This is a genomic window from Bryocella sp. (genome assembly GCF_058498515.1).
In genome coordinates this window covers 54,931-112,601 of record NZ_JBMHYI010000008.1, presented here as the reverse complement: position 1 = coordinate 112,601, position 57,671 = coordinate 54,931, and the positions used below count along the sequence as shown (strand labels likewise).

At 61.6% G+C, this 57,671-nt stretch carries 39 protein-coding genes, 1 tRNA gene and 2 pseudogenes (2 of these 42 only partly in view); 21 read left to right on the top strand and 21 right to left on the bottom strand.

Annotated features, from left to right (window positions below; all coding sequences use genetic code 11):
- The 3 genes from AC5E6W_RS02475 to AC5E6W_RS02465 form a co-directional block, all read left to right on the top strand.
- A protein-coding gene (locus AC5E6W_RS02475) for a hypothetical protein (RefSeq protein ID WP_491750671.1) crosses the window boundary here: on the top strand, positions 1-912 show its 3' portion. The gene continues 318 nt to the left of window position 1, outside the view; 912 of the gene's 1,230 nt are visible here — the last part of the coding sequence; the start codon falls outside the window, past its left edge; the stop codon is at positions 910-912.
- A 73-nt stretch (positions 913-985) separates the two neighbouring features.
- Complete coding sequence (locus AC5E6W_RS02470; RefSeq protein WP_491750670.1) at positions 986-1,744, top strand: hypothetical protein; 759 nt, start codon at positions 986-988, stop codon at positions 1,742-1,744.
- Between the two features lie 184 nt (positions 1,745-1,928).
- Positions 1,929-2,183: an acyl carrier protein gene (locus tag AC5E6W_RS02465; protein ID WP_491750669.1), complete on the top strand. Its 255-nt coding sequence runs from the start codon at positions 1,929-1,931 to the stop codon at positions 2,181-2,183.
- Positions 2,184-2,210: 27 nt separating this feature from the next.
- Here AC5E6W_RS02465 and AC5E6W_RS02460 read toward each other — a convergent pair whose 3' ends face one another.
- Complete coding sequence (locus AC5E6W_RS02460) at positions 2,211-3,137, bottom strand: MBL fold metallo-hydrolase (RefSeq protein ID WP_491750668.1); 927 nt, start codon at positions 3,135-3,137, stop codon at positions 2,211-2,213.
- Between the two features lie 129 nt (positions 3,138-3,266).
- Here AC5E6W_RS02460 and AC5E6W_RS02455 point away from each other — a divergent pair, with 129 nt between their 5' ends.
- The 3 genes from AC5E6W_RS02455 to AC5E6W_RS02445 are packed head-to-tail and all read left to right on the top strand — an operon-like array spanning position 3,267 to position 7,051.
- The gene (locus AC5E6W_RS02455) at positions 3,267-5,678 is read left to right on the top strand and encodes a xanthine dehydrogenase family protein molybdopterin-binding subunit (protein ID WP_491750667.1); all 2,412 of its coding nucleotides are present in this window, start codon (positions 3,267-3,269) and stop codon (positions 5,676-5,678) included.
- On the top strand, positions 5,679-6,158 hold the full coding sequence (locus AC5E6W_RS02450) for a (2Fe-2S)-binding protein (protein ID WP_491750666.1): 480 nt from the start codon (positions 5,679-5,681) through the stop codon (positions 6,156-6,158).
- A 17-nt stretch (positions 6,159-6,175) separates the two neighbouring features.
- Positions 6,176-7,051 carry an FAD binding domain-containing protein gene (locus AC5E6W_RS02445; protein ID WP_491750665.1) on the top strand — a complete coding sequence of 292 codons (876 nt, stop codon included), beginning with the start codon at positions 6,176-6,178 and terminating at the stop codon, positions 7,049-7,051.
- On the opposite strand, the gene AC5E6W_RS02440 is transcribed toward AC5E6W_RS02445, so the two are convergent.
- From AC5E6W_RS02440 to cysD, 5 genes are all read right to left on the bottom strand, one after another.
- Positions 7,048-7,626, bottom strand: a complete 579-nt coding sequence (locus AC5E6W_RS02440; RefSeq protein ID WP_491750664.1) for a nucleotidyltransferase family protein — start codon at positions 7,624-7,626, stop codon at positions 7,048-7,050. The two genes, AC5E6W_RS02445 and AC5E6W_RS02440, sit on opposite strands and share 4 nt — an antisense overlap.
- Positions 7,623-8,675, bottom strand: a complete 1,053-nt coding sequence (locus AC5E6W_RS02435; RefSeq protein ID WP_491750663.1) for an XdhC family protein — start codon at positions 8,673-8,675, stop codon at positions 7,623-7,625. Before AC5E6W_RS02435 ends, AC5E6W_RS02440 begins: the two co-directional genes overlap by 4 nt.
- 53 nt (positions 8,676-8,728) lie before the next feature.
- Positions 8,729-9,427: a phosphoadenylyl-sulfate reductase gene (locus AC5E6W_RS02430; protein WP_491750662.1), complete on the bottom strand. Its 699-nt coding sequence runs from the start codon at positions 9,425-9,427 to the stop codon at positions 8,729-8,731.
- A 21-nt stretch (positions 9,428-9,448) separates the two neighbouring features.
- Positions 9,449-11,092, bottom strand: coding sequence for a sulfate adenylyltransferase subunit CysN (cysN, locus tag AC5E6W_RS02425; RefSeq protein ID WP_491750661.1), 1,644 nt, complete (start codon positions 11,090-11,092; stop codon positions 9,449-9,451).
- A 73-nt stretch (positions 11,093-11,165) separates the two neighbouring features.
- Positions 11,166-12,110, bottom strand: coding sequence for a sulfate adenylyltransferase subunit CysD (cysD, locus tag AC5E6W_RS02420; RefSeq protein ID WP_491750660.1), 945 nt, complete (start codon positions 12,108-12,110; stop codon positions 11,166-11,168).
- Between the two features lie 372 nt (positions 12,111-12,482).
- On the opposite strand from cysD, the gene AC5E6W_RS02415 reads away from it, so the two are divergent.
- From AC5E6W_RS02415 to AC5E6W_RS02405, 3 genes and pseudogenes are all read left to right on the top strand, one after another.
- The gene (locus AC5E6W_RS02415) at positions 12,483-14,162 is read left to right on the top strand and encodes an OmpA family protein (protein WP_491750659.1); all 1,680 of its coding nucleotides are present in this window, start codon (positions 12,483-12,485) and stop codon (positions 14,160-14,162) included.
- 296 nt (positions 14,163-14,458) lie between these two features.
- Positions 14,459-14,535: transfer RNA gene (locus AC5E6W_RS02410), tRNA-Pro, on the top strand.
- A 560-nt stretch (positions 14,536-15,095) separates the two neighbouring features.
- A pseudogene (locus AC5E6W_RS02405) lies at positions 15,096-15,532 on the top strand (SDR family NAD(P)-dependent oxidoreductase).
- A 204-nt stretch (positions 15,533-15,736) separates the two neighbouring features.
- Here AC5E6W_RS02405 and AC5E6W_RS02400 read toward each other — a convergent pair.
- Positions 15,737-17,071, bottom strand: a complete 1,335-nt coding sequence (locus AC5E6W_RS02400) for a hypothetical protein (protein WP_491750658.1) — start codon at positions 17,069-17,071, stop codon at positions 15,737-15,739.
- Between the two features lie 391 nt (positions 17,072-17,462).
- Here AC5E6W_RS02400 and AC5E6W_RS02395 point away from each other — a divergent pair, with 391 nt between their 5' ends.
- A complete protein-coding gene (locus tag AC5E6W_RS02395) occupies positions 17,463-20,915 on the top strand; it encodes a TonB-dependent receptor (protein WP_491750657.1) in 3,453 nt (1,150 codons plus the stop codon).
- Positions 20,916-21,003: 88 nt separating this feature from the next.
- Entirely contained in the window at positions 21,004-22,356 is a 1,353-nt protein-coding gene (locus AC5E6W_RS02390) for an alkaline phosphatase family protein (RefSeq protein WP_491750656.1), read from the top strand.
- Positions 22,357-22,442: 86 nt separating this feature from the next.
- On the opposite strand, the gene AC5E6W_RS02385 is transcribed toward AC5E6W_RS02390, so the two are convergent.
- The gene (locus AC5E6W_RS02385; RefSeq protein ID WP_491750682.1) at positions 22,443-27,119 is read right to left on the bottom strand and encodes an Ig-like domain repeat protein; all 4,677 of its coding nucleotides are present in this window, start codon (positions 27,117-27,119) and stop codon (positions 22,443-22,445) included.
- A gap of 288 nt (positions 27,120-27,407) precedes the next feature.
- Here AC5E6W_RS02385 and AC5E6W_RS02380 point away from each other — a divergent pair.
- Positions 27,408-27,641, top strand: a pseudogene (locus tag AC5E6W_RS02380) (transposase); the annotation flags it as partial.
- Positions 27,545-28,219, top strand: a complete 675-nt coding sequence (locus tag AC5E6W_RS02375) for an IS5 family transposase (RefSeq protein ID WP_491750655.1) — start codon at positions 27,545-27,547, stop codon at positions 28,217-28,219. The pseudogene AC5E6W_RS02380 and the gene AC5E6W_RS02375, both read left to right, overlap by 97 nt.
- Before the next feature lie 325 nt (positions 28,220-28,544).
- Here AC5E6W_RS02375 and AC5E6W_RS02370 read toward each other — a convergent pair whose 3' ends face one another.
- From AC5E6W_RS02370 to AC5E6W_RS02355, 4 genes are all read right to left on the bottom strand, one after another.
- Positions 28,545-29,915 (bottom strand): alkaline phosphatase family protein, encoded by a 1,371-nt coding sequence (locus tag AC5E6W_RS02370; RefSeq protein ID WP_491750654.1) that lies wholly within the window; start codon positions 29,913-29,915, stop codon positions 28,545-28,547.
- Positions 29,916-29,966: 51 nt separating this feature from the next.
- Positions 29,967-31,649: a hypothetical protein gene (locus AC5E6W_RS02365; RefSeq protein WP_491750653.1), complete on the bottom strand. Its 1,683-nt coding sequence runs from the start codon at positions 31,647-31,649 to the stop codon at positions 29,967-29,969.
- Positions 31,650-31,763: 114 nt separating this feature from the next.
- Positions 31,764-35,327: a carboxypeptidase-like regulatory domain-containing protein gene (locus tag AC5E6W_RS02360; protein WP_491750652.1), complete on the bottom strand. Its 3,564-nt coding sequence runs from the start codon at positions 35,325-35,327 to the stop codon at positions 31,764-31,766.
- Positions 35,328-35,432: 105 nt separating this feature from the next.
- Entirely contained in the window at positions 35,433-38,888 is a 3,456-nt protein-coding gene (locus AC5E6W_RS02355; RefSeq protein WP_491750651.1) for a glycosyl hydrolase 2 galactose-binding domain-containing protein, read from the bottom strand.
- A gap of 436 nt (positions 38,889-39,324) precedes the next feature.
- On the opposite strand from AC5E6W_RS02355, the gene AC5E6W_RS02350 reads away from it, so the two are divergent.
- A complete protein-coding gene (locus AC5E6W_RS02350) occupies positions 39,325-40,773 on the top strand; it encodes a hypothetical protein (RefSeq protein WP_491750650.1) in 1,449 nt (482 codons plus the stop codon).
- Between the two features lie 104 nt (positions 40,774-40,877).
- On the opposite strand, the gene AC5E6W_RS02345 is transcribed toward AC5E6W_RS02350, so the two are convergent.
- Together AC5E6W_RS02345 and AC5E6W_RS02340 are read right to left on the bottom strand one after the other, a co-directional pair.
- Positions 40,878-41,021: an alpha-galactosidase gene (locus AC5E6W_RS02345; protein ID WP_491750649.1), complete on the bottom strand. Its 144-nt coding sequence runs from the start codon at positions 41,019-41,021 to the stop codon at positions 40,878-40,880.
- 56 nt (positions 41,022-41,077) lie between these two features.
- On the bottom strand, positions 41,078-44,569 hold the full coding sequence (locus AC5E6W_RS02340; protein ID WP_491750648.1) for a carboxypeptidase-like regulatory domain-containing protein: 3,492 nt from the start codon (positions 44,567-44,569) through the stop codon (positions 41,078-41,080).
- Positions 44,570-44,696: 127 nt separating this feature from the next.
- On the opposite strand from AC5E6W_RS02340, the gene AC5E6W_RS02335 reads away from it, so the two are divergent.
- Both AC5E6W_RS02335 and AC5E6W_RS02330 read left to right on the top strand, forming a co-directional pair.
- Positions 44,697-46,154, top strand: a complete 1,458-nt coding sequence (locus AC5E6W_RS02335; protein ID WP_491750647.1) for a sensor histidine kinase — start codon at positions 44,697-44,699, stop codon at positions 46,152-46,154.
- Positions 46,123-46,818: a response regulator transcription factor gene (locus tag AC5E6W_RS02330; protein WP_491750646.1), complete on the top strand. Its 696-nt coding sequence runs from the start codon at positions 46,123-46,125 to the stop codon at positions 46,816-46,818. The genes AC5E6W_RS02335 and AC5E6W_RS02330 overlap by 32 nt, the downstream gene beginning before the upstream one ends.
- On the opposite strand, the gene AC5E6W_RS02325 is transcribed toward AC5E6W_RS02330, so the two are convergent.
- Positions 46,815-48,449, bottom strand: coding sequence for an adenosine deaminase family protein (locus AC5E6W_RS02325; protein WP_491750645.1), 1,635 nt, complete (start codon positions 48,447-48,449; stop codon positions 46,815-46,817). The genes AC5E6W_RS02330 and AC5E6W_RS02325 overlap by 4 nt on opposite strands.
- Positions 48,450-48,483: 34 nt before the next feature.
- The gene (locus AC5E6W_RS02320; RefSeq protein WP_491750644.1) at positions 48,484-49,353 is read right to left on the bottom strand and encodes a winged helix-turn-helix domain-containing protein; all 870 of its coding nucleotides are present in this window, start codon (positions 49,351-49,353) and stop codon (positions 48,484-48,486) included.
- Positions 49,354-49,529: 176 nt separating this feature from the next.
- Here AC5E6W_RS02320 and AC5E6W_RS02315 point away from each other — a divergent pair, with 176 nt between their 5' ends.
- The 5 genes from AC5E6W_RS02315 (at position 49,530) to AC5E6W_RS02295 (ending at position 54,094) form a co-directional block, all read left to right on the top strand.
- Positions 49,530-50,369 carry a hypothetical protein gene (locus AC5E6W_RS02315; RefSeq protein WP_491750643.1) on the top strand — a complete coding sequence of 280 codons (840 nt, stop codon included), beginning with the start codon at positions 49,530-49,532 and terminating at the stop codon, positions 50,367-50,369.
- Positions 50,366-51,073, top strand: a complete 708-nt coding sequence (locus AC5E6W_RS02310; protein WP_491750642.1) for a CDP-alcohol phosphatidyltransferase family protein — start codon at positions 50,366-50,368, stop codon at positions 51,071-51,073. Before AC5E6W_RS02315 ends, AC5E6W_RS02310 begins: the two co-directional genes overlap by 4 nt.
- Positions 51,070-51,465 carry a GtrA family protein gene (locus AC5E6W_RS02305; RefSeq protein ID WP_491750641.1) on the top strand — a complete coding sequence of 132 codons (396 nt, stop codon included), beginning with the start codon at positions 51,070-51,072 and terminating at the stop codon, positions 51,463-51,465. The genes AC5E6W_RS02310 and AC5E6W_RS02305 overlap by 4 nt, the downstream gene beginning before the upstream one ends.
- 84 nt (positions 51,466-51,549) lie before the next feature.
- Positions 51,550-52,812, top strand: coding sequence for a glycosyltransferase family 39 protein (locus AC5E6W_RS02300; RefSeq protein WP_491750640.1), 1,263 nt, complete (start codon positions 51,550-51,552; stop codon positions 52,810-52,812).
- On the top strand, positions 52,799-54,094 hold the full coding sequence (locus AC5E6W_RS02295; RefSeq protein ID WP_491750639.1) for a glycosyltransferase 87 family protein: 1,296 nt from the start codon (positions 52,799-52,801) through the stop codon (positions 54,092-54,094). The genes AC5E6W_RS02300 and AC5E6W_RS02295 overlap by 14 nt, the downstream gene beginning before the upstream one ends.
- Before the next feature lie 186 nt (positions 54,095-54,280).
- Here the strand turns inward: AC5E6W_RS02295 and AC5E6W_RS02290 are convergent, their stop codons facing one another.
- The 5 genes from AC5E6W_RS02290 to AC5E6W_RS02270 all read right to left on the bottom strand — a co-directional run.
- Entirely contained in the window at positions 54,281-54,631 is a 351-nt protein-coding gene (locus AC5E6W_RS02290; protein WP_491750638.1) for a DUF192 domain-containing protein, read from the bottom strand.
- A 28-nt stretch (positions 54,632-54,659) separates the two neighbouring features.
- Positions 54,660-54,752: an LPXTG cell wall anchor domain-containing protein gene (locus AC5E6W_RS02285; RefSeq protein WP_491750637.1), complete on the bottom strand. Its 93-nt coding sequence runs from the start codon at positions 54,750-54,752 to the stop codon at positions 54,660-54,662.
- A 305-nt stretch (positions 54,753-55,057) separates the two neighbouring features.
- The gene (locus AC5E6W_RS02280; protein WP_491750636.1) at positions 55,058-55,963 is read right to left on the bottom strand and encodes a type II secretion system F family protein; all 906 of its coding nucleotides are present in this window, start codon (positions 55,961-55,963) and stop codon (positions 55,058-55,060) included.
- Positions 55,964-55,965: 2 nt separating this feature from the next.
- Positions 55,966-56,946: a type II secretion system F family protein gene (locus tag AC5E6W_RS02275; protein WP_491750635.1), complete on the bottom strand. Its 981-nt coding sequence runs from the start codon at positions 56,944-56,946 to the stop codon at positions 55,966-55,968.
- A 5-nt stretch (positions 56,947-56,951) separates the two neighbouring features.
- A protein-coding gene (locus tag AC5E6W_RS02270; protein WP_491750634.1) for a TadA family conjugal transfer-associated ATPase crosses the window boundary here: on the bottom strand, positions 56,952-57,671 show its 3' portion. 639 nt of this gene lie beyond the right edge of the window; 720 of the gene's 1,359 nt are visible here — the last part of the coding sequence; the start codon falls outside the window, past its right edge; its stop codon occupies positions 56,952-56,954.

Sequence of the window (57,671 nt, the reverse complement as noted above, 5' to 3'; positions counted from 1 at the left end):
CCCTACGTGCTGCTGCTGGGCGCCCATGGCGCCTGGGCCACGCCCGGGACCTTGCGAGCACTCGCCGACACGACCGGCGATCGCCCTGTCGACCTCGTCACGCCGCGTCCTCCAGCCAGTGAGGAGCAGGGCCTGGTGAACGCAGCGCTTCTCTATCCGCTGACCCGCGCACTCTTCGCGGCGGACGTGCACTACCCTCTGCCGACGGATGCGCTCGTCTCGCTCCGTCTCCTCGAACGGCTCGAGAGCGCAGCGCATCGCGCAGCCAGTGCGGCCAACGACGCCATGTTGTGGCCAGTGAGCGAGGCCGCCGTCGCGGGTTGTCACGTGCGCGAAGCCACACTGGAGGGCTACACGCTCCCGCACCCGCCGGAGGACGCCTTCAACGAACTCTTCACCGCCGTGGCCGCCTCGCTCTTCGCCGACATCGAAGCCAAGGCCAGCTACTGGCAGCGCGCCCGCATCTCCGCGCCTGGCGCGGCCACCTCATGGCAGCCTCCCACTACGAGCGCGATCGAGGTCTCTCCCGATGTACGCGAACTGGTCGACAACTTCCGCCTCGCCTACAAGAGCCTGCAGGATCTCTGGTCGCTGATCCTCCCACCGCAGACGCTGCTGGCGCTCAAGCGGTTGTCGCTCGCTCCGGCAGAGAGCTTCGCGCTCACTCCTGCAGTATGGGCACGCATCGTGTATGACTTTGCGCTGGCCTACCGCCTTCGCACCATCAACCGCGGCCATCTGCTGGGCGCGCTCACGCCGTTGTACATGGCCTGGGTGGCGTCGCACGCCCGCGCTGCCGAGGCCGACCCCGCAGCCGGTACACGCCTCATGACCGAGACCGTACAGGCCTTCGAACTCGAGCGCTCCTACGTCGTCTCGCGCTGGCGGTGGCCGGATCGCTTCAACCCTTAAGCTTTACCGGATCTAGCTTTAGCCGATTGCGGGGCGTCCTTCGACGCAGCGAATCGGAAAGAGAGGAACCTTCATGGGACAGCAAATCAGCTCCGCGCTCCGCCAGTCGATGCATCGCGTCGTGCTGGTGCTGGCCAACTTTCTGCCGGGCATCGTCGCGTTCCTGCTGGCGGTGTTTTTCTTCACGCTGCTGGGCTGGGGACTGAGCGTGCTGCTGCGCCGCCTCCTGGTCGCGCTGCGGTTCGACGAACGGCTGGCCTCCCGGCAGCCAAACAACACAACCGCCTCGGTCGCGGACTGGTCGCCCTCGCACTCCCCCACGCTGCTGGCGGCGCGCTCGGTCTTCTGGGGATGCGTGCTGATCGGCGTCGCCGTAGGTCTGTCGGCCTTCGATGCCTCCTACTCCGCCAACTCCACCATCTCCATCTTCCTTCTGCCGTATGTCACGCACATCACGGGCGCCGTGCTCATCGTGCTGGCAGGATCGATCCTGGCGCGGTTCCTCGCCCGCTCGGTCCTCATCGGCGCAGTGAATGCGCAGATGCAGTACGCTCGTTTCCTCTCGCTGGGCGTGAAGTGGCTGGTCCTGGTGCTGGCCGGGGCGATGGCGCTGGACCACCTGCAGGTCGGCGGGCACATCGTGGAGCTCGCCTTCGGCATCTTATTTGGAGGCATCGTGCTGACGCTGGCCCTTGCTATCGGCCTGGGGTCGCGCGACCTTGTAAGCCGGTCCATCGAGCGCAATATCGACCGCCCGTTCGTCGCAAAACCGGGTGAGCCGCAGCCGCTCCCAGAGACAGAAGCCCCGAGGCCGAAGCTCCGGCACTTCTGACCTCAATCTTGTTTTCGCCCCGGCCTTTTCACACGGACTGGAGCGTGCTACAGTCGAGCGCCTGAAGAAAGCCGGGCTCGCAGGAATCGAGGCATCACATGGAACCCTGGCTGGAGAACCTCTGCCTGATTAACAAGAAGATAGAGCCGGCGCCGACGCTCGCTATAATCCCCTCTGAGGATTCATGCAGCAGCAAGCCATCTACGATCAGCTCACGACCATCCTTCGCGACCTCTTCGACGACGAAAACCTCGTCGCCACCCCGACACTAACGGCCGCCGAGGTTCCCGAGTGGGACTCGTTCAACCACATCAACCTGATCGTCGCCGTGGAGACGAAGTTCGGTGTGAAGTTCCACACCGCCGAGCTGGAGTCCATCCACAACATCGGCCACCTCGCCGAGTTGATTCAGACCAAGCTGGCCGCCAAAGGCAAGTAGCCACGAGCGCGAGGCGCACAGCCGCTCCTACTGCCATACGTGCGGCAATGAGCCCGCCGGCTTCCCTGCCCTGATCTCCGAGTACTCGATCTGGATATCCTGCGTCATATCATCACGGATCCAGTTCGCGTCCTCCTGCGGGAGCTTGAGCGCCTTTGTGGCCTGCTCGATGGTCAGCCCTCGACGCACATCCTCTGCGCAGGCCACACGGAGATCCCGCAGGAACCGCGCCTGGCCCTCCATCATCTCCACGCCGCCGGGCTGACCGTGGCCCGGCAGGACAAGTTTCGGTTGTAGCGCTTCGGCCTTCGCGATCACGCGCGGCCAGTTGGCGAGGTCCGCGTCCCACAGCTTGTTGCGTGGGCCATTCACTACCGCATCGCCCGTGCAGAGGATGTGTTCCCTCGGTAGCCACACGTAACCGTCTCCGCGCGTGTGCCCCCAGCCGAGGTAGAGGAAGTCCACCTCTCGCGTGCCGTCCTTGAGCACAAACTTCCCGCCGCGAAACGTCTGCTTCGGCCGCTCAACATCGTCGTACGGCAGGTCGCGCATGTCGTCCCGTTTAGGCTTGGCCGTACGCCAACGTTCGGGCTCATAGCGATTCATCTCCTCGCGCACGCCCGCCGTAGCGAGCGTGATGACGCCGGCCTTCGTCCACAGGGCGTTACCGTACGCGTGATCTCCATGATGGTGCGTCATGAAAGCGTACTTGATCGGCTTGGACGAAAGCTTCGGGATCTCCTGCAACAGCTCGTCGACGCGGCCGGGATAGCTTCCATCCACCACAATCAGATAGTGCTGCATCTCGATGACGACGGTGTTCGCATAGCCCTTGTGCGGGTCGCCTTCAAGAAACCAAACGCCCGGCGCGACCTGCTTCGGCGGAGTGAACTCCGCGCGCATCGAGCCAAAACACAGGGCCATCAATACCAGCAAAACCCACAGTCTGCGCATCGTTCGCCTCCTCGCATTTTTCACCTGGCGCCATCCAATCATGGGCCAGTCTCATACTGACCATAGCGCCGCGGTCCTGTTTCGTACTATTCTCATCGGATACTCGAATCCACACGGCGAGTGAATCTGATGCCTGACACATCCAGCCTTATCGGCGCTTCTCCCCTCCGCAAGGAGGGCCGCGCGAAGGTGCTCGGTGCTGCGCAGTACATCGACGATATCGAGCTGCCCGGCATGTGGCACGGAGCCACCGTGCGCAGCACCATCGCGCGCGGTCGCATCCGTTCCATCACCTTCACCGATGCGGTCAACTGGAGCGAATACGCTATCGTTCGCGCCTCCGATATCCCCGGCGAGAACGTCATCGTTCATCTCACCAAGGATCATCCGTGTCTCGCCGACGGCGCGGTGAATCATGCCGAAGAGCCCATCCTGCTCCTCGCGCATCCCAGCAAGATCGCGCTGCTCAAGGCAAAGGAAGCGATCCGGATCGAGTACGATCCTCTGCCCGGCGTCTTCACCATTGAGGAGAGCGAAGCCGCAGTCGCGAACGGCGACGCCGAACGCATCATCTGGGAGCCATCCGAAGCTGCGGGTTCCGCGGCCTACGGAACCCTCAACTGCTTTCGCCAGTATCAGCTCTACTCTGGCGACGCGAAAGAGACTGAAGAAGGTCTCGCGAGAGCCTTTGAGGAAGCAGCCTTCATCGTCGACGGCGAGTACTCGACCGGCGCGCAGGAGCAGCTTTACATCGAGAACAATGGCGTCATCGCCGAGTGCTTTCGCGATGACGCCGGCAACATCGAAAGCCTGTGCGTGCAAGGCTCCATGCAGTGCCCGTACTACCTCGTGCACGCACTCACGCTCGTGTTCAACCTTTCCGAAGACAAGTGCCGCGTCATTCAGGTGGAGACCGGCGGAGCCTTCGGCGGCAAGGAAGACTTCCCCTCCGTCATCGGCTCGCACGCCGCGCTGCTCGCAATGAAGTGCGGTCATCCCGTAAAGATCATCTACGACCGCGCCGAAGACATGGCCGCAACCACCAAGCGTCATCCCTCGCGCACGCGGCATCGCACCGCGGTCTCGAAGGACGGGATCCTGCTCGGCGGCGAGATCGAAGTCGCGCTCGATGGTGGCGCTTACGCAACGCTCTCACCGACAGTTCTTTCTCGCGCGACATTGCACGCTCCTGGCCCCTATCGCTGGCCCTTCCTGCGCGTTCGCTCGAAGGCCATGGCCACCAACATCCCACCACACGGCGCCTTCCGCGGCTTCGGTGCGCCACAGGCGCTTTTCGGCATCGAGCGCCACATGGACCGCGTCGCGAAGGCCGTCGGCATCACTCCAGAAGAACTGCGCCGCCGAAACTTCTTGCGCCAGGGCGATGTCACCGTCACCGGCCAGAAGCTCCATGAGCCCTTCGACATGGATGCCATGCTCACGCGCGTGCTCAACGAGCATGGCTACCACGAGAAGCTGCAGCGCTTCGCCGAAGAGAACCGCACGTCGCCCATCAAGCGTGGCGTAGGCTTCGCCTGCTTCCTGCACGGCGCAGGCTTCACCGGCTCAGGCGAGCGCCGGCTCAACTCCGAGGTGGTCCTGCGCGTCGATCCCGTAACGGCGGATGCCCCCGCTCGCGTTGCCGTGTTGGTCTCGTCTACTGAGTTCGGGCAAGGCACGAACACCATCCTGAGCCAGGTCGCCGCACACACCCTTGGCATCGACTACGACGATGTCTATCTCGCCAAGATTGACACCAGCATCGTGCCCAACTCCGGCCCCACCGTCGCGAGCCGTACAGCAATGATCGTCGGCAAGCTCGTAGAGCGCGCCTCGAACAAGCTCCTCGACACGCTTCGTACCTATGCTGCGCTGCCCGAAACGCATGACCGCGCTACTTTCTTCGAAGCCATCGCACGTTACTTCGCAGAGCACGAGACGCTCCGCACCTCCGTGCGCTACGAACCCCAAGCTCCCGTCTTCTGGGACGATGTGCTCTATCGCGGCGAAGCCTACCCCGGCTTCGCATGGGCTGTGTATGTCGCCGAAGTCGCGGTCGACATGAACACCTACATGGCCACCTGCGTCCGCTTCGATGCGCTGCAGGAGGTCGGTCGCGTACTTCATCCGGTGCTCGCGAAAGGCCAGATCGAAGGCGGTGTGGCGCAAGGCATCGGCTACGCGCTGTACGAGAAGTGCGTCTACCAGGATGGTCATCTGCGCAACAACCAGATGACGAACTACATCATGCCCACGAGCGCGGACCTTCCAGAGATCCACGTGCACTTCGAAGAAGTCCCCAGCGTGCATGGCCCCGGCGGCGCCAAGGGCATCGGCGAGCTGCCCATGGACGGCCCCGGACCCGCGATCCTCAACGCGATCGAGAATGCAACCGGCGTCAGCTTCCATGCAATCCCCTTGCTGCCTGAGGACATCTTCGAGCGCTTCACGTCGCTTGGCCATCCGCATGGTGGCAGCGAAGACTTCGCACCCGAGGTCGATCTCGACACTGAAGTCGAAACCCCGGAGGTCACGGCCTAAATGTCAGTCGTTCAGCTAACAATCAACGGTGAAGCAAAGACTCTCGATCTCGCTCCGATGAAGCGCCTCCTCGATGTGTTGCGCGAAGATGCGCACCTGACCGGAACCAAGGAAGGCTGCGGCGAAGGCGAGTGCGGTGCCTGCGCCGTGCTGCTCAACGGCGAGCTCGTGAACAGCTGCCTCGTGCCCGCGCTGCAAGCCAACGGGGCTTCCATCTGCACCATCGAAGGCGTCGCGCACGAAAGCCATCTTCACCCTATTCAGCAATGCTTCTTCGAGAACGGCGGAGCGCAGTGCGGCATCTGCACCCCGGGCATGATCCTCGCCACGCATCACCTGCTCGACAAGTATCCGAATCCAACGATGGAGCAGATTCAGGAGGGCCTGGCCGGAAACCTCTGCCGCTGCACCGGCTACATGCGCATCTTCGAATCGGTAAAGAAAGCCGCAAACGCGTTGTCCCTGAGCCCTACACCCTAATCCTGGCCCCTGTTCTTATGCGCTCTGACGTTACCCAATACGAACTCACCGCGCCGCCGACGCTGGACGCCGTGCTCGCGCAGCTCGCGGCTGAGCCCGGCAAGCACACGCCCATTGCAGGCGGCACGGAGTTGATGGTCGCGCTCGGCGTGGGCCGTCTGGGCGCGAAGTCGCTCCTCTCTATCCATCACTTGCGCGAGCTGCGCTTCATCCGTGTTGAAGACGATGCGATCCACATCGGCGCGGGAACCACGTTTACCGACATTCGCCGCAACGAGGTGATCGCGCACGATCTTCCCTTGCTGGTGAAATCGGCCTCATGGACAGGCTCCGTCGCGAATCAGAATCGTGGCACGCTGGGCGGCAACATCTGCAATGCATCGCCTGCTGCGGACACCCCTCCAGCGCTGCTCGCCTATGGCGCAACCGTCTCACTCGTAAGCACGGTCGGCACACGGACCTTGCCCTACACGGAGTTTCACCTCGGATACAAGCGCACCGCGCTGCGTCCCGACGAGCTGCTGCATACCATCTCTGTCCCGCGCACGTTCACTGGATGGAAGCAGCACATCCGCAAGGTAGGCACGCGCAATGCCCAGGCCATCTCGAAGACCGCAGTAGCCTGCGTTGCAAGGATGGATGGTGCAACCATCGCCGAGATCCGCGTCGGCGCCGCATCCCTCGCGGACAAGCCCATGCGCTGCCATCTCACCGAGACCGCGCTTATCGGAGCGTCAATCAAACCCGAAGATCTCGAGACCACGGTCCGAGCAGGACGAGCTGCACTCGCATCGGAAGCCAAGCCCATCGACGACATCCGCTCCACGGCGCGCTATCGCTCCATCGTCGCGGCGAATCTGCTGGAGGAGTTTGTGCGCTCGCTCGCGAGCTAAGTTCGTTGCGAGGCTAGGAACTTCTTTGCTCGCTCGAGGTCTTCCTCGGTGTCGACATCGAGCGCGAGGTCTTCGCATGCGATGTTGCGCACGCCGCGCAATAGATCGCGCGCCCCTTTGTCTCCCTCAAGCCGCAGCAGTGCTTCAAAGCTCGATCGCGGAAAGTACGCCGGCACACCGACGCGCTCTGCATACAGGGATCCCGTCACCTCATCCCCCCGCTCGCATAGCGCGCGCAGATGCTTCTCCGTAAGCGCGACCTGATCGCAAGTCATCAGCACGAGGCCATCGAGTTCATAATGCGAGGCCGCCTGGACACCCACACGGACCGATGACGCGAGTCCTTCATACGCGTTTCGATTGATGAGGACCATCGCGCCCAGGGACTGCAGACTCGGGATCAGCTCTCCGTTGAGGATCACCGCAATCACCGGCGATAGGCCAGCGGCTGTCGCGATCCGCACCGTGCGTTCCACAAGCGTTTCACCGTTCAGCACCTCAAGCTGCTTGGGCCGGCCGAGTCTCGTCGAGAGCCCCGCTGCCAGCACGACGCCCGCGATGCGCCCCTCGCTCATAGCGCGCACTGCGCCTGCACATACCGGGTCGACGGGCCATTCGCAATCTGCTCCTCGACGAGTTCCGCGGACATACGGCGAGACTTGCCGAGCTTGCCCTGGACGCAAGCCTGAATCTCTGCGATCACGGCAAGCGCGATAGCTTCGGCGCCGTCTCCTCCGAGATCCAGCCCGACGGGAGCGAAGAGTCCCGCACAGGCCCGCTCCAGCGACCAGCCCAGTTCGCTTGCTGCTTCCTTCACCAGCAACGCGCTACGGTGCCGTGCACCCAGCAGGCCAAGATAGCACGGCTGTGCTGTGAGCGCCCGCGCGAGCCACTCGCGATCCTGCTCATAGCTGTGCGTCATGATGGCAACCGCGTCTTCCGGCTGGATGCGTATGTCATCGAGGGAGGTGACGACGCACTCCGCCTGCGGAAAGCGTTCGAGGCGCGCCCAGTGCGATCGGCTATCGATCACCGCCGTACGCCAGCCCAGCATCTCCGCCATACCGATGAGGGGCTTCGTATCATCTCCGGCGCCGAAGACGATAAGGCGCTGCGGAAGCAGCAGGGTCTCGTCAAACAGCGGCTGAGCTGCATCGACGATACGATCCGCGCTGCGAAAGAGCGTGCCTCCATGAGCATCCAACACGCAGCGAGCAAAGGCCGCGCCGCGCTCTGGCAGCTGCGTGACGATGCGCCGCGACTCTCCCTCCAGTGTTGCGGCGAAGGCCTGCATGCAGGCCTCAAACTCCAGCGTGTTCGCGGGCTCGAGCAACACATCGACCGTGCCGCCACAGCCGAGACCATAAGGGATGTCCGCCGTGTCATCGAAGAGCGTCGAGTAGCGCTCGATGCGCGCGCCGCTGCTCACCATCCACTGCGCCTTGCGGATGACCTCGGCCTCAAGGCAACCGCCGGAAATCGCTCCCGCATACTCTCCGTTCGCCGCGATGAGCAGCCGTGCTCCGGGGCGGCGGTAGCTCGATCCTTCGACGCGTACCAGCGTAGCCAGCGCGGCAGCGCTGCCACGCTTCCAGAGGTCGACGATGTTGCGGCGTTCGCGCATGATGGCCGGGTCCTTCGCGCGAAAGCGGCAAGCGCCCCGCGCTTGCTCCCACTTTACGCTTTCTCGCTAAAGGTATGGATGCCGCACTCGAGCTTCGCGCCGCCCCAGCGGCCGCTGCGCGGATCGGCGCCGGCCTCGGGAATCTTCGTGCATGGCTCGCAGCCGATGGAGGTGTAGCCGCGATCGTAGAGAACAAGCCGCGGAATGTTGTGCTCGCTCGCGTACGCCTCGACATCGGCCCACTTCCAGTCGGCGAGCACGCTCACCTTCTTCATCATTCGGCCCGTCGGCAGCTTGTGGTCTTCCACCTTCTTCAGGTTCGCGCGCGTGGGAGATTGCTCACGGCGCAGGCCGGTGAACCACCAGGAGAAGGGCTCGAGCGAGCGCATCAGCGGCTCGACCTTGCGGATCGCGCAGCACTGGCCAGGATCGATGATATGCAGCAGGCCGAACTTCGCCTCATGCTCGGCAAGCGTCGTCTGAGGCAACGCGCTGACCAGATTCAAGCCCCATTCGCGGACGATGCGGTCGCGATACTCGATCAGGTCCACGAAGTGATAGCCCGTCTCGAGGAAGATCACCGGCACATCTGGCAGACGCTGGCGAAGCAGATGCAGCACCACCATGTCTTCGGTCTGGAAGCTGGAGGTTAGGCATACCTCGCGACCTCCCGTCGCTTCCACGACAGCATCGACAAGCGCATCCGCGCTGAGCGATTCGGCCTGTTCCGCAAAGTTCAATGTCTCGATCATGATGCCTCTCTGAGCCTGTTGCTACTGCGCCGCTTCGAGCCAATCGCTCGCGGCCTTCTCTTCCGTGAAGAAGCTATCCCCAGCGATGCGGCGCAGCGATGTAAGCGCAGCTTCGTCGAGGTCTGTTCGCGCCGAGAGGGCAATCACTCCTGCGAGCTGCAGCGCGCGCGCGATGGCAGGCAGCGACGCTGCGTCGATCTCAGCATCATCGACGATCACTGCGTTGCGGCCCGCCGCAAGCAGCGAATCGCGTAACGTGAGCACGCGGGCCGCGTCTCCCTGCAGCAAGACGAAAGCGAAGCGGCGCGTCGTGGCTTCATGCGTCTCCGTCGGAGACGCATCTGAGGCCGCGATGATCATCGCGGCGCCCACGGTAGCGTTACTCACAGGATCGATCAGGATTAGCGAGCCCATCGCGCGGCTCTCAGCGTAAGGATCGAAGAAAAGCGGCAGGCTCGTCTCAAGCTCCACCTCGGCGATATCGTTGAGGTTCAGCTTTGCGGCCTCAATACGCTCGCCGGTATTGACGTCGATGCGATGGCGGATAGCCCGCACCGTTGCGCGTACCGTGCGCGTGGTGTGCTTCAGCAGATACTGCGAGCCAGGCTCGAGCGGCTGCTCATGCATCCACACCAGCATCACGCGCAGCCGTGTAGAAACCAGCGGTGCAGTCTCACTCTCCGCGACCAGCATCTCTCCGCGCGATAAGTCGATCTCATCCTCGAGTTCGACCGTGACGGAGCGCGGCGCTGCGGCACGCTTCAGGTCGCCGTCATACGTGACGATGGCCTTCACTTTGGTCACACGACCCGACGGCAACGCACGTACGGAGAGTCCGGGCTGAATCTCGCCGCGCTCGATGCGTCCTGCAAAGCCGCGAAAGTTGGCATCAGGCCGAACGACAAGCTGCACCGGAAAACGCAGTGGTTCCTGCGCGGGGTCCCGCACCTGCAGAGGCACAGTCTCGAGATACTCGAGCAGCGTCGGGCCGGAGTACCAGGGCATATTCGCCGTGCGATCGACGACGTTGTCCCCCGCCAGCGCGCTCACAGGCACCAGCTCGATGCTCTCCAGTCGCAGCTCGGCGGCGAGTTTCGTGAACTCAGCCGCGATGCGGTCGAAAACCTCCGCTGAGTAGCCGACGAGGTCCATCTTGTTTACTGCCGCGACGACATGCGGAATGCGCAGCAGCGACGCGATGTTCGTGTGGCGTCGCGACTGCGGCAGCAGGCCTCCTGCCTTCACGAACGCTGCGGCGTCGATCAGCACGATCGCAACATCCGCAGTCGAAGCGCCCGTCGCCATGTTGCGCGTGTACTGCTCGTGGCCGGGTGTGTCCGCAATGATGAACTTGCGCTTCGCGGTGGAGAAGTAACGATAGGCCACATCGATGGTGATGCCCTGCTCGCGCTCCGCACGCAGGCCATCGGTGAGTAGCGAGAGGTCGACGCGGCCTTCGCCGGCACGGTTGACGCGGCTCGCGCGCACTGCAGCCAGCTGGTCTTCATACACCGAGCGCGTGTCATGCAACAGGCGGCCGATGAGCGTCGACTTACCGTCATCCACCGAGCCGGCAGTGGTGAAGCGCAGCAGCTCCTGGTCGAGGTGGGCATCGAGAAACGCGCGGAAGGCGAGTTCGTGAGGGTCGGTGGTGATGGTGGCCATGGTTGGGGTCCTATGAGGTTGCACTCACTAATTTCGGGGTCCTTCGCTCCGCTCAGGATGACGGCGAGAAGCTCTAGAAGTACCCTTCGCGCTTCTTCATCTCCATCGACCCTTCTTCGTCGTGATCGATGGCACGGTTCTCACGTTCCGATCGCTTGAAGGTGATGAGCTCTTCGATGATGCGCGGCAGCGTGTCGGCTTCGCTCTCGATCGCGCCGGTGCAGGGCGCGCAACCCAGCGAGCGCATGCGGACCTTACGGCGCTCTACTTTCTCGTGCGACAGTAGGCGCGTCGTCTCATCGACCAGCGTCAGCGTGTTGCCGCGCACGACTACGTTGCGCTCCTCGGCAAAGTACAGCGGCACAATCGGAATCTGCTCCGCGTAGAGATAAAGCCAGATGTCCAGCTCGGTCCAGTTGCTGAGCGGAAACACGCGGATCGACTCACCCTTGCGCAGGCGCGAGTTATACAACTGCCAAAGCTCCGGCCGCTGGTTCTTCGGATCCCACTGGCCGGCGCCATCGCGGAAGCTGTACACGCGCTCCTTCGCGCGGGACTTCTCCTCATCGCGGCGAGCACCTCCGAAGGCCGCATCGAAACCGCCTTCCTCCAGCGCATCGAGCAGGCTGCGCGTCTTCAGCGCGCCGCAGCAGTTCTGCGTGCCCAGCTTCCATGGGCTTGCGCCGTCGGCAATCGCCGCTTCATTTCGGTGGACGATCAGCTCCGCGCCGATCTCCTTCGCGTAGCGGTCGCGGAAGGCAATCATCTCCGGGAACTTGTAGCTGGTGTCCACGTGGAGCAGCGGAAACGGAATCTTGCCTGGGAAGAACGCCTTCTGCGCCAGACGCAGCATCACGCTGGAGTCCTTGCCGATGGAGTACAGCATCACCGGCCGGGCAAACTCGGCTACGGCCTCGCGCAGGATGTACAGGCTCTCAGCCTCGAGAGCCTGAAGGTGGTTCAGCCGCTCGCGATGAAGCTTCTCGACATCAATTGGAGCGGCAGCGGTGGGGTACACGATGGGCCTCCGGTGCAGTCGCAACCGGAGACAATAACTCCGGTTACGGCGCGTCAGGTTGTGTGCGGGGAAATCGGGCCGAGCTCAAAGGGTGCTGGCTCAGGCAGCTACGGGAGGGCGAACTAGCGCTCGCAACAACAACCGGAGAGACAACACGCCCCCGAAGCACAACAGCGCACGCCGAGTGTCGAGAGCCTGAGCATCCCTTAGATTGTACGTTCCGCGCCGCCGCGGGGCAAACCCAGTCCCAGGACGGGCATCTCACAGGTACCTTTCCATGGCCCGCAACCATAGATTCCACGCGCATTTTCGTTACATCCGCGCTAACGTTGATACGATTCCACCTTGCGTCCTATGGGGGACCTTAGCCTGATGCTGCGTCGCACGATTTTCACCACCCTTGCCTTCGGCCTTTCGCTGGCTCCCGCTGTACTGCATGCACAGGCGCCCAAGTCTGCCTCCGAGTATCCGGACACCCGCCTGGAGATCTACGGCGGCTACGGCTACCTGCGCCCCTTCGACAGCGGGGTGAACCAGATTCCCTATACCCCGACCTCGAACCCCAATGCGACCGCGAGCGTAACCGGCTACTTCAATCACTGGCTGGGCTTGCAGGTGCAGGGTCTGTACTTCTCTGGCTCGCTGGAACACATGCCGTATGCTCCCCATTGCAACCAGTCCCAGTGCGACAACCACTTCGTCTCGGCGGAGGCTGGCCCGGTCGTCCGGTGGCAGCTCGGCCCGGTGGTGCCCTATGTCCACCTGCTGTTCGGCGGAGTCCGCATGAACGGCCCCGCCTCGCAACCCATTACGTGGGGCGAGGGCGCGACCGGCGGCGGTGGCGTCGACATCGTTCTGCCTTTCTGGGGCAAGCACCTTGCTGTCCGCCCCATCCAGGCGGACATGACCTATTCGCACGCGTACTTCCCTCACCCCGCGGTCTATAACCAGGGCTTTGGCGGCGTGGGCGATCTGAAAGCCGTGCATCTCTCCGGCGGCCTGGTCTTCCGCTTCGGCGCACCTGCGACCACGCAGTCCGTGATGCTGGGCTGCACCGCGGATCCCGTCAGTGTGCATCCCGGAGACCCGATCACGGTCACCGGCAGCACCCTCTACCTCAATCCCAAGCGCAAGGCCGACTACACCTGGACCGCCAACGGCGGCAACATTACCTCCAAGGGCGAAACCGCCACCATCGACACCACCGGCGTTGCCCCCGGCCAGTACACGGTCAGCGGGCATGTGAGCCAGGGCGTCAGAGCCAACGAACAGGCCTCCTGCACCGCTCCTTTCACGGTCAAGCCGTTTGAGCCGCCGACCGTCACCTGCTCGGCCAGCCCCAGCACCGTCATCTCCGGCACCAGCGTCCAGATCAGCACTGTAGGCACCAGCCCCCAGAACCGCCCGCTGACCTACTCCTACACGGCCTCCGCCGGCCAGGTGACCAGCAACGGCACCACCGCCACGCTCAACACCGCCGGCTTGGGCGCCACGCTCATCACCATCGGCTGCAGTGCCGTGGATGACCTCGGGCAATCCGCCTCGGGGACAACCAGCGTCACGGTCAATGCCCTGCCGGTGCCGGTGATCCCACAGACCCAGAACCTCTGCAGCATCGCCTTCACTCGCGACCGGCAGCGTCCGGTGCGTGTGGACAACGAGGCCAAGGGCTGCCTGGACGATGTCGCCCTCAGCCTCCAGCAGCACACCGACGCCAAGCTGGTGATGATCGGCAACACCTCTGCGGACGAGGCCGGGACAGCCGCCGCCGAACGCGCCATGAACGCCCGCCAGTACCTGGTGCATGAGAAAGGCATCGATCCCGCCCGCATCGAGCTCCGCGTCGGCGATACCTCCGGCCGTAGCGTCAACGACGTGCTGGTGCCGGCAGGCGCCACCTTCAACGACACCAACAGCCAGGTCTTCGACGAGTCGACCATCAAGCGCCACGGGCAGGCCTACGGAACCGCATCGACCAGCATGCGCTCGCCCCGCACCCGCAGATCGGCGAAGGCACCAACGTCCAGAACGAGCATTCCGCCTCAGCAATAAACGAGCCAATTAGCAAAGAAGAGAGGGCGCGATCACAAGGATCGCGCCCTCTCTCCTTGCACATTCACCATCCGGCTCAGTCTTCCGGAACGCATCATCCTAAGCTCCCCGAATCCACCTGAAGATCCGTGTTCCGGCGCTTGCTGCCCACCTTCGCCGCGCTTGGCCAGCCGCCTCCGGGCAGGACGCCCACGCTGAAGTTCTGGTAGACTGATCCAGTCGGTCAGCAGGGGCACGGCATGAGCTTTCCCCGCCGGTGCGTCTGCACCTCATCACCGATGTCAATAGCCAGGGTTCGGGGCGTAGCGCAGCCTGGTAGCGCACCTGCTTCGGGAGCAGGGGGTCGTTGGTTCGAATCCAATCGCCCCGACCATTCAAATCAAGCATTTAGATCGAAGACGTGGGCACGATAAGAAGCCCAAAAGCCGCAAGGGCACAGGATGGGCACGATAAGCGCCTTTCGAGCCTTTATGCGGCCTTCCTGCTTTCCATCACAAGCAAGGCGACCTTTTCCCCCGCGTCCCTCTTCTCACTCCCTACAGTCTGAGCGTACGTGCCCAACGTCATCTCCGGGGCAGCATGACATAGAAGTTCCATTGATGCGGTGGCTCGCTCCACTGCTCAGGAGCATGGAAGCGTAAGCACGCCGCAAGTGTGCCATCCCAGCTTAGGCTTCGTTATCCCTGCACGTTTGATCGCGGGGGCAACATGCCTACGCCAGAGGATTCCCGGCCAACGCGGGAGCTTGCCGAAGTGGAAGTCCGACGCGAACACCCAATCATCGGATGTCCGGTAAGCTGTCACTTCCTTCCAGGCCCTCAGAGCTTCCAAGGCCGGTGGAGGTATCGGCAGAGGACGGCGGGAGGAGTCAGTCTTGGTGAATAACGCGGGGATCGAGACCATTATTCCCTTCACCGAATTGACCGATGAGGAATGGGACCGGGTGACCTCGATGAACCTCAAGTCCGAGTGGATGGGCTCGCAGAGCTTCTGCGAGAGCTCATCGCGGATGGAGCCAAGGGATCCATCATTAATATCGGATCCATTCAAGCGGCGCGAATCCTTCCGGGCCGGACGCACTACGCGCCCAGCAAGCTCGCCGTGGAAGGCATGACCCGCAATATCTCTGACGAGATGGCCCCTACGGTATCCGAGTCAACTGCATCCACCCTGGCCTGATCGATACGCCCATGACGAACTGGGTGCTGAAGAGTCCCGAAACGCTACCCATCGTCATGGCGCAAATCTCGTTGGGACGCCCCTGACTACCGGAAGAGATTGGGAGGGTGGCCGCGTTTCTTGCCTCCGAGGATGCCTCCTATGTCACAGGTCAGGCTATCTACGTCGATGGCGGCTGGGCGGGGAAATAGGCGAAGACTCCAGATTAAGCTACCAGCAGAAATGGCCGCGAACACCAAACCTACGATGCGATACAAGCAACGTCACTATCGGTGTTCCGCTAACTCATAAAATCAATGAGCTATGCACTCATTTCCTACACCAGGAACCCTCTGGCAGATGGGATTTTTTTCGTCCACGCAAGCAAGGCCTCGCCCTGATCTCGCTGTGGCGATTCAGCGATGGATGTGGAGAGCTACGACCTGTGGCGGAGCAGGGCTGTCTTTCACGATGTTGGCGGCAATCATCATCTCGAAGTGAGGCAAGGTCCCATCGGGCCGGCGCATGCCACGCAGAATCGGCAACAGCCGTTGGTCATCCATCGTCAAGTCGACCGCCGATTCCGTACCCGCCATGTTGATGCCTTCCAACAGCAACACCTCTCCGGTGCCGGTAAGGTTAGGTACAAACGCGATGACTGCGTAGATCTGGCGCGGGCCGTCGGCCTCCGGCCGATAGAACTTCGGCTCTCCCTTCTGCGGATTTCTATTGAGGAAGACCGCCTGTTTTTCCGGATTGTCGATCGAAAATACAAAATCCATCTGGTGCTCGAACAACTCAACCCACGGATCTGCCTCCTGAGCGCCAACGAGGATAAGATTGCCGTTCTTGAAATCGTCCAGATGCATGTCTCGGCTGAACCGCACCGTCGTGCGATCGGGTCGAGCTTCCGGCAGGCGCAGCAAGCGGATCGCACCTGTCGCGTCGACAATCGAGGTGTAGCGTCGGCCAGAAAGAAAGAGTGCGAAGTCCGGATCGACATGCTCCACATACGGCAGTTGTTTCTTGAAGTCGTTGTTCACGTAATCCGAGAGGCTTACGTAACGTCGTGCGGCTGCATGAAAGAGCACAAGCCCGGAGTCGCCGAGCACGACCTGCGTCGGCTCCCCCGCATTGAAGAGACGACTCCACAGAGGATGATTCCGGTCATGGTACTCGTGCGCCCTCAATATACCGAGGGCACGCCATTGATATACCACCATGGCGGCCAGCGAGATCAGCACACAAAGCGTCAGCGTGAGCACCGTGCGGTGGCGGCTCATGACCGCAGGGACGCCGGGAGAGGCAAGGGCCGCAAACAACGCGGGATCCTCGATGCGTGCGGTCAGGCCTTTCTCGGGATGAGCACCGGCGTCCGGAAGAGACCCTGTTCCGATCTGGGGTGGTGCCGGATCGAGCGCGTGAGCATCTGCTGACGGAAGCTCCGCCGCCGGAACAAAGATTGGCACGTAGCCGCCCCTGGGAATGATCAGGGTCAGCGGCTCCGATCTGCCCTCGTGTCGGAAGTAATGCTCGAGGCGACGGCGCAGCCGCAAGGCATGCGAACGGACGATCGTGTCCGAGGTCGAGTCGTAGTCGGGAGAACGCCCGAACAGAGCAGTCCCCAAATACTGTTCGCTGATGGTGTCTTCGCGGCCTTCGAGGGTCAGCTGACAGACGTGACGCAGGAACTCCGACAGACGCGGGGAGCGCTGGAAGTCTCGGGTCGCAAGGATCCGCTCCACCAGCAACCACCGGGGATCACAGGTCTGGTCCGTCTCCTCTACTTCCTCCACGCTGTGCCTCTCACGCATGCAGTTTGGTGATCCCGTCGCCGATCCATGCCATATCAAGGTGAATTGAACGTGGCTTTCGTGAATACCGCGTAAATCACCTCCGTTTCACCTGGATGGCGATATTTCATCGACGCGGCTCAACTCATTGACGTTCCAGGCCTTCTGGTTGACGGGAGATGAATCACTGAGAATTCACTGCGATCGCTGCTCACCACGTCCCTAGTGTCGGCAGTGGACAGTCAGCCAAGGAACTCAAGCTTCCATTCGCAGCCGTCCTGCATGTCTTGCGCACGCCACGTAGTACGGGGTGCGGTGCTTCTTTCACCAGATGACGAAAGGAAGATCCATGGAAGTTCGAAAGCCACAGCGCAGGTCCCAGCGCATCCTCCTGCGAGGCACGGTTTCATCGCTACTGCTGGCTGGCTTGCTGGCGTTTCAGCCACTGAGTGTCCCAGCATCGGCTCAGTCAATCGGCGCCAGCCTGGTCGGTGCGATCCACGACAGCAGCGGCCGGTCAATTCGCACAGCGACGATCACCATCACAAACACGGCCACCAATTCCCGGGCGGTCCAGAAGACTAACGACCAAGGCGAGTACACCCTGCTGGACCTACAGCCCGGTACGTATGCGCTTCACGTGGAGGCGGATGGCTTCCGCGGCTACGACCAGACCAACATCCGCCTCGATCTGAACCAAAACGCGAACCAGGACGTCACGCTCCAGGTCGGGCAACTCGACCAGGTCATCGTGGTCAATGCTGATGTCTCCGGACTGGACACCGTCTCCTCCCAGGTGAGCGACGAGGTCAACGGAAAGGAACTGCGCGAGCTACCGCTGAACACTCGAAACCCGTTTGCTCTTCTCGCGCTGATTCCGAGCTACTCCGGTTCCACGGGTGACGACTATAACTCCAACAGCTTTTCGATCAGCGGTGGTCGTCAGGGCTACCATGACACGCTGGTCGATGGCACGCCCGCGGGCTTCCCGACCGTGAACGGCAACGCCGGCATCGGCGTCTTCCCGTCGATCGACGCCATCGGAGAGTTCCACGTACTCGCGCAGAACTTTCCCGCGGAGTATGGCCGGACCCTCGACGGCATCGTAAACGTCGTCTTCAAGTCAGGAGCGAACCAGTTCCACGGCACGGCATTCGAGTTCATTCGCAACTCGGCGCTGGACTCGAACACCTACTTCGCGAATCTCCACCACCAGGCGCTTCCACTCTTCCACCGCAATCAGTACGGTGGCGAGCTTAGCGGTCCGATCTTTAAGAACCGTACCTTCTTCATGGTGTCGACCGAGCTGCTGCGCTCCAACCAGTCGACCGAGATCACCAATACCGTTCCTACTGCTGCAGAGCGCACCGGCGATTTTTCGCAGACCGGCGAGACGATCTATAACCCCTTCACGACGCAGTGCGCCGTCGCCGGCCAGACACCTTGCCAGCAGTATGTTCGCACGTCCTTCCAGAACAACATCATTCCCTCCACGATGCTGAACCCCGTGGCACTGAAGGCGCTTACCTTCTACCCACTGCCGAACGTTCCCGGAGCGACCGTCAACAACTTCTTCGCAACGGGCGGCAGCCCCACCGCGACGACCGCCTGGGATGCTCGGGTAGATCACACCATCAGCGATCGCCAGAAGCTCTTCGTCCGGTACTCCAACCGCGTCTACGAATCGAACCCACAGAACCTCTGGCCCGGACAGACAGCGGTAGCGGAGGGCCTGATCGACGGTGAAGACTTTTCCCGTGGCGTAACTGCTGCCTACACGCTCTTACCCACATCGAACATGATCTTCGATGTGCGCCTGGGCTTCTCGCGCACGCTCTATAACTACCTGAACAAGAGCCTCGGCTTCGACGAGACTGCGCTCGGCCTGCCATCGGATATCAACCAGTTCGGCGGCACACCGCTGTTTCCCGTCTTCTCACCGCAGGCTTATACAGGACTGGGCAACAACGGCAACCGTCACAACGCCTTCATGACCTACAGCCTGCTTTCCTCGCTGGCGTGGACCCATGGGCAGCACACGTTCAAGTTCGGCTTCGACGGCCGCCTGATCCGCGTTAATGATCATGAGAGCGCCGACAGCTCGGGCAACTTCAGCTTCGGCACCAACTGGACCCAGCAGCCCAACAACGCGGTGGCAAAACAGGGCGATGGTGTGGCCACCATGCTGCTCGGCCTGGGCACCGGCGACATGATCCAACACTACAAGGATGTTGCGACGCAGAGTTATTACTTCGCCGGATATCTCCAGGACGACTGGCGCATCCTTACCCGCCTCACGCTCAATCTCGGCCTGCGCTACGACATCGACGTCCCACGCACCGAGCGCTATAACCGCATGAACTTCTTCAATCCTATGATCGCGTCGCCCCTGGCTTCGAGCGTGCCGGGGCTTGAGGGCGGGCTCGTCTTCGTCGGAGTCAATGGACAGGGCCGCCATCAGTACGACATCGACGCCAATAACCTGGCTCCGCGATTTGGCTTCTCGTACCAGGCCGCGAAACAGACGGTAGTGCATGGCGGAGCAGCCATCGTGTATGGTCCGTCTGCGCAGGCCGCAGCAGGAACCGTCGGCCCGTATGGATTCCGCGTGCAAAACAACTGGATCAGCTCGGTCAACAACGACGGCATCCACCCACAGAGCACCAGCCTGCTAGACAACCCCTTCCCGCAGGGCTTCCAGGCGCCTCCGGGAGCTGCGGCAGGCCTGCTGACGGGCGTTGGTGGCCAGATTGAGGGCGTCCTGCAGAACACGCCGACGCCGTATGTCGTGCAGTACTCGCTTGACGTGCAACAACAGCTGCCGGGCAACACGATCTTCGACGTCGCTTATGTCGGAGACCGCGGACGCAAGCAGCAGCAGAGCCGTGAGGGTGGTATCGACTTCGACCAGGTACCCGCCGCACAGATTCTCGCCCAGGGTGCGAACCTGCAGACAGCGGTACCAAACCCCTACTACGGGCAGATCACCACCGGTGGCGCTATCAACGGGACCATGACGACGGTGGCGCAACTGCTCAAGAGGTACTCGCAGTACACCAGCATGCTGCCTCTGTTTCTCGCGGGTGGAAATAACCAGTACGACGCGCTGCAGGTCCGCCTCAGCAAGCGCTTCAGCCAGGGCCTGCAGCTTGAAGGCTCCTATGTCTGGGGGAAGAACTACGATAACGGCACCAACCATCAGGACAGCTTCAACCCGATGGGTGACTACGCCGTGACCTCGTATGACGTCCGCCAGCGCTTCATCGCCAGCTATATCTATGACCTTCCCTTCGGTCGCGACCGTGAGTTCGGCAAGAGCTTCAATGGCCTTGAAAACGCCATCCTCGGCGGATGGCAGATCAACGGCATCACCACGCTGCAGGGAGGCAATCCTCTGCAGATCTCCGCCAGCAACAACCTCTCGAGCTTCAACGTGCAAACGCTCCGCGCCGACACCAACGGGCAGAACGCAACACTGCATGGCGACATCCACCAGAAGCTGAATGCGTTCTTCAACAAGGCGGACTTCAGCCAACCTTTGCCCTATCATCTTGGCAACGGCCCTGGCTACTACGACAACCTGCGCGGCCCCGGCCTCGCGAACACGGACCTTTCGCTGTTCAAGGAATTCCACGCAGTCGAACGGCTCAACGTGCAATTCCGCGCCGAAGCTTTCAACGCGTTCAACCACGTACAGTTCGGCAATCCCGATACCGGTGTCACGGACGCTGGCTTCGGAACCATTACCTCCCAGAACAACCTGCCTCGGCAGATTCAATTCGGCCTCAAGCTGCTGTTCTAAACCAGCATTTCCCCTGGGGAGCCGCTTCGGCGGCTCCCATTTTTCATCCTGATAGCGGCGAAATCCATTGCCGCAGAAATGAGTTGAGTTGAAGAGAGTATCTGCACTTGCACTTGCAGCGCTGACGATCTGCGCTGGTATCGAAGCCCAGGCTCCCGCGAAGGGCAAAGAAAAAGAACCTTACGTCGTCGTGATCAGTCTGGATGGATTTCCTGCCCGGGCGTTGCAAGATCCCATGCTGCCCATGCCCACGCTACGATCGCTGGCCGCGCAGGGGGCCACCGCTGTAGCCATGCAACCGGTCAATCCAACCGTGACCTGGCCGAACCACACCACCATGGTGACGGGAGTCGACGCCAGCAAGCATCACGTCATGGCCAATGGCCTGATCGAGTTTCCTGCCGATCACAGCGAGCCGCAGATTGCTCCATGGATCGCCAAAGACAAGCTGGTACATGCGCACACGCTATATGAAGCAGCCACTGAGAAAGGCCTCACCACGGCGCAGGTGGATTGGGTGGCCATCTACGGTGCCAGGGGCGTCACGTGGGACTTCGGCGAGAAGCCGGACCCTTCCGGCGCGATTGCTCAGGAGCTGGTCGCTCAAGGCACGCTTACGAAAGATCAGGTCGACCACTTCGGGCGCGGAAGCAGCCCCGCATGGCGTGACCAGATCTGGACTTCAGCTGCAGTGGACATCATCGAGAAGCACCAGCCGAACCTGCTGCTGTTGCACCTTCTCCAGACCGACACTATTCAACACATGGCCGCGCCGATGACCCCTTCTGCTTATGCCGCATATGCCTATGCGGACACCTGCATTGCTCGGGTTGTGGAAGCAGTACGGAACGCCGGCCTGCTCGATCGCACGACGTTCTTCCTCGTCTCCGACCATGGCTTTGCAAGCTTCACGCACACCATCCATCTCAACACCGGTCTTGAGCAGCAGGGCCTGGTGCACCGCGACGGCGCTCGCTACAAGGGCTCCGTACTCGTGAAGGCGGAAGGAGGCGCGGCCCATGTCTTCATACCCGATACAACGCAGCGAGCGGTGCTCGTACCAAGGCTGAAAGCTTATCTTGCATCGCTCCCCGGAGTCGCGCACGTCTACACCAATGAGGAGCAACTTGCCCTCGGACTTCCACGGGAGCGAGATACCGAACAGGCTCCGCAGCTCTTCGTGACGGCCGACCACGATTACGCCTTCAGCGACGACAGAGCCAGTGCCGTCATCACGACACATCCGGCAGAGGGGCAGCACGGTTACCTGAATACGGATTCTGACATGCAGGCATTGTTCATCGCCTCCGGTGCGCACATCCGTAGCGGGGTGCAATTGGGTTCGATCTCGAACTTACAGGTTGCCCCTACAGTTGCGTCCGTACTGGGTGTCCGTCTCGGCAAGGCGCAAGAGAGTCCACTCACAGAGATGCTCCATTAACGGTGCAGAGGGGATGGCGGTGCAATGCGCACAGCCATCCCCCGCCCCCATACTCCCCGTTTTCCTTGCAAGCAAACGCGCCGGGGTTACTGCACCGTCAGCTGCAGGTCTGCGTTCTGGGTGAGGCCACCCGTCCCTGTAGCAACAACCTGCACCTTATAGGCCCCGGTTGGCGTCTGCGTGGCCGAAGATCCCCCAGAACCACCGGTCCCACCGCTGCAACTCGCCAACAACGAAGCTGCGCAGCAGAACACGAGCATTACCACCAACGTGTTGAGCCGCGCGGACAATTGCCGCCTACGCTTCCATCCTGCCGCGATGAGCATCCCTGGCAGCCAGAGCACAGCTGCCAGCGCTACTCGGTTGCGCGGCTCAAAGGGGAACGCTTGTCCGGAGATACTGGCGGTGGTGTTCGTGGCAATAGTTACCACAACGTTCGCAGTGTTCGTCGCCCCAGAGAACGTAAGCGACGCAGGCTGGAAGGTGCACTTCGTCTCAGCAGGCAATCCTGTGCACGTGAACTGCACTGCACCGGAGTAACCCGGCACGACCGACACGCTGAGGTTATCCGTCACACTCGAACCGCGTGAAACGCTAAGCGAGGTGTTGGCAGGCGAGACATCCAGGAAGAGGATCGGCGGTGAGGAGGACTGCGTGAAATCGGCATCGCCGCTGTACTGCGCACTAACGACGACATTCCCTGCGGGAAACGAGGTCGCTGCATAGGTAGCCACACCGTTCGAGATTGTGCCGGTGCCGACCAGAGTCTGCCCCTCATAAAAACCTACGGTCCCGGTTGGTACCCCACTGGTCAGCGAGGTTACCGTGGCCGTCATGGTGAGGTTCTGGTTGGTGAGCGCGAGCGATGTGTTGCTGCCGGCCTGCGAGACGGTCAGCGTTCCATTTGTCGGCGTGATGATATAGTCGGCGGCATTCGCGCCAGTGACAGCCGGCACGATGGGGTAGCCGCCCACGATGCTCGCGGGTGTGGCGGTCGTCGAGAACGTCTCAACGAAGGTGTCTCCGTTCACCCCACCGCTGACACCACCGGTGAAGGTGGGATTAGCCGCGCCATACACTCGGGCGAAGCTGTTTGCCGAGATGGCCAGAGGCGCCTTGTTCACTATCAGTGCCGCTGAGCTGGTGGTGGCAACATAGTTGGTTGTGTCCGCAGGCGTAAACGTGACCGACAAGGGCTGACTTCCAGCACTCAGTACAGCGCCCAGTGTTGGGGTATAGGTGAAGGTGCCGGGCACTGGAGCCGTAGCGTTCAACTGCGCGGCTGTAACCGGACCGCCATAGGTAATTGGCGCAGGCGCGGGCCACGTGATCGCCGGCGTCGCCTTAGTCACTGTGAGGGGGACGGTCTGGCTTGTGCTTGCGTAATCCCTGGTATCGGTAGGGATGAAAGTAACGCTCAGCGGCGAGGCTCCCGTCGCCAGAACTGTCCCCGCGGCTGGCGTGTACACGAGCGTCCCGGGCACGCTAGCCGTCGCATTGAGTTGTGTTGCGCTCAGGGCAGTCCCGTAGGTGATCGGAGCTGGGGGCGCCCAGGTGATCTTGGGAGTTGCCTGGTTGACCGTTAGAGATACGGTCTGAGCGATAGGAGATACATAGTTCTGCGACGAGGAGGGATAGAAGTAGACGGTAAGGGTGTTTTGCCCTGCAATCGGGATGTTGCCCGTACCAGGAATGTAGGTGAAGCTGCCCGGCACGTCGGCCGTGGCGTTCAATTGCGCGCTGGTAAGCGACGTTCCGTAGGTGATGGCAGCGGGCGTGGGCCAGGTCACGACAGGAGTCGCCCGGTTCACCGTCAGGTAAATGTAGGTTGAGGTGGAACTGTAGTCTGTGGCGTCCGTCGGCGTGAAGCTTACCGACACATAGTTGCTGCCGCCGTTCAGAACCGCTCCTGCCGCAGGCGTGTAGGTAAACGTGCCTGCAACCGGCGAGCTTGCATCAAGCTGCGTCGAGCTGAGTGGTGTCCCGTAATTGATCGCGGCAGGGGTGGGCCATGTCAGAATCGGCGTCGCTTTGTTCACCGTGAGGGTGACCGTCGCCGTCGACGTACTGTAATCCGCTGTGTCGTTAGGCGTGAAAGTGACCGACAGAGTTTGTGCACCAGCCCCGAGAATAGTCCCCACCGCGGGCGTGTAAGTGAAGATGCCTGCGACCGACGCAGTCGCGTTCAATTGCGTCGCGCTCAGTGCCGTTCCGTAGGTGATCGGATTTTGGGGAGCCCATGTAAGGACAGGCTTGGCTTGCGTCACGACGATCGAGGTCGTCGCCGTCGCCGTTCCATATTGCGCGGTATCAGTGGGCGTGAGCGTGACCGAGAGTGTCTGCGTGCCAACACCAGGAATAGTCCCGGCAGCGGGCACATAGGTGAACGTGCCGGGAACCGAAGAGCTTGCGTTCAGTTGAGCGCCGCCTAGAGGAGTGCCATAGACGATTGGGCTCGGGGGCAACCAGCTGATAACCGGCGTCGCCTGGCTCCCAACCACTCCCAGCGAGATCTGCTGCGTTGCATAGCTCGGGGCTGCAGCGTTCAGCGCATCGTCTGTCACGGAGAGCATGCCGTAAGCGGGAGTCGAAGTCGTGGGCGAATAGCTGATCGGCAGCTGGCAAGAGGCCCCGGCCGCCAGCGTGGCGGTGGTGAACGACGAGGAGTTCAGAAGCGGGCAGGCAGAACCTGAGCTGCTGTTCAGCAGGAAGTTCGTCGTGATGAACGGATTCTGACCGGCAGACGGGACCTCGAAGACCAGCGGCGCGTTGCCCGCGTTGGTCAGCGTCACGGTCTGGGGACTATCGGAGCTCGTGTGGCCGACGGAGGTTGCAGCGAACACCAGGTTTGGCGAATCGGCAAAATCGAGCTTGGTGATCGCGCCAGGTTGTTGCACAAAATAGAGGTTGCCGCTCTCGTCCAGCGTGAAGCCGCCGCCGCTACCGTTAAAGAACACGGTCGGAGTCGTGTAAGAACCTGCTGGGTACTCCCAGATAAAGGGGTGGAAGGGTTCCTGCGTGTAAAGATTGCCGGTCAGATCCACCGCCACTCCGAATCCGCTCCCGATAGATGTCTGGCTATATGTACCGTTTGTCTGTGGCACATAGAGATAACTTGCGCCAGTTGAGACGGAGAAGATCCGTCCATTGGAGTCCACAGCGACTTCGCCAAGAGCCTCGCCCGGAGCAATGACCGTATGCGACCACGAACTTCCACTCGGTGTGTACTTCAGCAGACCCAGCAGTTCGCTCGAGACATAGACGTTCCCTGAAGCATCAACCGCCACGCCGCTCATCACACCCAAGCCGCCAAATGGCATGCTTTGGGTATAGCCCCCGGAACCATTCGGGCTCTCTTCCCACACCGTCTGCCCTGCCTCATCCGCAAGGAAGATGTTGCCGGCACCGTCAAGAGCGATCTGCACGATGTAGGTAAACCCCGAGTCAATCGTCGACTGGGTATATCCGTTTCCGTTCCACGTGAGCTTTTCGAGTACGGTTCCGCTGCTGGCGGCGCTTACGGAGTCGGCGAGGAAGATGTTGCCGGCCGGGTCAACTGCCATCGCAACTACGTATTCGCCGACAACTGGCGTATAGGGAATCGTACTTTGCGCGAACGGCGCAAAGCTCACTTGCGGTCCAACACCCGTGCCGTTCAGATATCCGGTTGCCAGCCGTGTGCCCGTGGAACTGCTCAGTACAACAGCGCCCTGACGAGACCCCGGCACACGTGGCTTCATCACAACGTCGACGGAGCAGACCGCGCCGGAGGCATAGACATGCGTTGCGCCATTGGTGGTGCAGGTGCCCGTGCCAGCATCCGTAAAGTCCAGGTTGGCGACCCCCTTCGTCAGCACGGAGGGGGCAGAGATGGCGCCGGAAGAGGTGAACGTGAACAGCAGCGAGATAGCCGGGCTGGCATCGCCGACATCCACCCGGCCAAAGGTCGCCGCGGGCATCCATTCGAGCACACGGTTGTTATTCGCATCGCCGACGTACACGTCGCCAGTGCCATCCGCGGCGACGCCCCAAGGGCTGGACAACCCTCCCGTACCGACAAGCGTTACGGTGAAACAGCTCTGCGTCAGAATGTTGCAAGTGGAAGGCACGAGCCTGAGTACAGTCCCATTGGTCGCGTTCGCCATGTAGAGGTTGCCGTTCACGTCTGCCGTGAGGCCGGTATAGGAGGTAAACGCCGCGAAGACGATTTTCTGCGTATAAGAGCCGCCGCTCGGGGTCAGTTCGAAGAGGTGCCCCGTGCCGTTGTCAACCACGTAGACATTGCCCGAATCGTCCACTGCAATGCCCTCGGGCCTGGAGAACCCAGTGCCGATGGAGCTTTGCGTATAGTTACCGCTCGAGACAACTTCCTTCAATACGCGGTTGTTCTGGGTGTCGGAGAGATAGAGGTTTCCCGAGGCATCGACCGCAACGCCCTGGGGACCATTCAGCCCCGAAGCTACGACGCTTTGCGTGTACGAACCAGACACCAGCGTCTCCACCACCACGCGGTTGTTTCCAGTATCGGCGATGTAAACGTTTCCGCTCGAATCGACGGCCAGGCCAGTCGGCGCGAGCAACCCGTCCGCGATAACACTTTGCGTATACCCGCCCGGCCCAGGAATCTCCTTCAGCACACGGTTGTTGGCGCTGTCAGCGATGTAAAGGTTCCCGCCACCATCCAACGCCACTCCGAGTGGAGAATTCAGCCCGGATGCGCCGACCGTAGTCTGCACCCCACTAAAAGTCACCGTCTGGCCCATGGCCACGGCGCAAACCTCAGCTAGAACCAGCAATGCAATTGAAGAAAGCAGCGATGCGGAGGAAACTCGCCGAAGCGAAAGGGAGGCAGGGGAACACAACGTGCCCAGGGAAATCATCGATGAACTCTCTCTGCTCCAGAGAAGCAAACAGTCGTGGAAGGATGGACAAATATTACATCAGGTTGCAGAAACCGCAATCAACGGTTGAGACTGAGCGTGTTTCATAAATAGGTTCGGCCTCAAGCTGGAGACTTTTTCTCGAGGCGGTTGATTTGATGAGCTTATTGCGTGAGCAAGAATCGATTCGAGTTGCTGACCGAGGCGCAGTGGCGGAAGATCGAGCCTCTGTTGCCGGAACCGAAGCTCCGCAAGGATAGACGAGGCCGTCCCTGGGCGGCCAACCGGGACTGTCTGGAGGGCATCTTGTGGGTGCTGCAGACCGGAGCCGCGTGGCGGTTCCTGCCCGACAAGTATCCCTCTCCGGCGACTTGCTGGAGGCGGTTGAAGCAGTGGGAGGAGCAAGGAGTTTGGCTCGATGCCTGGCGAGCGCTGCTGGGTTCGCTCGATGCCAAGGGCTTGCTGAAGTGGGACGAGACCTTTCTGGATGGCAGCTTCGCTCCAGCCAAAAAGGGGGCTCCGCTGTCGGCAAAACCAAGCGCGGCAAGGGAACGAAGTGGATGGTACTGGTCGACGGTTGCGGTCTTCCGCTGGGAGTTCGGCTGGAAAGTGCCACACCGGCAGAAGTTACGCTTGCGGAAGCCACGCTCGCCGAAGTCCGCGTCCCACGTTCCAAGGGCCGCCCGCCACAGAAGCCCAAAAGGGTGATCGCCGACCGTGCCTACGACTCCGACCCGCTGCGTGAGCGGCTCCAGAAGCGAGGCATCGATCTGATCGTTCCCTATCGGTTCAACCGAGTGCAGCGACGCTTCCAAGACGGTCGCAAACTGCGTCGCTACAAACGGCGGTGGATCATCGAACGAACCAACGCCTGGCTCGGTCAGTTTCGAAGACTCCTCGTTCGGCATGAGCATCTCCTCCTGACCTACCAAGCCTTCTTCTATCTCGCTTGTCTCTTGATTACACTGAGACGGTGTTTATGAAACACGCTCTAGTTTGTCTGGGCTATCAGATCAGCTTTTACCCGCCGCCTCGCCCCAGGATGTGACGACCGTCACTCAGGGGCAGTTCGAAGATCGTCCAGCAAGGCCGACCATTCACTCAATCGATAAGTTACGCGTTGCGTCTCCGCGCCAGCATTCTATGGCGGGGGACAACCCTGCAAGAAAGATTCACGCTCAAGCCTGACGGGCTGCGATTGCTGTCCGGCTCGATATTCTTCCTCACACTACGTGCCAGTGCGGCGCGATCGGCGTTAACCGATGCATGTTCTCCTCGTTCGATACGTCCCGTCCCAGCACCCAACTCCTACTGCAGCGCTTCGTTCAAGGGCGCTTCCTTCGCTGCGGGCAGAGAAACGCCAAGCAGCTTCGCGATCGTGGGAGCGATGCGGAGATTGGAGACTGTTCCCAGGTCCACGCCCGCGCGGATGTGATTGCCGGATGCAATGAACAAAGCCTGCATATCGGTGTCCGTGTTGCGGCGGCCATGACTTCCTCCGGCAGGAGACGCCTCCTGTTGAAAGGGACCATCGTTGCCGCTCCAGAAGGCATAGTCCGGGCTCGCGGTGAGATAGAGGTCCGGCGCCTGATCTGTGCTGCCGACCGCAGGAATGCCAAGCGTCTGCGCATCCTCGCTGGTAAAGACCCCTGCGACGCCTGGGAGCTTCTCGAAGTATGCCTTCAGCTCCGGAACCAGCGTGGCCTTCAGAGCCGGGTTGCGGATAAACAGTTCAGCCGCACCACCTTCGTCGATGAACCACGCGTCGCCCGTCCACTTACCATTTTCCTGCTTGATGATGCCGCGCTGCGCGAGCAACGTATTGGGACGGATGCCGTGCTTCACGTCGCCGAAGCCATGATCTGAGGCGATGACAAAGGTGATGCGATTCAGCAGGCCCGCGGAGCGTGCCGCGTCCACCAGACGCGCGATGCAGGAGTCCGCATAGGCATAAGCCGCATAGGCCGCGGCCGAGAGCGGACCATACTGGTGCTGCAGCGAGTCAGTTTGCAGAAGGTGGAACAGCAACAGGTTCGGCGTGTGCTTCGTGAGGATATCGATCGCAGCGTCCGTCCAGATCTGGTCATGCCACGCAGCCGTGCCTTTGAAGTTCTCCGCCTGCTCCTTCGTCAACTTCCCATTGGAGATCAGGTCCTGCACGATGGGACTCGCAACATCGGGCTTCTCGCCAAACTCCCAGCGCACGTTCTTCGCACCATAGATAGCGACCCAGTCCACTTGACCTGTAGTCATTCCCTTCTCCGCCGCGGCGTCATAGAGCGTGCGAGCATTCACCAGCACATCCTTCGCCACCCAGGGCGCCACCGTCGGCGGTCCTGAGGGCGTGTGCCACTCGATGTGGCCGTTGACCATCACGTGATGTTCGCTGGCAGGCACGCCGGTGATCATCGACGTGTGATTCGGCCAGGTGACGGTCGGATTGACGGGCACCATCGCTTCGGCGTGCGCGCCCTCGGCCTCCAACCGGCGCAGCGTCGGCATGGGCAACCGAGGGTCCTGCAGAGCTCGTGCCGGAAAGCCATCGATGGTGATGAGCACCACGATGGGCCCATCCTTCGCCGCAGCGCCATCGTTCTGTGCGCGCATGCTGATGCCGAAGACTGAGATAAGCGCTAGCAGACTGAAGCGGAGCGTGTGGCTGCCAGATCGATTCATCATGGCCTTTCCTATCCGAAGAACGTTGCACTGCGGGACTGTTTGCCGGCTCATCTACTTCCTCAGGATCCAGCCGAGAGACTTCTCGTTCTTGCCTTCACTGTTGCAGGTCCTACTGGCAGAGACCCAATACGTTCCATTGACGCTGCTGCAGCGATAAATTTCGACGGAGTTACCGCTCGCCGGCTTGCTGGGATAGCTATATCCGGCGACAGCCTCCTCGTTGTAATGCGCGTCGCAGGTCACACTCGTGACGAGGTGGTCGGGATGGCCTGCAGGCCAGGGCGTGCTGTTGCGGCACTCGATGATCTTCGTCAACGTCTGGCCCTGCGACTTCGGATTGTCGGCCGAAAGCTGTGGAAAATAGCCAACTGTATCCACGCTGATCTCAGCGAACGTGCCGGAAGGATAAGAGAAGGATGCATCGCTGCCGAAGGCCACCGGCTGTGTGCTGGAGTAATACTGCCCGAAGCCGGCATCATGCCGTGTGGTCAGCGCCACCAGCACCTGCGGATCTTGCGCCTTGTGCGAGACGCTGACGGTCACGCTGCGTTCCGCCAGGATGCGCTGCGACATGTTGTTGTGCGGCGGCACGAAGGCATACGCCAGAAGAAACTGGTCCTTCTTCGTCAGGTCCCAACTCCGCGTGCCGTCAACCGGACTGATGGCCGAGGGATAGATGTAGAGGTTATGCGGAGGATTGCCGCCATAGGGATATCTGCCGGCCGCGTTCGTCTCCTGCACGAAGAGCGGGACGGGGAGCGTGGTGAAACCGATACTGTTGCTGCGCAGATTGGAGAGCATCGTGAACGACATCTTGAGGCCGGCGAACTTAGGATCGGACGCGGCGAGCAGCATCACCATCCGCTTGTCTTCCCACACCGTGGCCGCACTCCCAAGCGCGATTGAGGTATTTCCTCCATCCGGCGCGGGCCCCGCAACGGTTCCGGAAAGATCGCTGTCGAGACCATTAATGCCGGGCTGCGATCCCCAGCCATCCTTGTATTTGATAAATTGTGTAAGATTCGTCAGCGATGCGCGCGCGAGCGTGGTCGTGTTACTTACTGGATTGCGGCAAAACATATACGCATAACTCGCATCGCGGATGGCCGTGCAGTCCCCCTCGCCGGATTCGCCGTTTCCGGAATCTCCATTCTTGGAGTCGAGAATCAGCGTCGGGTTCGACCAACTGCCCGCGAGCCCTGCCTTCTCTCCTACGGGAGAGATCCACAGCGCCATCGTCTTATGGTGCGTGCGATAGACACCGCAACCTGTCGTGCCGGGTTGCGGAGCCTCGCCATGGGAAAACGCATACAGCTTGCCGTTGTAGCTGAGAACAGAATTGATCCACTGCCCGCACGGCGCCCAACTGGTCGCGGCCGTGGAGTGCAGCACATCGATGTGGTAGTCGCCATCGGCCGGCGGCTGGCTATGCGGCGCGGCGGTCGTGGGTGGGGCACCGGCATCCCCCACAGCCTTGCCATCCATGGCCTGCGTGCAGTTGGGGCCGTCAACGGCTAGCCAGCAAGCGTTTGAGGTAAAGCTTCGAAAGCGCCCCGGTGCGATCTGAAAGGATGTGTAGTAATTATCTTCGCCATATCCTTCCGGCCCACGCACCGCATCGGCACGCTCCACCCAGAAGCGGATTCCGGAGAGGTCGAGCGTTCGCTGCGCATCAGTCGACGGTGCGAGCGCCAGCACACCAGCGACGGCTATTAACGCCACGGTATATCTCATCTTCCTGACCTCCTGAAACGTGTGGGCATCCACAGCCTTCGTTGCGGATACTGGCCGCAGCATTCGCAAGCTCGGAGGTCCGCATGGGACGGACCTCCGCGCGGTATGAACACGCTAGAAGTTGAAGGTGGCCATAATCTGTCCCTGTCGATTCGTGGCAGTGAACTTGGACGTGACCTCGCCGAAGTTGGAGGATCCAAGTGAGGTAGTTGGGAAAGGAGCCTGCACGCGGTTGAATGCGTTGAAGTAGTCCATACGTACCGCGAACGAAGTTCCTTCGGTGATATGGAACAGTTTCTTGACGCTGAGGTTCTCGACCGGATACCAGGGTCCGCGCACCTCGTTATAGACTCGGTTGGCATTGCCCAGCACATACTGGCTTCCCGTGTTGCTCCACGCGGAAGTGCTGAACAAAAGCGGTGCTGGGATCTTACCTTCGAAGTACAGCGGGATCTTGCTGTAGTTACCCGACCAGAGCGGAACCGCGGAATTGAAGTTAGGCCGATTGGTGCCGTTTAGGAAGCTCTCACCGCTTTGCGTGATCGCCAGCGGTTGAGAGTTGTTGTACGTCAGGATTCCCGACACCTGCCATCCGCCCAGCCACTTACCTTCCCAGCTGCGGTTCATCCAGCGCTGACCGAGACCGAATGGAAGCTGATAGAGAACGGCGGCCTTGGACTCGAAGGAGCCTGTCGAATCCAAGCCCCAGTCCGGCTTCTGATTGAACTTGTTGACCGTCGTGACCAGGTTGTCATAGAGCCTTGGTAACTCGATATTGGCCAGTAAATTGATATTGTTCGACAGGTGCTTATCTGCCTGGATCTGGATAGCGCTGAAGTATGTGGTTCCTGCCTGATCCCACGCGCGTGACACGGCGGAGTACTGCGGGTACGGCTTCAGGGATTGATACACCGTGGCGCTGCCGCCAAACTGTGTCGCAAAGGCCGGATAGGGAGACTTAAATCCGGCGTTGATCGCCGCGGCCGAGTTGATGTTATCCGACAACAGGCCGCCATATTGCAGCACAGAGGGATCGGGCTGCTCGATCGGGTTACGGTTATAGCCCGAGAGATGCGTAACGCGGTTGCCCGTATAGTCGACCGTCAGCATCGTGCGCCACGGCAGTTGCCGCTGAACGCTAGAGCTCCACATCTGCAACATTGGCGCTTCGCCGTTCTTGGAGTAGTCCAGATAGTAGATTGTCTGGGCCACGCCCAGTCCAGGGCTAAAGGGCGTTGGACTTACATTGGGGATCGGATTCGCTGCGCCCGTCGCAGGGTTCGACCATGGACCATAGGCCGAGGTATAGCCTCCGGTTGCGTTCACCGTGTAGCTTCCGCCCAGCAATCCAGCCATGTTGTTCGGACCGCCACTCAGGCCCTCCCCCTGGCCGTACGCGCCGCCATAACCCAGGAAGGTGATAGTGTAACCCCCCTGAACTACGGTGTTCTTATCGATGCTATAGGCGAAGCCCACGCGCGGGTCAAAGTCCAAACCGTGTACGCCAATCTGGTTATAGCCGGCACAGCCTGAGCAGTTGCCATACTGCGTCGCTGCGCCAAGCAGGTTACCGGCTGCGGGATTTGGTGTGTTAGGAGCAAGAAACACATTGTTATTCTGCGTCAATACATAGGGCAGCATCAGGTCGTAGCGTAGGCCAAGGTTCACTGTGAGCTTGGGGGTAACCTTGAAATCGTCCTGAATGTACCCGGAGATCGAGTTCGTATGCGCAGCTGTCACAGCGATTGAGGTTCGGCTGGCAGAGTCGGGCAATCCCAGGAGAAAGCTCGCAAACGAACTGCCATACTGTGAAAAATTGGTGTTCGCCGTATTCGGGATGGACGTTTCAGCCTGGCTGAAGCTGAAGTGACCGCCGCTGTAATTGTTCGAACTGTACTCCCAGTAGTGATGAAACTCGCCTCCAAAGTTGAATGTGTGCCGGCCCTTCGTCCACATCCAGTTATTGAAGACGTTCTCTCCAATATTATCTGCGTAGTAAAGCACGATACTGCTGTTGCTGTTGCCCCAGTTCGTCGGCGCATTCTGTCCGTTGAAGCTGATGTACGGCATGGTGGTGCCGTTCACGATACCTGCGAAGTTCACAGGACCGTCAGAATTCTGATTGTTCTGGAACTTGTTCTGCGCCGCGAACCCCGCAGTCATCACCAGGTTGGGAGTGATCACTTTGGAGTAATTCGCCAGCCAGATATTTGCGTTGTCGGTGAGAACTTCCTGACCCGTAAGCGGGTTACTCGCCGGCACGAATGGGGCATTTTCCTCCTGGGTAATAACGTAATGGTTGCGCCACCACGTAAAAGAGAGGCTCTGGCTCTGTGAGAGCTGATGGTTGGCCGTGACGCCCCAGGCCTGGTTCTGAACCGGCACCGATGCAATCGCCGGGTTGATGTTGTCCTGCATGCCGAAGTTGCTTCCCGTCGCATTCGGCGTGGGGAGGTACTGCAGCAGCGACTTCGACAGGGGATCGATGCGGTTTGGGCAGATCACGTTCAGCACGCCATTGCAAACGAACTGCTGACCGGTCTGCGGATCGTAGATCGGGATCAACACCCCGTTCGAGTTGACGAAGTTGCTGAAATCGCCCGTCCTCTCGGCCACCGTCGGAACCGTGCCGATGCTTACTCCTGAAGCCGTCGCTGCGGCCTGGTCCTTGTGGAAGAGGTCGAAGCTCGCCAGGAAGAACGTCTTGTCGTGGCCGTTGTAAAGCCTGGGAATGACCACCGGCCCTGCGAGGGTACCGCCCCAGTCCGTTTCCACGTCCACCGGAGCAATCGGCTTCCCTGCACTGTTGAAGCGTGACGGAAAGAAGCCGGCCGAATCGAAGACACTGTTGCGGTCGATGAAGAAGCCATCGCCGTGCAGCTTGTTGGTGCCCGAACGCATGTTGTAATCCACCGCGCCCTGCACCATGCCGTACCGCGCCGAGAACGCATTGCGAATCACGCGGAACTGATCCACCATCTCATACGGCGGATTCGAGTTAATGTTGGACGCCGTATCAATCTGCAGACCGTTGTAATAGTTGCCTGACGAATTGATCTGCCCGGATGCTCCACCTTCCACCGTCACGGTGCCGTAGGACCCCGAGCGCACACCCGGAGCCAACGTCGCGAAGCTGGTGATCTGGCGTACGTATCCATTGATCTCGAGCGGCAGATCGGCCACTTCCTCCGTCGGCAGCACCGAGTCGAGCTGAGAATCAGTGGTGTCCATATGCAGCAGATTCAGGGAAGACACCTCGACCGTCTGGCTGGTCGAGCCCACCGTCAGCTTGATGTCGTCGGTCACTTCCGCGCCGACTTCGACAACGACATGCGTCTGCTCGAATCGCTCAAAGCCCTCCGACACCACCGTGATGTCGTAGGTTCCTGCCGCCAGCGACGCCGTATACGTCCCCACGGAAGACGCGGCCGCCTCCGTCTTGATCCCGGTGGCTTCGTTGGTGAACGTCATGTGCGCGCCAGGAATGGCCGCGCCAGACGGATCGGTCACCCTGCCGGTGAGACCAGTGTTGGCCTGCGCATATAACGGCCAAACGCTCAGCGCGGGCGCGAGCAGCAACATAGCAGCGGCCGCACTCCACGCTGTGACCAGTGTTGCGTGTGGCATTGTGACTGAACCATTCAATGTCTTCAATTTCCTCGCGTCTGCGATTGCCATGGCATCGTCCTCCTCAAGTCTCTCTTCCCACCGACTCGCAACCAAGGCTGAAGCGATGGGATCATCGTGTTGTTACGTGCTTGTTTGCGCTCCATGTCGAGCTACTCAGGGCGCAGTAGGTTGATTTCCTCGATCGGGCGATGCCAGGGAACTGGCCGACTCTGTTCCTCCCTGTGCAATCACCTGCTCCGCTGCATTCCATCCACGCAGCGAAAAGTGAATGACGTCCTCTCCTACCGCCGCAACGGGAACCTGCACCGTGACGGTGCGCTCCTCGCCAGGCAGCAGGGAGATGTAGTTGTCGCTGTAATACGCCGGAAGCACACGGCTGCCGTCAGCGTGCAGCGCCGTCAATTTGAGAGCAATGGCCGCATCGTGCCCGGTGTTCCTCAGATGGACACTCCACGCGCGCTCCTTGCCTTCCGTGGCCATCACCTCTCCGCTGCCACGGACACTGACGCTCAACATTGCAGGCGTCAACTTCTCCAAGCCGCGATTACTCTCCGGATCCCTCGCGACCCAATAGAAGTTGTCAGCCAGCAGCGCACCTGCCTCGTCGTGTATCTCCAACCGCACGAACAGCAACGGATGAAGCTTGAAAAGATCCGCAACCGGAAGCGTGAATAGCGGCGTGGTCGCATTCGAAGCAGCATTCAGCGTGGCCTGCTGCGTTGACAGCGTCTCGTTCTGCGGTGACACGATCCGCGCCGTCACATGAAGTCCGCGATGCTCATGGAGCGTGGTGTTCACCACCTGCACGGTGTGGTCCGCCAGGTCCATCTGCACATGCAGCGGAGCGTTGGCCTTGCGGATGCCGTAGAACGATGCCTGGGTGTCATAGTCCGAGCTGTACATCTGCCACATCGTGCTCGGCCACGCCGGTTGCGTCATCCAGATCATGCGGCCACTGTTGGGCTTCCACAGATGCGCGTACATGCCTTCATAGATGGCCTGGTGATCGACGTAGTTGAACAGCTGGATGCGGCGCTCGAACTCAGCCAGCGAGTCGAACGGCCCAAGCTGAAGCTCCAGCTGCTTCATCAGCTCGTGGGTGTTGCCGCCGCCGGCCTGATGCCAGTCGTGGTACGCCCACGCATCGCTGACTGGCCAACGATCCGCCGGCGCCACCGTGTGCTCGAAGGCCTCATGCGTGGGAAACGATGCGATGCCAAGCTCCACGGAGAAGCCGCGATTGAGCTTGCTGAAGTAGAGTGACGGCTCGACCCAGTGATAAGGCCCGCTGGGCCGCAGGTTCACCTGATTGGAGCTGGGGGAATAGAAGCGCGTCCCATCCTCGTCATGCAGCATGGCGATGAGCTCATCGTTGAGAAACGGCGGTGGCACGCCTTCGTTGCGTCCACACCAGATCACGATCGAAGGATGATTGCGATAGCGGCGCACCGTATCGCGAGCGTTGTCGACGAACAGTTGTGGGTCGCCCGGCTCAGCGTCCGTGTTCTCGGTCGAGCCCCAAAAGTCGTTCCACACCATCAGGCCGTACTCATCCGCCAGCTGGTAGAACACCTCCTCCGTGTTCTGCCCCACCCAGTTGCGGATCATGTTCAGGTGCGCCTCGCGATGCAGCCGGAAGTACGGCTCCAGGTGCTCGCGGCTCACGCGCTTGCGGCTATCGTCCATGCCCCAGTTGCCACCGCGCACCGCGATGCGCACACCGTTGACCTTGATGACGAGATCCGTAAGTCCGGGCTCGTCAGTCACCGGCAACAGTGCAGGTGTGCCGTCAGCTTTGGGATCGATGGTGGACGCCCAACTGCTCGCGGTCTGCCGCATGTCCTCGTGGTGCACATCGACGGGGTCATAGCTCTTGCCAAGCGTCTGCGTTGGGCTAGCCTCCACGCGGCGAAGATGGCCGGTGCGATCAAACAACGTCAGCTCATACGTGACCTCGCGCACTCCAAACGTCATCTCCCGGCGATCCGAGACCGCGCCACCCACAAGTGCCACATTGAGCTTGAGGTGATAGAGGTATGGCTCGCCATATCCGTTCGGCCACCAAAGATGCGGGTGTAGGAGATGGAGCTGGGGGAAGGCCTTGGATGTGAGGTACAGCAACGTATCGCCGGGCGCAGCCGTCGCCGGCAAACGAACTTGAACGCCCTCGAACGCTGCCTCAACAACCACCTTGCGCGCGACGTGCGAATCATTGTGCACCGGCACGTCGATCTCAACATCTGCGGAAGACGTGTCAGGCAGAGGCAGCCGCGTGACTACCTTCGGATCGCCGAGCGTGACATCGCCTGTCTCGGTCAGCCGCACGCCCTGCCACAAGCCAGTGTCGCGATCGCGGATCGCAGGAATCCAGTCCCAGCCTTCCGTGTCGACGAAGGTCGGCCCGTCGATCATCATCAGGCCGCCGTCGTAGCCAGGGCCATCCTTGATGGATTGCTCCGCGGGGATGCCCGGATGCGGCGGCGGGGACATGCGCACCGCGAGCGCGTTCGCTCCCGGACGCAGCAACTTAGTCACATCGAAGTCCCCACGCCGGAACGCTCCGTGGATCTCGCCCACACGATGGCCGTTGAACCAGATGTCCGCGGCGTAGTTGATGCCGTCGAAATGCAGCGTGAAGCGATGTCCTGCCGGCCGTGCCGGCTCTGGAAACTCCACGCGGTACCAGTAGTCATGTTTGTTCAGTGATTCGGGGATAGCGAGGTTGTTCAGGCCAAAGTCCGGGTCCGGATAAATCCCCCGGTCGATCATCGTCGTCAGCACCGTGCCCGGCACCGTCGCTGCCATCCACGACGCATCCTGGAATCCCGGCAGCGAGATGCGCTCGCCATCCTCCGGCTGCACCTTGCCGTCCGCGTTGGAGTAGAGCCGCCAGTTCGCCGCGAGCTCCCACGATCCCGCGCCATCCGGATGCAACGTCGGCGACGCCGGCGGCAAGGGCTTCGCGTGTGCACGCTCCGGCGCAGCCCCCCGCGGCATGTCTGCCGGGTCCTGCGGTGCAAGGTAGCCGATCTGCTGCTTCGCTTGAACTGCCCAGGGCTTGGCGTTCTCTTCGCGAAGCTGAGCCTCAAAATTCGGCGGAGCCGCGAAGTCGCCCGCGATCTGATTCGCGGATTTCGCTCCCTCCGCCACGGTGAAACCACCAATGTCTCCACTGAAGCGCATCGCATTGTCCCCCGGATCAGGGCCAAGCCGGATCGCGGGAGCCAGATTGCCCTTGAGGAAATGCGCCGTCCCGGCCGCCGCGCCATCCACGTACAGCGTCATCGTCTCGCCGTCATCACTTACTGCGAGCAGGTGCCATGCGTTGGGCGAGAGCGTGGTAGCCGCCTGCACCGAGATACCCGCCTCGGTGCCGATCCCAGGATGTCCGTGGCGGAGTTCGAAATAGCAGGACAGCTCGGCCGGATCCCCGATGCCAGCGATCAGTGCGTCCACCTCCGGCGTCGCCGTCCGCACCCAAAGCTCTTCGGTGCGAGCTCCGGCAGCGGCAAGCTTGGCCGGCAGCGGCTTGACCAGCGCCGGTCCGCCAGCCACGAGGTGCGCCAGGTACGGTCCCACCTGCGAGGGCTCCTGGGCGTCCGTGCTCACAGCCCCGAAAACTCCAAGCCCGACCAGAACCACGAGCTCCAATCTGCCTCCGAAGCCGCGCTTCGGAACCGGCCTCGTGTGGCCGGCTGCCCGCTTCCCCTGTACATCTGTTCTTAACAAAGACACGAAACACTCCTGCAAACCGGCTACAGCGTAGGAGCTAAGTGGGGAGCTATCTAGGTTAGGCCGGTTCGAACGGGACGTTTGGACCGTTGGGACCCCGGCATTTCACGCCATCGGAGGCCTTCGGCTTCGAGGCAACGAGCAGGGTTCGACGCCCGCTCTAACGCCTTGCCCCTCAACTCCCCATGCCTTCCTGGAGTCAGGTTGACGGAGAAGGTTTCGAGTGGTCGAATGATCCGTCACGACGCTGAGGCCGCTAACGTGCTGTTGATGTCGTTAGCAGCCTCCCGTCGCTATACTCGGCTGCACCGGCATGGTCATTACGCCTCATCCACGCGAAGAAGCTGACGCGCCGACGACGGCTGCCGTCACGCCGAGCCGTGCGGAAATCCAGGAACACCTGGACGTCGTCCTGGCCAGCAACGAGTTTGCCGCCAGCCGGCGTGCTTCGGAGTTGCTGCAGCACCTTGTTGGGCGCTCCCTCGCGGGCGATTCCGGGAGCCTGAAGGAGCGTCTGCTCGGCGTGGAGATCTTCCATCGCCGCAGCGACTACAACACCAGCACCGATGCCATCGTGCGCGTGACCGCGAACGACGTGCGCCGTCGGCTTGCCCAGTTCTACGCGAAGAACCCGGTTCAACCCCTGCGGATCTCCCTCCCACTGGGCTCCTACGTCCCGGACTTCATCCCCGCCGAGGTGCGCGAACCGGAACCGGCGTTTGCAGGAATCTCTTCTGCTGCGGCGGAACATGCCCGCCTGGACGAGATGCCGCACAGCTCGCCCTCAGCTAGCGCGTCTGCAGTCGTGACGGAGCTCACGCCTATCGATGGAGAGTCGCATCCGGTCGCTGCCCCGGGCACGCGGCCCGGATGGCGGATGTACGCCATCTTCGCCCTCAGCCTCCTCCTGGCGATGGGTGCAGGATGGTGGACGCGTGGCCACGTTCGGACACACGGCTCGCAGGATGAGGCGTACTCGTTTTACGGCGACTTGCTGGGTCCCATCGGGCTACGCTCCAGCGAGAAGAGCGAGATCGCCATCACCAACCCGCATGTGCTTCTCTATCACGGCCTGAAGAGCCCCGGACCCGCGCTCGGCTCGAGTCCAAAGGACATCCCCGTCCCCCAGGACATGGCCGAGGTGCTCAACAAAACCGCCAACGACAACCAGGCGGCGTTTCCCTACCATCACTTCTTCGTCGATATGACCAACTACACCGGTCTCGGCGAAGCCAAAGCGGCCTTCGGCCTGGCCCGCACGCTGCAGGCTACCGGCCGCAGCGCGCAGCTCACCGAGGAGCGGTTTCTGAACTGGCAGACCGCCAGGCAGGAGCAGCTCATCATCCTCGGAGCCCCCCATGAGAGCGCCTTCGTCCAGGAGACGCTCTCGGCCGCCAACTTCACCATCGAGTACGACTGGATCCACAACGCCCACCCAGCTCCGGGTGAACAGGTGAACTACTACCGGACGCACAACGATGAGGCGCTCGAGGACTACGGGCTCATCTGGATGACCCAGTCGCCCTCAGGCACCCGCATCCTGGTGTTAGCCGGCCTCAGCAGCGCGGGAACCGCGGGCGTAGGCGAGTTCTTCAGCGACCCGAACCGCATGTGGCCGGTGTACCAGCAACTCCGCGCAGCTGCCGGCTCGGGCCCGTTCCCCGATTCGTGGCAGGTACTCTTGCGCATCGAAGCGCGTCAGGACGTCCCGGTAAGCGTGACGCCCATCGCCGTGAGAATCACCCGCGACGCGCAGCGCTAACCTTTCTTCTGCGGTGCGCTTCCAGCGTTAGCGTCCGCCCCGCTCCAGCACCAGCGCTGTGCTGTCATAGTCGCCACGCAGAGCGATGGCGATGCCCTCGCCCATCAGCACCGAGCCCGAAACAGTCCACGTCCGCCCCCGCCAGCGCAGGACTCGATCTCCAGCTCGGGATGCTTCGTCCGCAGCTGCTCCATGATGTCGTAGAGGTTCTGGATATAGCCGACATAGATCTCCTTTGCTCGACTCATCCACGCAAAAGAGAAAGGCGGCCCCGAAGGGCCGCCCATACGTTTCCCGTTGCACGTTAGAAATCTAAACGCAACGCAACTTGTCCCGTACGATTGCCCGCGTTCTCTGCCGTCGTCGCCGCCGTGAGCTGGCCAAAGGTCGACGTGTTGTCGATCTGCGTGGCCGGCGGAGCGAAGTTGGTGTGGTTCAGCACGTTCGTGAACGTCGACTCGAAGCGCAGGTGCAGCGCGTCGTTGATCGCGAACGTCTTCGCCAATCCCATTGCCACCGCGGCCGTTCCCGGCCCCTGCAGGATGCCCACGCCGGCGTTGCCGAAGCGGCCCGCACCCACCGGAGTCGCAGCGAACGCATTGATGTTGAAGTACTGCGTCCGCGATTGGCCAGTGTAGAAGTGGCTCGAAACCGCATCCGGACGCAGCGTCGCGCCGCGGTTCGTGATGTTCGTGTTCGACTGGTCGTTGGTCTCCGGAATGCCCGCGTTGTTGGTCGGGCACTGCCCCGCAGTATTCACCGCTGCCTGGCACCCACCCGGGCTGATGGAAGGCGTCAGCCACGGACCGGTCTCCAGCAGAGTCACCGTGTTCAGATCCCAACCGCCAAGAATGCGGCTCACCCAGTTGTGACCGGCCATCCACATGCGGCCTTCGCCGAAGGGAAGCTGGTACACGCCGTTGAGCAACATCCGGTGGCGGCGCGTGCCTTCTTCGTTGCCATAGTTGTTGCCAATGTGGAAGCGGTCGGCAACCGGAACGCCGTAATTCACCTCACCGGCAAACCCCGAAGGCGTGTCGCCCTGGTTGTCGGCCCGGTTGCTCGCCCACGTATAGTTCGCGTCGTAGTAGAGCCCATGCCCCATACGGTGCGTGGCCTGGAGTTCCACCGCGTGGTAGTTCGCCTTGCCCGCATTGAAGGTCGAGTAAAGCGTCGACCAGTTCTGGTAGGGCGCGCGCGAATCCACGAATGCCCCAGCCGTAGCGCCCGAGTCATACGGTACCGTGCTGGCAGGGATCTGGTTCAGATCCTGGGTGATCGAGAGCCGGTAGCTGTGCATGCCCACATAGCTGGCGCGCAGCGAGGTCGCTTCGTTCAGCTGACGTTCCACCGTCAGCGACCACTGGTTGGCCTGCGGATCGCGGTAGTGCGGATCCACACCCTGATCCAGGCCGCCGCCGCCAAACGTGGCTCCGGAAGACGGAGGCGCCGTGTTGGGAAACTGGATCAGCGGAGCCGCAGCGGTGCCGCTGTTCGCATACACATGCAGGTTACTGGTCGGGTTGCCACTGTTGTTGAAGCTCAGAGGGCCGAGGTTCGTGATGGTGTACACACCAAAGCCGCCGCGGACCACCGTCTTCGTGTCGTTGAAAGGACGATAGGCAAACGCAACACGCGGCTGCACGTTGCCCAGGTAAGTCTGACGTAGACCCTGCGGCAGGTGGTCCTGGCTCGCGGTCAGGTACTGCGTACAGGCCAGGTTCGTATTGCGGCCGGGAATGGTGCAGGAGTTGAACGACTGCTGGAACGCGACGTTCGAGCTCACGATGTTCTGCTGCTGCAGGTAGGCCGCGAGGTTGTCGGGGACCACAATCGCATTGTTGTACTGGTCGAAGTTCGCCAGGTTACCGCCATCCTCAGCAAAGCTCGGCAGCACCTGCCAGCGCAGGCCATAGCTCAACGTCAACCGGCTGTTGACCTGGTACTCATCCTGCGCGAAGAAGCTGTACTGCGTCGCTGTGCCACCCACATCCGGGCTCGACACTGCAAAGAACTCCGTCGTCGGCTCGCCCATCAGGAAGTCGCCGAAGGCATTGCCCGTGAACGTCGACTGAAAGACGAAGTTGCCGAAGTCATCTGAATTGAATTCCGGAGCGAAGCTCTCCAGGTCGAAGTAGCGAAGACGGCGGATGTCCGTTCCGCCCTTGAAGGTGTGCCGGCCCACCGTCCAGGTCAGGTTGTCCGAGATCTGGGTGGTGTGCGATTGCGTCACGCCCGCCTTGTCGCGGCCGATGGGAGTAAAGCCTGTACCCGCGTTGAAGTTGAATGTCGGAAACGCATGCGTCAGAGGATGCTGGCTGATGTCCACACCCGTAAGCGCAAGCTGCGTGAGAGCGCTCGCGCCGGCAATGGGGAAGTTCACCGAGGTGGTCACATACGTAAGCCCAAAGCGCGCTTCATTCAGCAGCTTCGGTGTGACGGTGTAGGTGTCCGAAACCAGCAGGCTGCGGTTGTGGACGCTGTCCACATCGTTCGGAAGGAACGGGTTCGCCACATCCGAGCTGATGTTCTTGCGGCTGAAGCGTCCGTACAGCGAGTTCTTCGAACCCAGCGTCTGGTCGATGCGGAGGTCCGCGCCGTCCGTGCGGGAAGGCGTCGACTGGAAATTCTCATAGTTGACAGCAACGCCCGATCCGCAGCCCAGCGCCACGTTCTGGTTTGGCAGGGGATAGTACTTCAGCAGCGCGGCCGCCGTCGGATTGATGTTCGTGATCGTCGGGCCGCAGATGTCAGAAAGATTACCGGCACGGTCGGCAAGGGTCGGGACCAGGAACTGCTGCAGCGTCGCCGTGGAGCGGCGATTACCCTCGTAGTCGAGGAAGAAGAAGGTCGACTTACCGCTGTAGAGGTGAGGGATTGCGACCGGGCCACCGAGCGAGCCACCGAAGGTGTTGAAGTGCTTCGGCGCCTTGCCGCTGAAGCCATACGGCGAGGCATCGAGCGCATTATTCTGCAGGTATTCGAATAGGCTGCCATGAAAATTCTTCGAGCCCGCCTTGGTGGTGAACGTCACGTCGCCCACCTGCGAGAACTCAGCACTGTTGTTGAAGGCCGTAACCTTGACGCCGGCGATGCCTTCCTGCGAAGGATAGGCATCCTGCAGCGCACCATTCTGACGCACGTTCACGGTCGAGACACCGTCGACAGAAAAGTTCACCATCGACGACGATGCGCCCCCGAGAGCAATGTAGCCCGAGCTGTCCTGCTGCACGTTTGCTGAAAGCGACAGCGCGCCCAGCGGGCTCGTCGTGCTCGCACGGTTGTTCAGCGGCAGCTCCGTGATCAGCGCATTGTTCTTGTCATCCGCGATCGTCGCATCTTCGGTGTTGATCTGATCCGCGCTACCCGAGACCTCAACCGTATCCGCGGACGAAGCAATCTGTAGCGTCAGCGCGAGCCGAACATCCTGCCTGGCTCCCAACGTGATCGTCGTAACCTTGGTACTGGCGAAGCCCGTATGCTCGACCGTCATCGAGTAAGTTCCGGCCTTCAGATTCTCAAAGAGAAATGCGCCTGAGTTGTCCGTCGTGCCCGTAACGCGTGAGCCCTGCTCTACGGAAACAATCGCCGTCGTAGCTCCCGGAACAGCAGCCCCTGTCGCATCCGTCACAGTGCCTCGAATGCTTCCAAAGGTAGACTGCGCAAGCGCAGAAACAGTCATGGCAAAGAACGCGAGCCAAAGTATGGCCAGGCGCGTAACGCGTGATGGACCTGTGATCTCTGCGCGCAGCAGCGCGCCAGGCAGGTAACGGGAGAAGCCTCCGAAGGTGTTCATGTCGTCCTCATATGCCGGTCAAGCCGGTATTTCCTATCCGATACCTCCTTCGCTCAGGAAGGCATAAACCGCTTCCTTACGAACTCTTTATGCCTTCTGCTCTAGCCTTGAATTCGTGAGGTAGTACGTGCACCCCAGGCTCAGGATCGCTGGCATTGCGCTTTTTTTCTGCGTACTGATCGTCGCGGTGGGGGCCGGTCTGTCGAGCTTTCTGTCCTTGGCTTCCGCCATACCCCTGCTGCTGCTTTTGCTGCTTTACGTCGCCTGGCGCTTTCCGTTCGCCGTCGCCGCGACCGCATGTTGCGTCGCCACGCTGACCCTCGACTTCTTCTTCACCGAACCGAAATACACGCTCCGCATGAGCTCATCGCAGGACGTCGCGGCGATGTGCTGCTTTCTGCTTGTCGTGCTGTCGATCAGTCGTCTATCCGGCCGGCTCTCGGAGAAGACCGCGCATCTCTTCCAGCGTGAGGCAGCGCAGCAAGCACTCCACCTGCTCGCCGAACGTTGCCTCGTGCTCGACTGGCGCGAGCCCATCGCACAGAAGCTATGCGACACCGTGCGCGATTGCTTCGGACTGGAACTTGTTTGCCTGTGGGACGAAGTCGACGGCCAGTTCGTCTCGACAGGAGACGACCGTCATTGCGAGGCCGTACAGGCGGCCTTCATGGCAGGTCAGGATTTCGATCTCCCGCTAACGAAGCAGAGCATACGGCTGCTGCGCTCGGGGGTCCGGGCTGTCGGAAGCCTTCAGCTGCAAGGCGACCTTCCCGACGCCTCCATCCTCGGCTCCATCACTACTCTTGTCGCACTGACCCTTGAACGCGCGAGGGCGCTGAGCAGCGAGGTGCAGGCTCAGCTCGAAATGAACTCCGAGCAACTACGCAGCAGTGTCCTCGATGGCCTCGCACACTCCATCAAGACCCCGCTCACCACCATCTCCATATCCAGCGCCGGCGTCATCGCCATGGGCAGCCTCGCGGACCCGCAGACGCGTCTGCTGCACATCATCGCGGAGCAGGCACACTTCATCGCTGGGCTCACCGATCGCCTGCTGCGTACCGCCAGGCTGGATACCAAGGTGACGGCCAAGCGAAGACAGATCGATATCGCATCACTGGCCATCGCCGTCGCGGAGGAGATTAACGGAGCGAATGCCGCACGCTTGCATCTGTCAGGCGCCACCGCGCCGATTCGTGTCTCCACCGATCCGGACCTGCTGCGCATGGCAATGCTGCAGATCACTGAGAACGCGCTGAAGTACAGCCCACCAGACTCCCTCGTCACGATGATCGTGCAGCATGACGGGACCGACGCCACTATCGCGATTCACAACGATGGCTCGTACATCCCACCCCAGGAATCCAGTCTCGTCTTCAAGCGTTTCTATCGCAGCCCGCAGGTCGAACAGAAGGCCCCAGGCACAGGCCTCGGGCTCTCCATCGCGCGTCAGGCCATCGATGCCCTCGGCGGCTCCATCGCCGTGCTGAGCGATCCGTCCTCAGGCACCACATTCACCATCGCCATACCCATCCCAACCGGAGAGGAGCCCGATGCAAGGATCGATTCTCATCGTGGAAGATGACCCCGCGCTGCTCGAGAGCCTGGGCGGAACACTTACCGCCCTCGGCCTCGATGCCCACAAGGCCGCAACCGGAGAGTATGCGCTGCGAGAGCTCGCAATCAGGCCCTATGAAGTCGTGCTGCTGGACCTCAACATGCCCGGCATGGGCGGCATGGCCACCTGCAGAGTCATGCGCGAAGCTCATCCAGCCCTCGCGATCATCGTGCTGACCGTGCGCGACCACAACGACGACAAGGTCAACGCGCTCGAAGCCGGAGCCGATGACTACGTCACCAAGCCCTTCCATCTTCCCGAGCTCATCGCGAGAATCCGCGCCGCATTGCGCCGCAGGGAAATCAAACGCAGCGCGGAGAGCGACGTCCTCGCGGTCGGAGAGATTAGCCTCGATCCCGATCGCCGCCGCGTCCTCAAGGGCGCCGAGGTCGTGCACCTCACACCCACCGAGTTCGAACTCCTGCGAACGCTCATGAAGAATGCCGGCCGCCCCATCGCCCACCGCACACTCCTCACGTCGGTATGGGGACCGGAGTACGGTGACGAGCGCGAATACCTGCGCACTTACATGAACCAGCTGCGCCGCAAGCTCGAGACCGACCCCGCGCACCCAAAGTATCTGCTCACCGAAAACTACATCGGCTACCGCTTCGCTCTGCCCGACGACTAAGGGACTTGCCGCTCGAACGCAGCGATGCGGCGCTCCAGCTCCCACTGCTGCGCGGCCTTCTCATTCGCATCGAGGAATGCCTTGCACGCTTCCGTGAGCCGCACCGGCTCATAAGCAACAGCAGGGCAACCAGCTTTCTTGCGAGTAAAGTCATCCTGCGCTGCCCACAAGCTCGCGCCATGCAGGAACGCATGCTCCATCGCCGTGCGCGCCGACCGCTTCAGGTCTCCATACGTCAGCCCCTGCTCCATCACGCCCTTCATGTACTCATGCGTCAGGTCGCCGCGATTCACGCCTTCATCGTCGGTCGAGAGCGCCCACGGCACATGCGCTGCCATGTACGCATGCAGCGGATGCGCCTCGCCCTTGATGCCAAGAATGCCATCGTTCGACGTAAGGTTGATCTCCACCATCACATGCTGCTTCGCCATCTGCTTCAGCAGCGCATCGGAGTTGTCCTCGTACAGCACATCGACCCCGTGCCCGATGCGCAGCGCATGTCCCTTGTCGATCGCCTCGCGGATGTGAAAGCTCAGCCCCTCCGGCGGAACCAGCCCCGGCGCAATCTCGCCCGCATGCAGCGACATCTTCACGTTGGGATACACACTGTGCAGATAGTCAAGCATCTGCATCTGCAGTGAGTAATCGTGCATCGCGAAATACGCATCCTCCGGCTGCACAAAGTTGATGCCAACGATGTCCTCGGGGTCTGCGCTCGCGGCTTCGAAGCCCAGCAGAGTCTGTGCAAACACCTGTTGCGGCGGAAAGGCTCGCAGCACTTGATACAAGAAATGGATCTTGACGTTGCACGACGCCGCAGCCTGCGCACCCCCGCACGATTCAATCTCCGCACGCTTCGTCAACTCTCCCTTATACTGCGCAACGTCCGCCTGCACCTCATCGCGCAGCCCACCCGCCAGCAGCTTCTCCCGCAGCTCCGCCAGTTGCTCGCGCGTGACGTTCTTCTCCGCACCCGCAGGCCAACCAATCTTGTAGCCCAGTCCCGCTGCCTTCTTGAACGGCGGCGTGTCCATGATCTCGAGGTACTGCTCGTTCTGCACCGCCGCGCGCGAAGCCACCTCATCCAGCCAAGCCCCTCGCTCGTCGTTCATTCCCCCAAAACGCGAGAACGTCGCGAAGAACTGATCGTGCCCATTGATCCCCTGCGTCGGCACAAACGCCCGCATCGAAAAGCTGTCGACCAGGTTGTCATAGAGTGCCTGATCCTTCAGTGCATCGGCCGCCAGCATTGCGCCCTTCGGACACTCACCCAGCTTCTCCGGCGCAACAAACCGCACCGCATCCTGCCCAACAGGCGCGGGAGGAACTCCAGCACTGACCCCAGCCACGCACACTCCCTGCTGCGCCGCCTCCGCGATAAACGTCTCCGCATAAATCGCGCCCGAGAGATGCATGTGCAGGTCCGCGCCCTTGGGAAACGGCTTGAGGAACGCGTACAGCTGTCCCGGTCCAGCCTTGCGTGCAGCCTCTAGTGCGCGCGCGGTGCGCTGCTCAGCTGAGCCCGCTGGCGCGACGGCCTGCGCGTGCGACTGCGCCGCGGCAAGCGCCAGCGTAAGAGTAATAGTGGGAACGAGGCGACATAGCGTGCGGGCGATCCGTGCGGTTGTCATAAGAGCTTCCAGCATACCGCGCCACGCACATTACTTAGGCAGCAGACACAGCAGGTTCCCGCGTGATCATCAGCATCAGCGACCGCTGCGCGAAGGGCGCATAGAGCAGCAGCGCCGTGCAAGCCAGCGCCAGTCCAAAGTTGATGTGATTCAGCAGCAGGAATGGCGACAGCGACCATAGCGCGTCAGCCACCAGCAGCACGGGCCACAGCCGCAGGAACTTGCCCCGCAATCTTGGCGCACGCATCAACACTGCTGAGAGCAGAAAGGCCCGCATGGGAATCATCATCGCCGCCGTCGCCACCAGCACAAAGAAGATCGCCGCCGGGTGCGGCAGCTCGCCGAGCAGCTGCGAGATCTCGCCGAGATTCCCCAATGCCCCCACATAGAACCCCAGGTACATCAGCTGCAACAGCAGGAAGAGCGTCTGCACCACTCGCGAGGACGCCGACGGAAGGTCCTCAAGCTGCGTCAGCATCGCCGCGAGGACCCCCGTGGTCACAGCCTCATCGCGCGGGGTGCCACGGTCAGCCTCTGCCAACGGCCCTCCCGCCCCAACGACCGCCTCACGCTCCCCAATGAGCTCTACCGGAGCCACGAACCGATACCCCCTTCGCGCCACAGTCTCTACGAACCGCGGATTCGCTGCCTTATCTCCCAGAGCCTCCCGAAGCCGGTTCACCGCCGAATTCACGCCGTGCTCGTAGTCGACAAACGTCCCATCGGGCCACAGCTCGCGGCAGATCTCTTCCCGCGTCAGCACCTCGCCCGGCCGCGCCAGCAGCATTCCCAGCAGCGCAAACGGCTGCGCATGCAGCTTGATCCGCATCCCCTGCCGCCGCAGCTCCCCCGCACCAAGGTCGGCCTCGTAAAGGCCAAAGCGATAGCGCGCCGATTGGGTCATCGAGTCCATCCGATTGCTGCCAGTGTATCCAAGCCGGCCCTCCATGAGCACCATTCACCGTGTGAGATCTTCGCGCAAACCACGGATCTCCCACAGCTTGCACCGTGAGGAACAATCCTGCCCACGGTGAGTTCCGTTGCATAGACTCGTTACTGCAGAAACGCGATGGTCGAGCCATGAAGCACCGGCTCCACACCGCCCTCTTCGTCCTGATGCTGGCCCTCGACGCCCCCCGCGCCCTGCTCGCCGACCCTCCTCGCGAGGCCACCGCAGCCTTCGACGCCTACTGCCGCGGTCTGGATCAGCGCCTCATCGCGCAACATGCTACCGGAGCAAGTTTCCTGGCCAGTCCCGACTCCATTCCCCATCCCGGCGAACTCCACATCGAGCGTGTGACCGCCTCCCCTAACATCGCTACCGGCGCACGCCTCGATCACTGGCGCGGAACCACCTTCGTCCCCGGCGCGACCGCAGCCGCCTTCGAAGATCTGCTCCGCAACTTCTCCGCCTACCCCACCACCTTCTCTCCAGAGGTCCTTTCCGCCCGCGCCACGCCCCTCAGTCGCGATCACCTCCTCGCCACCATGCGCGTCCGCCAGCACCACGTCATCACCGTCGTCATGGACGCGACCTACGACGTGACCTTCGCCGAGAGCACCCCACAGCGCGGCTACAGCCGCTCGCGCAGTACCAGCATCACCGAGATCGACTCCGCCGGCACGCCGCGCGAGCACCCGCTCAGCCCTGCCCAAGAGCACGGCTTCCTCTGGCGCCTCAATACCTGGTGGAGCTGGGAGGAGCGCGACGGCGGCCTCATCCTCCAGATCGAAACCGTCTCGCTCTCGCGCTCCGTGCCGCGCGGCCTCGGCTGGATCGTCGGCCCCTACGTCGATAGCATCCCCCGCGAATCCCTGGAGTTCACCCTCACTCACGCCCGCGACGCCCTCCAGCACCAGCATGAACGCCTGCCCTCAACACCAACCACCCAGTCGCTGCTGTCAAAGGAGTCTCATTGACCACCCACTGTCCTCCTATCCCACACGCACCAGCTGCTCCCGAGCGCCGCATCCATCACTCCCTCACCGCGTCCGCCGAGAAGCGCGCGCTCGAGTTCCTTGCCCGCCATGCACCGTCCTGGCTCACCTCCGACCAGCTCACGGCCCTCGGCCTCTTCGGCCAGCTCGCCGCGGGCCTCACCTACGCTCTCTCGCGCCACCATCGCGGCTGGCTCCTCCTCTGCTGCGTCATGCTGGCCATCAACTGGCTGGGCGACAGCCTCGATGGCACTCTCGCCCGCGTACGCCTTCGCCAACGCCCTCGCTACGGCTTCTACCTCGACCACATCTGCGACCTCTTCGGCTCCATCGCGCTCATGGCCGGCATCGCACTCTCCGGACTCGCACACGGCTGGGTCTGCGCTGCGTTGCTCGCGGGCTTCCTGCTGCTCGCTGGAGAGAGCTTCCTCGCGACCCACACCGTTGGCCACTTTCAGCTCTCGCAAGGCCCGTTCGGTCCCACCGAACTCCGCCTGCTGATGATCGCCGGCAACATCACCGCATGGGTGCATCCCCGCGTCATGGTCTTCGGTCATCGCGTACTGCTCTACGACCTCGGAGGCATCATCGGCTGCCTCTTCATGTTCGCCGCCGCCATCCTCACTGCATCACGCCACGCTACGCAGCTAGCGCGCCTCGACCCTCTACGGGCACCTCTGCCGTGAGCCCGCTCCAGTGCTGGCTCCGCTTCAACGCGGTCGGAGCAGCAGGCGTCGCCCTGCAGCTCTCGCTCGTGGCCCTCTTCGCGCGCGCAATGCACCTTCCCCCATCACTCTGCGCCGCGCTGGCCGTCGAGCTGACGCTGCTCGCCAACTTCACCCTCCATCGCCGCTTCACCTGGCCAGCACAAACCCGCTCGGCACAATGGTGGCCCCAGCTGCTGCGCTTTCACCTCGGCAATGGCCTCGTCTCGCTCGTCGGCAACGCTTTGCTCACGCCGCTGCTCGTACACCACGGCTTGCCCATCGTCGCCGCCAACGCCATCGCCATCGCAACCTGCTCCTCGGCGAACTTCCTCCTCGCGGCCTTCTGGGTCTTCGCCCGCCCCGCCATATAATCCCTCGCTGTTGCCCTCGGCGGTTCGCGCCTGAGCATTGCGTAGGCCAGGACCGCACCTCACCCGCGTAGACTTTCCTCGAGGATGCCGCCCCCAATCACCACGAAACCTACATCGCAGCGCGGCCGCTGGGACTTCGTCATCGTCCTCGCGATCGGCGCGCTGCTACGGCTCTACGTCGTCTGGAGCGTCCTCACGCAGCAGCCGCGCGGCTGGCTCTTCGGCCGTGGCCTCGAGATGGGCTGGCTCGCCGAATCGCTCCTCAGAGGCCAGGGCCTCAGCAATCCCTTCGGCCCACCCACCGGCCCCACAGCCTTCATCGCGCCCGTCTATCCGATCCTCGTCGCCGCCATCTTCAAGCTCTTCGGCGTTTACTCGCAAGCCTCCGAAGCCGTGTTGCTCTTGCTCCACACCGCGGCCAATCTCCTCACCATCGCGCTCATGATGGCCCTCGCGCGCAGGCTCGCCGGTCGAACCGCAGCGCTCATCGCGGGCCTCGTGTGGGCCTGCTCGCTCCCACTCCTCTGGATGCCCAGCATCTTCTGGGAGACCTCCCTCTCCATTGCGCTGCTGATGCTCCTCCTGGTGCTCGCCCTTCGCGCCAGCGAACGGCCCACCCTCTCCACATGGCTCGGCCTTGGCGCGCTCTCGGCCCTGCTCGCACTCCTCAACCCCGCGCTGCTGCTCACCATCCTCGCCGTGCTCGTGTGGCTGGCCGTCGTCACATGGAGCAGCTTCCCACACATGCGCTCCGGCCTCGCCATCTCTCTGCTCACCTTCGCGATCCTCTTCTCGACGTGGCCTATCCGCAACGCGCGCGTCTTCCACGCCTTCATCCCGCTGCGCACCACCGTCGGCTTCGAGCTCTGGATGGGCAATCTCCCCGCATCGCATGGCTACTTGAACGAGACGGTCTTCCCCAGCTACAACCAGCAGGAGCTCGACGACTACAAGCGCATGGGCGAGCTCGCTTACACCAACCACAAGTCGCAGCTCGCAAAGCAGGAGATCCTGGGACACCCCGGTGCATTTGTCACGATGACCGCCCGCCGCTTCATCCGCTTCTGGAGCGGTAATGGCAACTCGCAAGGCTCGCCCTTGTACGTGCTGCATGCCACATTGACAACCCTGTACGGACTCCTCGGTCTCATCGCACTGCTGCGCGCACGACGCTATGCCGTCGCTTCTCTGCTCGCGCTTCCGCTCATCCTCTTCCCCGTGCCGTACTACATCACGCACGCGGAGTTCCGCTACCGGCTCGAGATCGATCCTGTACTCACTGTCCTCGCCGGCGTAGCGCTGGCCTCCGCCTTCCGCAAGCGCGAGGAAGCCGATGCCGCAGCCTAACTCCTCTGCACGCGACGAACACAGCTCTCCGGTGACCATGCCACTGCCCGCCGTCCTGCGCCGCTTCTGGATCGCCACCACCGCCATCTTCGCCCTCACCTGGATTACCGCGCAGATCCGTTACTGGCTCGGCCTGCGCTACAACCCCTTCACGCAATACCCCTTCAGCGACCTCTACGAGTACCTGCGGACCTTCCGCTACCTCCACACCGCCGCATTCTTCCATCCGCCGGACGCGCCCGCCGTTGCCTATCCGCCCTTCGGCGCTGTGCTCTATCGCATCTGCTATCTCACGCCGCATCCACTGTTGTTCTACTTCGCCGTGGCTGGCGTATGGATCGTCGCAGGCGTGTGGATGTTGCGCTGTGCGATGATCCATCGCGGCGTCCGCCCCCTCACCGCCACGCTGTTTCCGCTCTCCATCGCAGCGCTCTCCTTCCCCGTCCCCGGACTCATCGAGCGCGGCAACATCGAGCTCTTCGTCTGGATCTTCGCTTCACTCGGCATCGTCGCATTCGTGCGCGACCGCAATCGGCTCGCGGCGGTGCTCTGGGGGCTCGCCGCCGCCACCAAGCTCTATCCCGTACTCTTCTTCGTGCTCTTCCTCTCACGCAGGAAGTACGGCGCCTTCGCGCTGGCCATCGTCTCGTTCCTTGCAGCAACATGGCTCTCGATGCTGTGGCTTGGCCCCAGCGTCCCGATCGCGCTGCATGGCTCGTTGCACAACATCTTCGGCTTCCAGGAAACCCGCGGCAACGAGTTCAACCTGCATGAGCTCTCCTCCAATCACTCGCTCTTCCAGTTCGCGAAGATCCTCGCCATCATCCTCAGCGTCGACTCCAGCCGCCTCACGATCTACTACTACATTCTCTTTGCCGCCATCTTCGCGCTCATGTTCTTTCGCAAGATCATGCATCTTCCCGTTGAGAACCAGGTACTGGCCGTCACCAGCTTCATGATCATGCTGCCGCCCATCGCCTACTTCTACTCCATCGTCGAGCTCTTCCCCGCGTGGGCGCTCCTCGTGCTTTCGGCGTTGGACGCCGAGCGCGCCCAGGTGAAACTCAAAGGCTACAGCGGGACGCTGCGACTCTTTCTTCCACTCTTCGCATCCTTCGTCCTCCTCACCTATCCGCGCATCTTCCTCTACGGCGGACTTATCCAGGGAGTGCTGCTCCTGATCCTGTTCTCACGCAGCGCAGAGCACCCCCTGGGCGTGAACTCCATAACACCCTCACAGCACGAAGCGATTCTGATTGCTGCCACGAACGGCAAGTCATAAAGGTTCTGATCACCGGGCGCGAACGGCAAGTCACGGCTTCAGCCATGACAATCGGTCGGGAAGGAATCGACGCGGCTTTAATCGCTGAGGGCCTCTCAGCCCAAAAGCGAATCGCCCCGCATACGCGGGGCGATTCCTTCAAAGAAACTGTGGGGTGTCTCGTCCAGGCTGTTTTGCCTGGGCGATCTACTGGATGGCGAGCGAGTCGCCAAGGTTGATGCCATTGTCATCGATGTGGCCAGCCGGAAGTTCGACCACACTCTTGATCTTCATGTTGACCGACGTGACGCGGAAGGGCACGATGCGCTTCCACAGTTTGATCACCTGAAGGTTCTTATCGAGACCCACGACATCGATGGGGAACATCATGCCGAGGGTGTGAATGCCGGAGGAAGGCTTGATCCAGAGGCCTCCTCCAGCCTTGAGTCCACGACGACCGAGCAGACCCCAGAAGCGCGTAAGGGAAGTATCCGCGACCTCGACATGATCGCCGACCACTGCACCGTTTGTCTGGTTGACTACCTTGACCACGCGCATCTGCGACTAAGCTCCAAGAGAGTTTGGCTTATGCGTTCTTCTTACGACGAACGACGATGACACCCAGCACAACGGCGGCGAGAACACCGGCCGCGACGCGAACGAGCAGAGAAGTATCCATGAATGATGCCTCCTTTCTGGAGTAGCTCCGGAGTCGCTAAACCAAATCCAATAAGTCCAACGAGGCAATCATCCCCGACGCAAACAGCGGCTTCAATCACACAAAAGTGCGGTGTTTGGTACCGTCCGGGGACCAGCTGCCGTGTCCCAGCCATCCCCGGAAAACCTGCAGGGCGGTATACGGATCGCCAACAGCTGCAAGGGGTTTATGCACATGCGGAAACGCGCTGCGAGGAACAAATCCTCGCAACACGCCAGCCATCCCCACTGCCCTATTACTTTGGTTTTCTACGGCCCATCGGGCTTCTAAGATCCCATCTTTGTCATGCCATCCATGATAGACAGCACGGCAGGCGCCAGCAGCACGATAAAGATGCACGGAAAAATGCACAGCACCAGCGGGAAGATAATCTTGATCTTGGTCTTCGATGCGGCCTCTTCGGCATGCTGACGTCGCTTCATGCGCAGGTCCTCGGAGAAGCGGGACAGCGCCTTGCCGATCGGCGTACCGAAGCGGTCGGTCTGCACCAGCATCGCAACGAACGCCGCGAACTCCTCGATCTGCGTCCTCTGCGCCAGGCTCTCCCACGCTTCCAGCCGCGGCTTGCCTGCGCGCTGCTCGAGGTGCACCTGCGTGAACTCCTCATTGATGTCAGGGTAGCTCACCGCGAGTTCCTCACCCACGCGCAGCAGCGCCTGGTCTATGCCGAGGCCCGCGTCTACGCAGATCACCAGCATGTCCATCGCGTCAGGAAGGCTCTTGCGGATGCGCATTTTGCGCGCATTCACCATCCGCGAGAGCCACATGTCCGGCCCCATGAATCCGAGAATGGCCAACGCGAACGCCCAGAAGAACGTGTTGCTGTGGACGAAACTTCCAGCGAACAGTCCCAGCAGCGGGCAACCCAGCTGCACCGTAAAGAATACGTCCGCCGTCCCCGCGCTGCGCATGCCAGCAGCCATCAATCGCGTCTTGAGCTTGCGATTCTCCGTCAGCCCGAGCTTGGCGCGAAGGTTGCGCGCCATCTCCAGCAGCATCTCCGTTGCCTTCTCCTTGCTGCGCACCATGCGCTCATCCGGGCGTGAGCTCGTGACCACGTCCATGATGCGCTGCGCTTCCGGTGACGGCTTGACGAGCACCGGGACCAGCAACAGCGCCACCATGCAGAAGGCGGTGAATCCGATGCAGATAAAGAAGACCATCTGGCTCATGGCTAGATCTCAATCCCGTTGATGATGCTGCGAATGATCACACCGCCCACGACCAGCAGGCCGACTCCGGTATAGATCAGGTAGTTTCCAATGGTGGTGTTGAACAACACGGTCGAGTATCCCGGGTCCACCACGTTGATCAGCAGCAGCAGCACCACGGGCAGCCCCGTTAGGATCCACCCTGTCATGCGGCCCTGCGCCGTATGCACACGAATCTCACCCTGGATCCTCACGCGTTCCCGAATCACATGCACGATGCGATCGAGAATCTCCGCGAGATTGCCTCCCGTATCCTTCTGTACCAGCACTCCGGTCACGAAGACGCGAAGGTCCTGCGAGGGCACACGGTCCAGCATCTGCATCATGGCCTCGCGCAGAGGCAGGCCGAGGTTCTGCTTCTTGTAGACCTCGTCGAACTCAGCCCTCACCGGCTGCAGCGCCTGCGAGGCCACAACACCCAACGCCGCCGGCAGCGAGTGTCCAGCACGCAACGATCGCGCCATCATGTCGATTGCCTCCGCGAGCACGCTGTTGAACTTGTTCAGGCGACGCGTTCTCCGCCATCCCAGCACGGCAAAAGGTAGGAACATGCCCGCCAGTCCCGCCGCAATGGCGACCCACAGCAGGTGAAGAAAAATTTCGATGGCAAGCGCGATGACGACACCGATTCCCAGGCTCGCCACCAGCATGTTGCCAACCGTAATCGTGCTGTCCGCCTGCAGGATCAGAAGCTGCAGCTTACGATGCAGCGACGACGTATCGATCAGATCCTCGATCCAGCCGAACGCGCCCTGCTCCTCCACCTTCAGGTACTGGCGAAGGTCCTCGCTGATCCCCGCCGCCTCCTGCCCGGGCGTCGCAGCCTTCACCTGCACCACGCGGCGGTCGAGCTTCTTCTCCTCCCGGCTGGGACGCAGCACGAGCATGACGATCCCGAACGTCAGGAACGCCATGAACAGTGCGGAAACGACGATGAGAACCATCGACTCTAGATCTCCTGCACGTGATCCCGCATGGATTGCGGCAGCTCGATGCCACAGGCGGTCAGCTTTTCAGCGAACTTCGGCATAATCCCTGTGGACTTGAAGCGTCCACGCACCTTGCCATTGGCTCCGATGCCCAGCTTCTCGAAGATAAACAGGTCCGTCATGCTGATGACGTCTTCGAAAGCTCCGGCAATTTCTGTGATGTGCGTAATACGACGGCTTCCATCGGCCTGCCGCGACACCTGCACGATGAGATGAACCGCCGCCGCGATCTGGGCCTTGATGGCCTTCTCCGGCAGTCGAATGTCGCCCATCATCGCCATCGTCTCCATACGCGCAATCGCATCGCGCGGTGTGTTGGAGTGGATCGTCGTTATCGATCCGTCATGGCCCGTGTTCATCGCCTGCAGCATGTCCAGGCACTCTTCGCCACGGACCTCACCCAGCACGATGCGGTCGGGACGCATACGCAGCGCGTTGATGACCAGCTCGCGCTGACGGATTGCTCCTGTGCCCTCTACGTTCGGAGGCCGAGTCTCGAGCCGCACCACGTGCTCCTGCTTCAGCGCGAGTTCGGCTGAGTCCTCAATCGTGACCACGCGCTCGTCCTCGCTGATGAAGCCGGAGAGGACATTGAGCAACGTGGTCTTACCGGCGCCGGTACCACCCGAGACGACGATATTGAGACGAGCTTTCACAGCTCCACGCAACAGATCCATCAT

Excerpts from the sequence above, each read along its gene's own strand:
- AC5E6W_RS02470 (WP_491750670.1), top strand. The coding sequence starts at position 986 with ATGGGACAGCAAATCAGCTCCGCGCTCCGCCAGTCGATGCATCGCGTC.
- AC5E6W_RS02465 (WP_491750669.1), top strand. The coding sequence starts at position 1,929 with ATGCAGCAGCAAGCCATCTACGATCAGCTCACGACCATCCTTCGCGAC.
- AC5E6W_RS02460 (WP_491750668.1), bottom strand. The coding sequence starts at position 3,137 with ATGCGCAGACTGTGGGTTTTGCTGGTATTGATGGCCCTGTGTTTTGGC.
- AC5E6W_RS02455 (WP_491750667.1), top strand. The coding sequence starts at position 3,267 with ATGCCTGACACATCCAGCCTTATCGGCGCTTCTCCCCTCCGCAAGGAG.
- AC5E6W_RS02450 (WP_491750666.1), top strand. The coding sequence starts at position 5,679 with ATGTCAGTCGTTCAGCTAACAATCAACGGTGAAGCAAAGACTCTCGAT.
- AC5E6W_RS02445 (WP_491750665.1), top strand. The coding sequence starts at position 6,176 with ATGCGCTCTGACGTTACCCAATACGAACTCACCGCGCCGCCGACGCTG.
- AC5E6W_RS02440 (WP_491750664.1), bottom strand. The coding sequence starts at position 7,626 with ATGAGCGAGGGGCGCATCGCGGGCGTCGTGCTGGCAGCGGGGCTCTCG.
- AC5E6W_RS02435 (WP_491750663.1), bottom strand. The coding sequence starts at position 8,675 with ATGCGCGAACGCCGCAACATCGTCGACCTCTGGAAGCGTGGCAGCGCT.
- AC5E6W_RS02430 (WP_491750662.1), bottom strand. The coding sequence starts at position 9,427 with ATGATCGAGACATTGAACTTTGCGGAACAGGCCGAATCGCTCAGCGCG.
- cysN (WP_491750661.1), bottom strand. The coding sequence starts at position 11,092 with ATGGCCACCATCACCACCGACCCTCACGAACTCGCCTTCCGCGCGTTT.
- AC5E6W_RS02415 (WP_491750659.1), top strand. The coding sequence starts at position 12,483 with ATGCTGCGTCGCACGATTTTCACCACCCTTGCCTTCGGCCTTTCGCTG.
- AC5E6W_RS02395 (WP_491750657.1), top strand. The coding sequence starts at position 17,463 with ATGGAAGTTCGAAAGCCACAGCGCAGGTCCCAGCGCATCCTCCTGCGA.
- AC5E6W_RS02385 (WP_491750682.1), bottom strand. The coding sequence starts at position 27,119 with ATGGGCCAGACGGTGACTTTTAGTGGGGTGCAGACTACGGTCGGCGCA.
- AC5E6W_RS02370 (WP_491750654.1), bottom strand. The coding sequence starts at position 29,915 with ATGATGAATCGATCTGGCAGCCACACGCTCCGCTTCAGTCTGCTAGCG.
- AC5E6W_RS02365 (WP_491750653.1), bottom strand. The coding sequence starts at position 31,649 with ATGAGATATACCGTGGCGTTAATAGCCGTCGCTGGTGTGCTGGCGCTC.
- AC5E6W_RS02360 (WP_491750652.1), bottom strand. The coding sequence starts at position 35,327 with ATGGCAATCGCAGACGCGAGGAAATTGAAGACATTGAATGGTTCAGTC.
- AC5E6W_RS02350 (WP_491750650.1), top strand. The coding sequence starts at position 39,325 with ATGGTCATTACGCCTCATCCACGCGAAGAAGCTGACGCGCCGACGACG.
- AC5E6W_RS02345 (WP_491750649.1), bottom strand. The coding sequence starts at position 41,021 with ATGAGTCGAGCAAAGGAGATCTATGTCGGCTATATCCAGAACCTCTAC.
- AC5E6W_RS02340 (WP_491750648.1), bottom strand. The coding sequence starts at position 44,569 with ATGAACACCTTCGGAGGCTTCTCCCGTTACCTGCCTGGCGCGCTGCTG.
- AC5E6W_RS02330 (WP_491750646.1), top strand. The coding sequence starts at position 46,123 with ATGCAAGGATCGATTCTCATCGTGGAAGATGACCCCGCGCTGCTCGAG.
- AC5E6W_RS02325 (WP_491750645.1), bottom strand. The coding sequence starts at position 48,449 with ATGACAACCGCACGGATCGCCCGCACGCTATGTCGCCTCGTTCCCACT.
- AC5E6W_RS02320 (WP_491750644.1), bottom strand. The coding sequence starts at position 49,353 with ATGACCCAATCGGCGCGCTATCGCTTTGGCCTTTACGAGGCCGACCTT.
- AC5E6W_RS02315 (WP_491750643.1), top strand. The coding sequence starts at position 49,530 with ATGAAGCACCGGCTCCACACCGCCCTCTTCGTCCTGATGCTGGCCCTC.
- AC5E6W_RS02300 (WP_491750640.1), top strand. The coding sequence starts at position 51,550 with ATGCCGCCCCCAATCACCACGAAACCTACATCGCAGCGCGGCCGCTGG.
- AC5E6W_RS02295 (WP_491750639.1), top strand. The coding sequence starts at position 52,799 with ATGCCGCAGCCTAACTCCTCTGCACGCGACGAACACAGCTCTCCGGTG.
- AC5E6W_RS02290 (WP_491750638.1), bottom strand. The coding sequence starts at position 54,631 with ATGCGCGTGGTCAAGGTAGTCAACCAGACAAACGGTGCAGTGGTCGGC.
- AC5E6W_RS02285 (WP_491750637.1), bottom strand. The coding sequence starts at position 54,752 with ATGGATACTTCTCTGCTCGTTCGCGTCGCGGCCGGTGTTCTCGCCGCC.
- AC5E6W_RS02280 (WP_491750636.1), bottom strand. The coding sequence starts at position 55,963 with ATGAGCCAGATGGTCTTCTTTATCTGCATCGGATTCACCGCCTTCTGC.
- AC5E6W_RS02275 (WP_491750635.1), bottom strand. The coding sequence starts at position 56,946 with ATGGTTCTCATCGTCGTTTCCGCACTGTTCATGGCGTTCCTGACGTTC.